This is a genomic window from Bradyrhizobium ingae, from assembly GCF_055791185.1.
The window spans coordinates 57,672-113,507 of record NZ_JBVUBB010000010.1; the positions used below are offsets into that span (position 1 = coordinate 57,672).

The following is a 55,836-nucleotide window of genomic DNA, read 5'->3' on the forward strand; positions in this document are numbered from 1 at the left end:
GTTGCGATGAAGGTTGTGCCAACAACTGCTGGAGCAAGAACGTGGATCGCATGGTGAGCGTGGTCGGCGATCGATGGCGCGACCATGCCGGTCGCATCCGAGAAACACGAACCGCTATGACTGCTCCGCCAGAGGAAAACAGATGAAGCTTGGAGTGTTCTATGAGCACCAACTACCGCAGCCCTGGGAAAATGGCGGCGAAAAAAAATTGTTCGACAACGCGCTGGAGCAGATCGAGCTCGCCGATCGGCTCGGATTCGATTACATTTGGCAGGTCGAGCATCACTTCCTGGAGGAATACTCCCACTCGTCCGCACCCGAAGTCTTTCTGGGTGCCGTTTCGCAGCGTACGAAGAATATCCGTATTGGCCACGGCATTTGTCTTTCGCCGCCGCACTACAATCATCCAGTGCGGGTAGCTGAGCGCCTCGCGACGCTCGATCTTATCTCTGGAGGACGCGTCGAGTGGGGGACTGGAGAATCCGCCTCGCTCATCGAGATGCATGGGTTTGGAATAGAGCCCGAGCAGAAGAGTGCCATGTGGCGGGAAGGCGTCGAACAGACCGCCAATATGATGACGATGCGGCCGTATGCGGGATACGAGGGGCGATTCTTCAAAATGCCTCCCCGCAACATCGTGCCAAAACCGATACAGAAGCCGCACCCACCGCTCTGGATGGCTTGTTCGCGGCGCGACAGCATTTTGCGCGCCGCCCGTTATGGTGTAGGCGCGCTGGTCTTTGGGTTTGTCGAAGCGTCTCAAGCAAAACTCTGGCGGGACGAATACTATGAGACAATCAAGTCCGACGAATGTGTTCCCATCGGTCATTCGGTGAATGCTAATATTGCAACGCTCAACGGTATGATGGTTCATGAGAGTGTCGAGGAAGCGATGCGTCGCGGAATCGATGGTTTCAAGTTTTTCGGATACTCGATCGCACATTATGCGATATATGGTGAACATCGTCCTGGTCGCACGAATTTGTGGCGGCGCTTCCAAGCAGTCAAAGACGACATGAAGGAGACGCCGGGCTCGGGCAGCATCGGTCGGCCTCAGGGCGTTCGTGACCATCTCATGAGCTACGCGGATGTCGGTATCGACCAGATGATCTTCATCCAGCAATGCGGACTGAATAAGCACGAGCATATCTGCGAGGCACTTGAGCTGTTTGCCAAAGAGGTTATGCCCGCACTAAAGGAGCGGGAAGGCGAGCGCGTCCGACGTAAAGAAGAGGAACTGGCACCCTACGTAGAGGCGGCGCTGGCCCGCAAGCCCTTGATGCCGGAGCTGCGCGAAACGGACATCCCGAACATCGAGGCTATGGGCATCGTACTCGAGCGTCGCACCGGTAAGAACTACGCTTCGGCGGGCGGCCCCTTCGCGGATCCGACCCGCGGAGGGGCCATTCCGATGGTTTCACGGGAAACCTATGCCAAGGCAGCCAAGATCGACTGATGGCGAACCTCACCGCGGAACTTGCCTGATTTCATCTTCGGCGCCGCTCGCATCGGCGACGGCGGATCACCACATCTGCAAGCATCTGAGCCCCCAATGAAGATATCACACGCGTTCAAATTCGAGGCGGCCCACCGTCTCCCGAACGTGCCGGCCGCACATAGGTGCAGCCGCATGCACGGCCATTCCTATCGAATTGAAGTGCAACTCGATGGACCGGTGGATCCGATCACAGGATTTGTCGTAGATTTCTTCGACCTCGAGGAGGCCTTCGTCGAAGTGATGAATGCACTCGATCATCGATGTCTGAATGAGATCGAAGGATTGGGGAATCCCACGGCGGAAAACATTGCCATTTGGATCTGGGAAAGACTGAATCGCAAATTTCAAGGAATGTCGTGCGTTCGAGTCTATGAAACATCCGATGCTTGGGCCGAATATGACGGGCGATGACAAGGGAAGCAGCCTATTTGGTCGGCCGCTAGGGTTGATTAGAGCGGCTCGAACATTGAGTTCGAGGCTGCAATCCATAAGCTCGCGAAATCGAAATCTCGGCTGAAAGAGTTCGTGAGATGGCCTTGGTAGTGAGCCCCGCATCCAGCGCGGCTATCTGCAGCCCGAGGACGCGCGGCAGCAGCAGGGTGAGGGCGCGAGGACAACACCTAGGTCAAAGCTTCGGCCAAGCGTGCCACGGGCATACAAGCACTACGCAAGGCGAGGCCCGGCACTGGAGGCAAATCTGGTCGGGCCTCTGTGCCGCCAATCACGTGCAGGGGCCGACTGACGACAACGAATGATTGCACGGCAGGCTGACGACGACTTTACGAAATCCTGACGGAATTAAGACGCTAGCGCGTTCAACCTGGAAACACCGGCACGACTTGGGCACGGACCGTCCGGGGCGGAGTGCTGATCATTGTTGTTCGACCTCTCCCATTTGGGAGAGCCATCATCGCTGATGCGAGTCGAATGAAACAATTGGGAGTGATGCACCGTGAGGACTGTGGGAGACGTTGACGGGTGATGGTTGGAGCGCGGCAAGTAGTTTGTTCGACGACGCTAAAGAATATCGCAAACTTGATGACGCTGGATCGAGCGGACGCCATTCCTCAGAGCACACAATCGTGACTGGTTAGTCCGCGAAATGCTTCGTTGACTGAGTGAGATGCACGGAAATACGCTGATGCTAATCAGCGTTGATGGCCGAGACCTATTCCCAATTGCAATGCCTTCTGCCGAAGCGCACCAACAGATCTTTTCATTTGCTTCGAGATCCTCGCAACCGGAGTCTTCGCCTTCGAATGTTGCTTTAGCAGCCTTAAATCAGCAGCAGTGTAGGACTTGCGAGCCAAAATCTTTTTTGCTTTCGCCACACCATTCTCCTCTATCGGGCGGCTTACATAGCAGGTCCGATCTAACAGTCAAATCGTCTTTAAAATAATCAACCAAACCGCGATACTTGCATTCCGTCGCGCGGTCAATCGCAGCACGCCGGGAAGGGCTTCACTGGCATCTGGGCTGAGTTCAAGGGCAACTGCGCCATCAAGTCCAGGCCGCTTCCGATGACCGATGACGAGTGCGATGTTTGGATGCGGACGCCGTGAGACGAGGCGGAGGTTGCCACGGCCTCCGCCGGTCAAGGTGCTTTGAAGACATTCCAGTCATGCAATGAGACCCGCCGAGCTTGCCTGATCAACGGAGGCGCTTCGGCAACTTTGGAAGTTTGTCGGAATTGAACGGTGCTACCTGCTCGAACCGTTCAGGTGGCCGCTTACGCTAGGGCCGCTTCTCGTCGTTTAATCGGCGCACTGCCCGGGACATCGTAGTCGATCCAGACGTACGAGCCGAGTACCTCGTCGAGGAAGTTGAGCGCTGTGTCGTTATGCACGACGCGCGTTCCCGAGTCCTTCGAAGGCCGCGCATATCGCTGGCGGGGAAGTCGGGGCGGAGTTTTCCGTTTTTCAGCGCTGATCGCCTGTGCGCGCGAGAAACAGGACAGGATCTGGAACATCGTTCTCCTGATAAACCACACTGCGCGATCCGATCGCATCCCGAACGCGTTGCAATTCGAACCCCTTCGTTGACTGATGCGTACGCCGGTCGGCATCTGCTTCTTTCGCCAAGGAAGTTGGCAAAACCCGCACGGTGGAATCGGCGTCACCTATTCTGATCCGGCGCTCAACCGGTCAAATTCACCGTACAGAGATAGTAAGTCGCCGCGAGGGGGCTGATCTACGCCCGAATCTTCATATCATCAATCTTGCCTTGAAAGATTTTTGCCACCGTAGTACTCCTCCGCCGCCTTCCGGCAGACACCTGCGTAGAACTCATCCGCATCCTCAATCGTGTAACCTGCGCCTGCGAAGCAACCGCGCGCTATTTCGTGGAGCGTGTGCCGAATTGAGCTCGTGTCGTCGTACACAGCGTTCAGGCAGGCTGCGATCACTATCACTTCTTCCTTTGAGAGGCGCGGCTGACCACTCATCAAGCGCGCGTGGTTGATGCAGGCGACCGCGTTGGCGCACGTGAATGAGTCACCCAATCCAGAGCAGTCCTCGAACCCATTGCCCTGCTCGTTCAACTTGAAGTGCGCGATGGGCAGGTATTTCATGCCCGCGATCTCCGGATGGTTCACATCCTCGACTACTGCGGGATCGTGTCCCGACCGCATTTCCTGAAGGCGAGTGTCGAATTTCTGCAGCCGCTCCCCAACCAGGCTTTTATTGCGCTTCAGCGGATTCTTGTTCGGATCTTCGAACATCAGGGTCGCATCGAGCCTCTCGGTTTCTCCTCGTGACAGGAAACCGTGTTCGGCCAGGGTCCGCATTACGACGTTCTCGGAATGTCCCCAATGCGCGTCCGCTGAATAGACCTGTCTAACGTTTAGGATGGCCTGGCCAGCAGCAAACTGGACCTCCTCGCTAAGGCCGCGGTCGTTGGCGAGCAGCGCCTCGAGCGTTTCGGTGCATCGCTTAGACGTTAGTCCCTTCTCGCCCTGGACGGCTTCTCGCCAGTGTTGCGCGCCTTTGTTAATAAACGGGTGAGTTATCGACCTCGACGTGTAGCCGTAAGCGCCGGTCTCCTCGTTGAGCACGCCCGACAGCGCGTATTTTTTCTTTTGATCGTACAGCGGGCTCTTCGTTAGGTCTGGATCCTTCGGTACCTGCGGCGGTTTATACTTGGCCACGCACTCGTCGTTGATGAGATGCCCCTTTATGCAGGCTAGGTTTAGAACGAGCGACTGGTGCGCCTGCGTTGTGTCCACCAGGCGGGCGACGTGCACGCGAGTCGCCGCCCGGTAGTCGATCATGGTTACGAACTGGTTGTTGCCACAGGTGCGGATTGGGTTGAGGGGACGCCCATTCAGACGCTGAGCTTCGGCGTCGGCGGCGTGATACCCTGTGTAATACTCCCTCGCGTTCGCCTGGGCTGTCCTGAGCCGTTCGTTGCTGGTGAAGCCCATTTTCCCGTCATGCAGGGAGGTGGTGGACAGGAAGAAGTCGTTGGCGACCTTGTCGTAGGCGTAGCCTGCACCCGCGAGGGCCAAACCGAACTTTACCACGCGGGCAAGAAGGCTTGGTCCGTCTCCTATTCCGCCTTCCGTCGCTCGTTCCCCTCCATACTCTCCCTCGCTGCCCTCGGGCGGTGCAGTGTTCCGCAGAGGTGGGGCTGTCGTACTCCTGGAACGAAGCGCAGCCAGTGAATGATGGGCTTCGTCGATGGCCATTCTCATACCCGCGATCTCAGCCGACCCGTCAAGGATCCTCTCCCCAAGCGCTAAAAAACCGGTAAGTTGGTTATTGCCCATTCGCATCTCGCCACTCCTGGATAATGGTTCAACAACTCACAAGCAAACACCGGGCGGCGGCGTCAGCCCACTCAAGGTATTGATTACGCTTTGAAACAACTCGCATGCAGCAGACGGCAGTCTGCTCCGTTTGGTCCTTGTTCGGCTTCTGACAGCCGCAAAACGCTGGTCGTGTTCAAAACAGAAACGCCTTAACTGACATCTGCCTCACGGTATCAACGCCCAAACGTCTGAAACCTGACGGGCTCGTTATCCCCCTCAAAGGAGCAGCGCGGGCGTAAACGGACGTCCGCGGCGAGAGGACGCTGTTCCTGTCCGCCCGCGCTGCCAGGAAAATTAGCGGTCACATGACTTTGCACCGAGGTCGAATGAGGAAGCACTGAGTCACATGCCCCTAACTTCCAGAGTCGACGATCGCTGAGCACGATGCCGACTAGCCACGGGAAGGAGCATGCTCCGGGCATTACCAAGTCCAGCACTCTTTGTGCCAAGGTAAGATCCGCAGTTCGCATCATGTTTGCGTCGGATTTGTCAGCTTTTCGACTTGCCCATGTCTTAGTATTACAGTTGTTTTTCGGTAGGCTTCTGAATCTATGGGCAACCATGATTCGGAGATCGTGGACACGGGCAGCGTCGATAGAGGAAACGCTTGCGTTGTGGGCGGCGTCGCTTCGGGAGATCAAGAAGCGGAATCGTCCGTTGTTCACGCAAGAGCGTGTTGCCACGAATGCCGGCCTGTTCCTGGAAGGCTTGCTTGGAGATGAACAACGCAAGACTGGTTGGATGCGCGCGGAAGCGGCTGGCCGTTGCGGCTTTTCAGTTGGTCAAAGCCACGGCTTGAGTGGAGAGTGGAGAGTTCGCGTAACGCCTGTCGAGATCGCGCCCCAGCGCCGGCAATGGCATCAGCCAAAGCCCCATAGCCGGGATTAGCGAAATCCAGCGCAGGACCAGCACGACGCAAGCCCCCTGCTGCCCGAGCGAATTGTTAGCGCCTATGAAGGTGAGCAGGTTTCGGCGGTTGCGAGGTTCATATATCAACTCAACGCGCTGCAGGAGCCCGCTCCATTGCTGGATTTTCGATCCGACCGATGTCGGCTCGGGGTAAAAGACGAAATCTCCGTGCCTTTGGCGCATTTCCGTTTTACCCCAGAAGCAGGCATCGGCTGTTTATGAGTGCACTCCCCAGATGCTCTGCAACGAGTTGCCGCAATGAAATTTCTAAAACAGATGCGTGGCGTTCATGCGCGTCGTTGCAATAAGTTGATCAATCCTCCTGGACTGCGCCTCCAGTCGCTTTCGAGTTGCCCCGCTTTCGATCCGGCCAATGAGAAGCCGAATGCATGCGTTTGCGCGTTCAAGGAAGACAATGACGTCACGCAGATCGTTCGCCGTACGAAATCCTTCACTGTGGATCTTCGAAAGCAAGGATGCTGCAAGGCTCATGACTTCGGAAGCTTCCGAATGCGACCGGTCTTGTTCGGACCTGCCTGGGTCGAGTTGAGGAAAGTTCAGGATCGTAGCCATCTAGTCAATAAATCTGAATAGGTGATCCCGCGGTCATGGTTACCTTGCCGAAGGAATCAAAACAATAGTGGATGAAAAATGACAACAGCCGCAGAGCGAGCGCAAGCAAAAACGTCGGGCTGGCACATGCGCAATGAACTCTCGCTATGAGCGTGCCGGCACTAAACGCGCTTGGCTCTGACGGACGGCTCGACCGTAAGGCGGTAGGCGATTAGCCGGGTGCCATCGAAAATCTCTAGCGTGCTATTGCAGACCGGACAGCAGTACTCGCCTTTCTCTCCGGGCTCAGACCATAGTTCGAGACGATGGAAGCCAGCGCCGCACTCTGAACAAGTCACGTCGCTTTTTCTCATGACCGCATCTCGCGCTCCAGCTTGTCACGAATCTTTAACACGCGCTTCGTTGCCAGACGAGCTTGTTCTGAATCTGGCAGGTGCCCGGTCCATGGTAGCTCATGCCCTTGGGGCGCCTCGTCCGCATGCCCAGGCCCAATCTGGTGGCCACGACAGCGGTAATCCTGCATGACAGACCACAAAAACGCACGATATCGGCGCAGATGCGCATCTAAGTTTGACGCGAGAATAATGGGGGGCAGTCGCGGCACTTCCGCTCCGGCGCGGAAATCCCCAATACGTGGCGGCTATGTGCAAAGAGGCTCATCTCATATCAAGTTGCGATTGTATGAAACGTACAGACCCTTGAAGGGAGATAAATTAATGCGCTCTATGAAGCGCGGGTTGCCCGGTGCGTTGTGCTATACTTTCGATGCTGCCGTTCTTGAGTGCTCATAGCGTTCAGGCGCGGTGCGTGCGTCATTTTTATCTCGACCCCTCCCATTTGGGACATGCGCATCGCGGCTGATGCGCTTTGAATGAAGTCATTGGAAGTGATGCATTTGGACAGTTGATATTTGAGTAGCGGAGATTGCGGTGTCGGATCATTTGCGAATCGCAGCCATCCCCCGTCGCCGGTATCTCGTTCTTGTGATGCTCTGGGCTGCGCTCCTGCTTCCGTTTATCAGCCAAGCCAAAGCCCAATGTACGGCGCGAGACGCCCTGCAGAACCGACTGAAACTTCTGACTGCCGAGCAAGTTCGCACGCCTAAAGCTCCGATTGTATCCGCGGCCGATATCCAGACCTGGAGAACAATTGAAGTCGGTACCCTCGCGGGCTCGTTCGCTCTTGTTGGGGCATTGGATGCAGCAGGTTGCAAGATCGGCGGCCAGGCTGAGGAAATTCTCGCCCGTCCCGCCGCTACCGTTAGCGCGACCAAAACGGACGTCGAGCTGGTGGCGGTATCTGCGACAGAACTCGGCTTTGAAGGCGACACCGCGAAGCTGGCGGCAATTTATGCGCGGGCGCAGCAACTGGGCTTCCAGCTTGCAACGGCAGAAATCGGCGCGCAGTTGCGGCTGCAGTATTTCGAGCAGCCCGTCGGGGAATTTCGCATCATCGGAATGGAACCGATCAGGACCTGGGGCGGCGAGCCGGTCATTCTGAACGTTGCGAATGGCGGAGCCGGGCTCATCCTCATTGGGCAAGATGGCAGAGCTGACGCCGACATACCCGCGATGTCCCGTATTGTTTTCGTGAGATCTATTAAGGCGGCGCCAACGCAAGGGATCGGCGAGGCCGCGGCAGTCGCGCATCGTTGATGCTGGCGGCGAGACGAACGACCATCGCATCTGACGTATTTCAAGAAAGGTGAGCTCAATGTCCAATCGATTAACGATCGAAGCGCCGACCTACGAAGTGAGCGGCTCGTCGATCACGACGGGCCGACTGGCGGCTATCACACCGGCTAACGCTGAGGGCGGCTAAGATGTTCAGGAAGCTTCTTATGCCTGCGCTACTCCTCGCGGTAGGGTTCGGACAAGGTCCCGCGCAGGGTCGCGATGAAGGCCAGTATGTGAACTCGCCCATGAAGACGTGGTTCGAGAGCCTGCGCAGCAAGAAGGGCGAACAATGCTGCGCCGACGCCGACGGCAGGTTTATCGCCGACGTCGATTGGGAGAGCAAGGATGGACATTACCGCGTGCGGATCGAGGGAGAATGGGTCGACGTTCCCGAAGATCGCGTGATCACCGCACCCAACCTGGTTGGGCGTACAATGGTGTGGCCCATGTATATGGACGGTCATCCGATCGTCCGCTGCTTCATGCCGGGAAGCATGACCTGAGGGAGAGATTTGTGCTGATACCTCGAGGTTTTGCAGGCGTCCATCCCGCGCAATTGTGGAATGACTGAGAAGCGTATCGTGAAGCAAAAGCAGGGAGGGCATCCATTGCTGACAAATCCCCGATCTAAAAAAATCGAGAACCCACGTCGGACACGTGTTCTGGCGACGTGTGTTTGTTCTGTTGTGGCTCTGATCGGCGCTAGCGGTGTCACGATGGGCACAAGCGGGATCATGCTTCCTGAGACGATCGGATGGTACGAATGCAACGTGTTCGGTTTGCCTGGCCAGGACCAAATAGGCGACCGGAGCGGGCATGCCCCGATCAGCCAGCAATACACGCGCCTAGGAACCTACGGCATGTTGAAGGGCGCGGTGTATAGCGCGATGATCATCGGCGAAGCGGACGGCCCTCAGACATCCTACTTTTCGGTGGGGGATCCACCGAACCAGTGGCGGACTAGCGGTGACGCAACTCGTCGAATCGAAGGGCACCGTCATGATGAAAGACGGTATACCTTCCGGCATCGCGACATCCGGTCGAGTGCTCGTCAAATTCGCCTCCGGCAGCCTGACTGCACTATCGGGAAAGGCGCTCAATTTCAGCAGCAAATCGACCGGCCCAAACAGGTTTGACCTGGAGTTCACGGAGTGAGTGCAGTGGCGCATCGATCCACGAGCATCATGGGAGAGAGACGATGATCGCTCTGATGAATCTGCCCTGCAAGCTCACATGCAAGATCCGTCCAAACTGCCACGTTGATCTCAGCCGTATCCTCAGAGACGGAGCGCGTTTCGAGCATTTTCGTGCTGATTCCTGATTGCGTCGTCCACTGGCACTCTCGCTGTAGTGTGAGACGCCTTTTGTAGATACTCAATCGTTTCTCCAATGAGAGACATCGAGAGACAATTGGTGTCCTTTACAAAAGTGTGCCGGCCAATCCCGGTGGGCACCACCAAGTTGAGCGCGCCATCTCTGTGTTTCTTTGTGGCGTCAAACGCGCCCTCGACCAGTGATCCGTCCAGTTTTGCATGATAGATCGGCAGCCCCGCGTTAGTGAGCAGGTGAACAATGCGCAGCGCCTCCCGCTCTGTTATCAACGACAATCGCGACGCCAGAATTGCGCTGAACGCAATGTCAATTGCGACGGCGAAACCGTGATGCAGTTGGTAACCTGTCGCTGCTTCCAATGGATGGCTTAAGGTGTGACCAAAGTCGACCGCACGCTCCAATGTTACCGTCTCGAAAGGGTTCTCGCTGAGCTGAGTAAGCATTCCCGAAATCGACCGCCTCAGAACCCTCTTTGCGACGGCCTCTGGCTCTTGAAATCGCGTTCGCGTCAGATCGGTGACCGTCGCCTCAACATCCTCGAACAACGCACCATCACAAACGCACGCGAGCTTCACGATCTCGGCGATGCCCTGGAGGATGCCATCTTCGCTGAGGGTTCTAAGGAATGTCGGAATGACAGCGACCGCTTTCGGCGGGTAAAAGCAACCGATGTAGCTCTTGAGGACGCCAAAGTTGACGCCGCCCTTGAGTCCGATGCCCGCGTCCACCTGCCCGATTAGGGTGGTCGGAATGCGCACATGGGATATACCCCGACGCAGAAGAGACGCGGCGAGACCAACGATGTCGGAGCACACGCCGCCGCCGATCGAAACAAGAACACCGCGGCGATCGATATCCGCTTCTTGGGCCTGACGACAGACAGCCATGACAGCATCAATAGATTTTGTTGTTTCTGTGCATGCCAGCACGAACACACGCGGCTCGACGTCTAGCACCGACCAACAAGCGCTGAGCTGTTGCGAATAAAGGCGATAAACGGTTGGCGTCATAACGACGAGGATACGATGGTCGTTCAAATGAGTCTTGATCCATCGCGTGAAAGAGGCTGAAGTGACGTCCTCAAACAGGTCGACTCCAAAGCGGCAAGAGCGGCTCGCTTCAAGCGATAGTTCAAGCTCCGGCGCAGCGACGTCGGAATGTTCAATCGGCGAAACGGCCAGCGAAGGTTTCATGTCGATCTCCTGGTAGTCCTCTAACTTGACGATTCTTTCGGTCAGTCGCCCGAGAAATGAGCATTGTCACCAAGGGTCCTCCGATGGTGGTGCGCTCCGACAGCTGCGAGCGAAGGTGCCTTGGATGCTCTTTGAGGTGGATGTGCCGCGTGATCCGGTAGGTGCCGTCGTTCAGACAATCGGCTGTGGATCTGACAAGTTCCCGCGTGCAACCGGTACGCTTGAGTGACTGCAAGGATTGAATTCGCGCGGATTCCTTGCATGGCTTCGAATACCGCCGCGAACAGGTTGACACGATGTGAGTGTTTTCCAACCTTGATGAAAGGCTTGGCACCAGCGCCAAGCGCAATTCCTGGCGCTTGTTTGTCGACACGCAGAAGGGAGAGGCAGAATGGAGAGAAGGTGTCAGCCATCACTGTCGGACCTATTGTGGGACAGCAGCCGGACGCAACCCGACGGCCCCACAGCTTGCATGGTACAACGACAGGAGATCGCAGATGTTGGAGATCATTGATGCCGATCTCCAAGTCTCTTAAAATAGTTTCCGTCCAATCAAGCCGCTCCTCAACGACACGCGGGCGCAACCGAACCATTTGGGTCGGCGGCTGGGCCTACGCTCTGCGACAGAACGACCAAGCGCTACGTCGTGCATAAATCCTGCTTCAGTTGATCAGATCTCGAGAGCTTCAGCACCTGCAAGATTTGGTAGGCGGAGCCCCAAAGTGGCAAGCAAACCCAATCGCGATTGCCGCGCGCCATGGAAAGTTGTCCCCTCGGCGACCTCCTTCTTCTCTCCTCTCTCTCACACATGAGGAATTGCCTCCTCCTTGGATAGCCGAGGGGGCACCGACCGCCGGCACGCCGGCGAGTTGCTCGCCGACGCGCTCAACAGCAGGGTCCCGCAGATCTTCGACACCATCAAGGAGGAGAGGAGCTTGCGGCGCGTGCTCAATGTCGTCGACACCGAGGCCACGAAAGCAAAGCTGCAAAAGATCAAGGACGCCTTCCAGCGCTGGATCTGGTCCGCTCCGGATCGCACCGATCGCCTGGCCAGGGTCTATAACGATCGCTTCAAAACATCGCGCCAGAAGCCTTCGACGGCTCCCACCTGAAGCTTCCGGGTGCCTCTGGCGCCTTTGTTCCTTATGGGCACCAGAAGCGCGGTATCTGGCGCATTGCCTCGGCCGGATCGACGCATCTCGCCCATGCGGTCGGAGCCGGCAAGACCATGAAGATGAAATAAACCCGAACTCGATAACCGTAACACGATTCCGAGGGTTGCGGTCACTTCAAAACCGAACCGCCGTCACGGCGACGATTGTGCCCTCGGCTTGACATCCCGTAGTATGACATATTCAACACTAAGATAAAGCGATGCGGTTTGAGAAGGTTGTCATGCCTGACCCTGATCTTTTCCCAAAGACATTTGATCGCTGCAATTTGTTCGAACTGCCTCTCGAGCGAGAGTGCGCCCACTGCGGGGAAGGGAATGTATTTTCCCGTCGCATTGCTGTTCCGGGCAATTTTGCAGGCTCGTGCAATTTTGTTGATTACGCAGAAGTCCCTCCCGGCTCGTCCATTGGACGGCATCGGCATAAGCCGAATGAGGAGGAGTTCTATCTCGTTCTTGATGGGCATGGTGAAATGTGGAGAGACGGCGATGTCTTTCCTGTCCGCGCTGGCGATCTGATCCGCAACAGCCCAGGCGGAGCGCACGGTCTGAGGAACGTTGGTTCAAAAACCATCCGTCTGTTTGTGTTCGAGCTGGCAGTAGCGCCATGATCTCGCAAGAAGATCGAACGGCGCTTGTGGCCAACGCGCAGGGAGCGGATTTATGCCTTTTGGCGCTCGCGCGGACATAAAGGCTGAAGTACGCCATGACAGGCTTTGCTTCTAGGTGAAATGGGCATCAACAATACTTTGACGAATCGCCAAGCGATAAGAACATCCGCGAAATTTGTTTTTGAGATACGCCCTCGGAGCGCGGCGAAAGGAGCCGCGCCGCATCAGTTCAGGCTTCGTCCGTCGCGCTGCGCAGGATACGACGGTAGCCATGCTCGCTCATTCACCGGGGCGCGCGCCAGGTGGCTGTTCATAGGCCTGCTTTGCGCGATCAGGCTCGCGTCCCGGATCGACGCGTAGGACGATCTTCGCGACCTCCCGCCAGTCAGCACCATGCTCGCGGGTCACTGCCGGATCATCGTTGACCGTCGCCGTGAGACCAGTGACAAGTTTTGCCTCTTCGTCCGAATAAGAGCCGAGGCGCAGATAACTCGACTTGGTCAGAGGAGAAGAAAAAGTTTCTGGAACGCTCAGTCGCATGTTGGCATTCGGCATCGTTGAATTCCATAATCGTTTGGCTGTAGGCGCCCTAGCGCTGCGTCATCAAGCGGATTTGAGAGGTCAATATCGAAAGCCCGAAGGCATTCGGGTTGGGACCGTTGTGCTTGGTTGGCATGCCCACTCTGGTTGCCGCTGACCCGCCGATTGACAAATCGCCCGATCCAGCCCTGGCGCGGCCCGGACCCATGACAAGACCAGAGAAGACGCCCAGCGCCAGCTGCGCTGGCTCCATTCATCAACAGGCCCACATTCACACAGACTGTAGAATTGTCGACCTACCAAAGCTGGGCGGCGGCGATCAGGGTGAGCATGCTCCGTCTCGTCTTCTTCGTCATCATCCGCTCCATCTGTGATGGGCCGGGGCGCCATTGATCATTTCCCAGTTACTATTGAGCATAGTACCCCCGAATAAAAACGCCCAGCAAAATGCCGAGCGCTTCTATTCGCGGTTCTTCAGCAGAGCGTGATGCTCAATCATTTCTCGCCAAATGCCCTACCGCAGACGGCGCTGACAGATCCCGAAATCAGGCTTCTTGATCACTTGGTGAAAGACAGGGGTGGCGATCGCTCTCGACGAAGCACGCTCTCGCACTATGTCGTCAAGATCGCGCGGCTTGGAGGGTACTTAGCGCGTGCCAGCGATCCGCCTCCAGAAAACGCCGTGATCTGGCGCGGGCTATCGCGGCTAACCGACATCGAGCTGGGCGCGCCACGATCGGACCCAAAATTGTGGGCAATTGAAAGCAAAGAGACCCCATCTAGCGGAGTGAGTGAACGATCGGCTATCGGCTGCTGAGTATGTGAGCCGATGTGAGCTTCTATGTCTGCGCCTAGTTCTGGAACTAAAACCCTCCATATGATCGATGAAAGCCGCGCCAGCCGCGTCCCTCGAAGTGGCAAGCCCGACTTCCTGCTTGAGATCCTGATAGTCACGTTCATGCGCCAGGGCAATTTAGCCTTCTCTACGAGAGTCCGGAATGCCACATCCTCCGGCAATGTCGAGAGCCAGTATTTGGTAGGCTGGTCCTCGCCTGTCGGCCATTCAATCAGCAACCATTCCTCCAGCCGCTGGGTGGTTTGCCAATAATCACGGTGCGCGGCACGGACCCGGACGCGGGCAAAGCGCGAGCTCAGCTTTTCGTTCGTACCTTGCCGCCACGTGATGGTGCGCCAAGCTTTGGCTCAGCAGGCCGATCACGAGCGCTTTAACGGCGGCCGGCCGATGCCGACGGTTGCGGCGCATCAGTTTCGGGAGAAGGTCGCAGCCCGACCATGGCTTTGGCGGCAACCTCTCCGTCGGCATCCAGGTCCCCTTCGCAAAGCCGAAAGATGGGACCCTATCAGAGCCAGAAAAGGACTCGTCAGCCCGGGCGACATCATCCCGGAATGGCGGGCGACATCGAGCGGAATCAGCAGCGACGGGATCAAACTGCTCGAACAGGACAATCGAAGCCGTTTTCAGCTCGAATTGGTTACTGGCTGAAGCCTCCTGCTCACATTGCTTGCGAGCGAACTTGCTATCGACGGCGGCGAGCTCGCAACTAGCCGTATTGCGACAAGCCATTGGGGGCAGCTGGTTCGACAGCATACGTGTCAGGCTGCGGACCGGGGTGGGTATGTTAGCAGCTCCCTCTATATATCGCCACTACAACAAGTTTCCTCGGTCCGCGCAGGTCATTGATTTTGTCGAGATGAAATCGCTTATCCGGCCGAAAACACGAGTTTGGCGTCGAACTCGGGCACCGCTTCTCGAAGCGCAGCCTCCATGCCTTGAACTGTTTCTCGTACGACATCCTCAATCTGAATTTGCGGATCCCCTAAGAACACGGCCGGCGTGCGGCTAGCTGGTCCAATCGGCGGTGACGGCGGTAGTCCGTGCCGCAAAAGCACCCAGTCCATTGCCAAGCGAGCGGTTCGTCCGTTGCCATCCTCAAAGGGATGCAGACTGGCCAGCCGCTGATGGACCTGAGCCGCGAACTCCACCACGGCCATGGGATCACTGGATGTCAAGTCGCGCTCGTTGCCTGCGGCCCAATCGGCGAAAGCGGCCATTTCTTTGGAAAGTGTTTGAGGTGGCGGATATCTTCTGGCAGTCCAAGTATTCCCGTCGGCAGCCTGCACAACCACCTCTCGCAGAACGCCGAGGCGCGTAGCCTCATCCGCATCTCCCAGCAATATACGATTTAGTTCAAAAATGCCTTCTTTCGTGAATGGGGAATTCTTCTTCGCCCACTCCTGCACTTTGGCTGCAGCATGCTGCCATGAAGAGGCGATTTCATGATTCTCCGCCAACGTTGCGGAAGCGGAACACCGAAGCTTGTCTATGCGGAAGCCCGCATCGGCGGATAACTCGCTTCCGACTTGACTCCACCTGCGTTTTATTTCCTCACATGTTCTAGACAAAGATAAGCGCTCCGGATGCGCTAAGGCCGGAGACCGGAATACCCGGGACATGAGTGCCAGCTGTGTCCCTGTAACGTAGACCGCCAAATTTCCAAGGTTCATGTCGGGAAGATTGCTCAATTCACTATTTGATGCCAAATCTAGCGTCGAAAGATTTTGAAGATTTCCCAGTGTGCTGGGTAGCAGTCGTAGCTTGCAGCCTGCCAAGCCAAGTTTCTCAAGCGCTTCGCAGTCGCCTATTTCATCCGGCAATCCACGCAGTGAGTTGAATGATAGTGAAAGCGTGGTTAGGTTCTTTAACATCCCAATACTACGAGGCAGCTCGACAATTGAGCAATTGTCCGCAATGAGCTCCGTCAAACGCGTGCACTGGGAAATTTCGTTGGGCAACTGGGTGAGCGCGGCGTTCTCCGAAATATCCAAGCGGCGCAGACGACGAATCCGATTGAGCCCAGGGGGCAGCTGCGACAAATTCAGGCCACTTAAATCTACGTCCGTCCCACCTTCGTCAAAACAGCGCAGGATGTGATCCATGGCCGCTTGCCTTTGCTCGCGTGATTGCGACGCACCTGCTTCGTCTGACGTCGATGGAGCACAACACAGTTTGCTGAGAAAGAATGATGATTTGTTTTTCGTGGATGCTCGATTGCACCACGCTTGAAGTTCCGAGCGCAATGCGCCGGACGATTCCGCTTGATCCGTCTGCCGGCCAGAACTGGCTCGCGACATACTTGAGTGTACGTCGTCCTGAGCGCCCCCTAGATGTTGCATCGCTTGATCATCACCTAGCTCCATGCCTGCAATCGTTTCTGCAAAGCGAAGGGCATCTTCTGAGTCTCTCGATTCATCCACCTCGCTAGCGCTTATGGACTGCTCGGATGAGGCAACGATTCGATCGTACATCAGAGTCCTTCCCTATCGGCAAATTGCACGTTGTCGAGCGAGTGCCGCTCAATCCTGATATACAGATTAGCTGACCTTAACCTGACGCACAGGCGCCAAGCATGTGTCCGGCTACCACGCGACGGCTTGGTTTTCGCAATGATTCAAGCGCGCGCTTCACCAACTCTGAGTCGTGATCAGCGAGGGGCACGACTGCTGCGGACGACACCATTGACTATTGCTCAGCCGGCAGATCAGTCAGAGGGAGGCTGGACGGCCAACGGAAATCCCGGCGACGCGATCTTGCGGTACACAAGGATGGCACAACGCTGACCGTCATGGGGACGGTGGTCTGCGGTCGGCCGATCAGGCAGGAGTCGATACAAAAGCAGCTGACCAGCCACTTTCAAAAGCTGCTCGCCTATGACCATTGCATGGTCTTTTTTCACCTGACCTACGCCTACATCTAAGATGTGGAGGAAGTGATCGAATATTTGAAGGAGATGGCGGAAAAGGCGGCTCCTCCTGCATTCAAGTATAAGGATCGCGAGGACATCAAGTCGGACTCGCGGCCGTCAGGCTTTGTCGCCGAATACGAGCGTCCTCATGCGCCAGTCAAGGTCGTATTCCTTGTTCTAGACATGCAGCAGGAAGCGCGGCGCGAGGCTGCGAAGCTGTCGGCTGCAACCAAGTCTGGTTGAGAAACTGGGTATTCCTCCGTTGAGGCTTTCAATTACCCATAAACTTTGACCACTTGGGCTGATCCGCGGATCGGCGAAATCTTGAATCGAAAGAATCACTTGTGATTCCTTGCTGAGCACCTGATTCGCGAGGGGGGCTCTATGGGGCTGACATTAAGGGATCGATCGGCAAAAGGCTGCTTGCGGTCCTTGGAAGGCGAATGTTGGATTGATCGAGAGAGTAGTGGATGCGAGTTTAGGGACGCGCGGCTCGGCCACAGCTTCCGCAAACTGCTCACGCAGATTGGAGGCGCCATTGGTTGCTGCCGCTGATTCATTCTTGCGGATGAATCGCGAGCAAGCTCTCCGGGCCCGCCAGAAGCTGGCCAGCAAATTGCCGGTCGCCGGCGAGATTCTGCGTGGCTCGCTGCTGGAGCGTACGGTCCGACACACCAAAGATTGCCCGAAATGCGCTCGCGGCGAAGGGCGCCAGGCTTGGTGCTGACGGTAAGCTACGCGGGGGAACGACCCGGCAAATCAGTGTTCGCCGCGAACGGGTTGGCGAGGTTCGCCGCTGGCTAGACAATTTTCAGAAGCTGAAGGAGGCGATCGAGACGATCTGCGAGCTCAATCACGATTTGCAGCGTCCGGAGAGAGCCGCGACAAAGCGCGGAGAGCGCGGGGAGAAAAAGCTGTGATTAAGATGCGGCGTGCGCAGCTGAGCTTCGGCGACGCGCGCATCTTCCGTGGTGATACGCGCTCTGAAGGCAAGATTTTCAGCCTGTTCGAGCCATCGACAGAAATCATTCGCAAAGGCAAAGCCGGCAAGCCCAACTGCGGCACACACGTTATCTTCGAGCGCACCACGCCGATTTGTTTTTCGCTGATGCGGCCATTCTGGTCGAAGGACCAGCGGAACGCATGCTGTTGCCCAGCTTGATCCGCAATAACTATGCGCGATTGAACCAAAGCTACGCAACGTTGTTGGAGATCGGCGGCAGTCACGCACATCGTCTAAAACCGCTCATCGACTGTCTTGGTCTATTGACGCTCATCATTACCGACCTGGATTCGGTCGATGCCATTGGAAGTTCCGCACAGCCGCAAAGGGGAGCCGACCAAAAGACGAAAAATGACACGTTGAGGACATGGGTACCGAAGCTCCCGAATGTCGACGCGCTAATGGATGCCGATGAGAAGGCCAAGATACCTACGAGTCATTCTGGCACAAATCCGGCTATGAGCTCTTTCGTCGCAATGCGTGAGTTTGCCGAGGCTTTGCCAGAATAGAGATCTGGCCGGGTTCACGACCGCGCGAAAGCGATGAGTGGCCCGAGATCATGGTTGTCGGCAGCCTGAAGAGCCGAGATGTAAGCTGCACGCGCGACGCCGGCGGCTTGCAAGTCGGCGCCGCCCCATGTGAAGCGTTGGCCGCCAAGCTGTGTGACCATCACGTCAGCGGCCAAACGCGACCAGCGACCGTTACCGTTTGGAAACGGATGCACGGATACCAACCGGTGATGGAAGCGAACGGCAAGTTCGTCCGGCGGATAAGTGTTTTTCTCGACCCAATATCGCGCGTCGTCGAGCACCTGATGTAGCGAAACCTCGATCAGAAGAGGCGCGACGCCGAGATTGCGCTCCGTTGTCCGGAATTTGCCGGCCCAACGCCAGACGCGTTCGAACATGCGCCGATGCAAGTTCTTGAGAAAACTCTCCCGCGTCACAACCTTCCGGCGGCCAAAAGCCCAGCGGTTTGCAGTCGCGATATTCTGCTGCTCGAGTTCATTCAGCTCGCTGCGCAGCGTGATGTGGGTTGGAATGAGATCCTCACGCTCTACCGGTGACAAGGGTGTCGCGTGATCGTCGGCGGCATGTAGATCAGTCATTCGTCATCCCAAAGACGCGCGGGGCGTTTCAGCAAGTCCTCAATTGCCTGCTCGCGGAGTGCCCGCGCGGCCGTCTTGTCTTTCACGGCCTGATCTTCCAGCCGCATGGTTTGCTCGACGGCTTTCGATTGCTGTTCCGCAATCTCTTCGGCTCGCTTCGTTACAACTTCTGCGAGGGGGCGCTCAGGAACAAGCACATAAACCAACCGGCAACCGAGGGCTTCGGCGGCGCGCTGGAGCGTGTTGAGGGTTACACTGCCGCTTTGCTCGGATTTTTCAAGTTCCACGATGCGCGGCTGGGATACGCCGAGTCGCCTCCCATATTGAGCTGTCGTCATGCCGAGCGCGTCGCGGACCGCGCGAATCCAGCCCTTTGGCGGGCGCTGAACGCTCGCGAGGGGGTGCAGGCTCAAAAAACGTTTGTCGAGTTGGCGGATAGCGTCTTTCATGCAATAAGGTATAGCATATTATTTATGAAAAATAGAATAAGAAATATCTTATTGAAATGATAACAGTCAATAACCTATACCTTATTGGATTTCAACGAGTTTTGGTTCGTCGAGGGAGCTTTTCCCCATCAATCCTGTGCAACTCCCAGTTGTTATTGTTCTTGAAATGTTCTGGTGTCCGATACTTTGGCTGAGTCCGTTGTGGCGCACGATTGTTGACTTGCACAGGTCTCGCTGACCCGCTCGACGCGTACCATTGGTTATGAACGACGGCGCAGGTCGGAATTCAGGGATGCCGCGCGTGGTTGTAGCTGAAAGGCCGCTACTCTGTTGAGTTCTACTTTGACCAAGGGCGGGCCGTACCCGTCCGGGGAGGTCCGGGGAGGGGTTGTGAATTGGGGATCTTTGCGCAGAACATTCCACAGTGCCGCCGCTGCTTTGCTTGTGATCGTCTCGCCGAGTCAGCCAAGACCCGCTCCAGTTCTCGTATCTCAAGAGCCGGAGGAAATGCGGGTCCCGCCGGTTGCCGTGGCAGGCAAGGACCTTGCCGCACCTGAACGAGAGCTCGCAGTCGCGACAGAGAACTTTTTAAAGCTCAGTGATCCGAAAGTTCTGACAGCCTCAAATCAGATTCTTGCCAGATACCCCGATTTTGGTGACGGCTACCTGGTCCGTCTTTGCTTTCGTTCCCGCCGAATTCCGCAACATCGTGATAGTGCCGCTTGGCAAATTGAAGAAGTCGCCGAAGAATGTGCGAAAGACGCCGCATACCGAAGGTGAGATCGCGGCGCTTGCTGCCAGCATTGCATCAGTCGGCATGCTGCAATTTCCGGTCATCGAGCCCGAGCTTGGCCCCAGGAACAATGAAGGCCGCCGGCTTGCGCAGTTTCCGCGGGCCAAGCGCAAGTAGATCAAGAAAGACGAGCCGATCCCCTGCGTGATCGATACCGAGCACAACGCGACCGAGATTAGCCTTGCCGAAAACACCATCCGCAGCAATATGCATCCGGCCGACGAGTTCGAAGCTTCTGCCGAACTGAACCAGAAGGAAGGCATGAGCCCCGAGGATATCGCGGGCCGTTACGGCGTCACCGCAGCCATAGTCAAGCAACGGTTGAAGTTGTCAAGCAACGGTTGAAGTTCGGTGCGGTCAGCCCCTCTCTGCTCACGCTCTATCGCAAAGGCGAAATGAACCTCGATCAACTGACCGCCTTCACGATTACCGACGATCATGCGCGGCAGGAACAGGTCTGGGCCGAACTCGGTTGGGACAAGAGCCGTTAGGCCATTCTGCGAGCACTTGACCGAAGGACAGGTCGCGGCGATTGAACGGCGCGTCAGCTTCGTTGGTCTTGAAGCGTATGAAGCGGCAGGCGGCACCGTCATCCGCGATCTGTTCGACGAGGGTGCTGCGGACACCCCAACCAAAGGAAGACAAGCTATCCCTATGCGTCACGACGTACTCAGTGGCGGCTTCAATCAGAGCCTCCGGAATCGTCATCTCAATTCCTCAATTCAAAACAAAACGTGCGTGGAAGTTCAGTTCGGGCCTGCTTGCATTGCAAACGACCCGGCATCACTAAGCCGGAATACGCATCGCCATAAGTATATCTGCATAGAGTTTCTCCTCAGCCTTTTCATTCAGCCCTTTCATGCCTCCAGACACTTTGGTCGGCGCGGGCAGAATATAAGACGCGATCTCCCGCCCTTCTTGATGTACTCAGACAAGAGCAGCTCCCGACATCCACTTCACGCCGACTTCCGCACCTTCATTGACCTGCACAACAGAAACCCGAAGCCTTCAAATGGACCAAGTCCGCAGACCAGATTTTGGCTTCCGTCAAACGCTTCTGCCACAAGGCCCAGCAGACTTTATGTGGCGAACTTTAGATTCACGTGACTAGTGCCGGACGGGGCGAGAGGGGAACGATCGCACTGCGCGGCCCCCGAACGTCCATCTAGCTGGCCGGGTTAGCGTATTGATCGCGACATTAGCCGGTGGATACGGAGCTAACACGACGCGGTCAGCCCTGACATCTTAGGACGCGAGCAGACGGCGCAGGAGAAAAGGATGGTTGAAGCGTCCGGCGCAGGTCGCCAGGGAGAAAGTGCGCCAGCTCCGGCACACATCGTCCGTGCATTCTGACAATGTATCCGCTCATTAATCAAGTTGCGTGGCAAATCTGAGGCGGTCCAGTCGGTCAATGCATCGCCTCCGCGATATTCTGACTCAGAGCTCGACGGAGCTTGAATCGCACGTTACGTCAAGTTGTAGATCGCACCATAGGTGATACCGACCTAGGAAGGTGGCGATTTATGACGTTCTCACAGTGCATGTGGGGAAAGGAGGGTGTTGCTCTCCTCTTCATTTTACTTTCCATCTTCTTTGCTAGCTTTGGGTTCGCCTATGCCGCGCTAGAATCACGGTTTCGGCGACGTGACCAGTACAGACTGGACGTGCTTGATGCGCCCCCCAGTGTCGGCTCTCCAGACGCCTGCGACCGCGAGAGCCGATAAGGGCAGGGATGATTTCCGAGTAGCGGAAGGTTCTCTTATCGTTCATTGGCTCATGCAGTGGAGAGCGGGATGCATACATCGAATACGCAGCTGCTCATGAGAATGACGACCCGCAGCTCCCGCACGCACGTATTTTGAGGGCTCTCCCGCGTCCGCGTGGGCAAACGCACGAGGCAGCGTCTACACCGAGATGATGTTGTACGAGGTAGCAGCCACGAGGAGGCAACTTCGAAAATCCAAACGAATAGCCGCTCCAACTTAGTCCACTGTTCGTGAAGCTTACAAAGCGATTGGCACATTCGACGTGCATCGGGCGAAGCCGTCGTGCTGTTAAACAGAAACGTTCCAAGACGGTACTAGCGATCCGGCGTCGAATGTCCTGTTAAGCGGCGCCAACGGATTAATGGTCGCAAAAGCGAGAGCGTCAATGGCACGGCGCCTTTCTTGTAGCTTGTCGTGCAAACGCAAATTTGCGGAGCTTACCAACTGACGCTACGTCCGATTCAAGTTCTATCGAAGCGCTCGCGCAAATTTTGCTTTGCTGCTGTGGAGCAGGCTATGCGCCTCAGTTTTGCCACGCTAGTCGCTTCAGTCAGAGCAGCATCATCACGGACGTACTGGTGGTGCTAGAGGCGGGACCCGGCGCATTTTACACACGGCAAAGTGCGCCGGGCGCCTCGGTGGATCGCGAGCCGCAATGCGTCGAAGTCTGAATCAATTGCGCCGAAGTGCGTTGTCGGAGGACGGCGGTGGGCTTTGGCGCGTCGTCTCAAGCTGCAACCCGGCTGAAAAGCCAAAGGGGGCTCCTGCACGAACATGGCCTTGTCAGCCCGCATCGCCACCTGAGCCGACCTCAACGCCGCATTTAATTCGCGAGGCAACGAGCGTCTGTACCGAACCGGCGAAGATGTCGGTAAGTTGACGTCTGGCCGAGGGCATCGCGTTCTGCATTGCCGGCCCTGGTCCGATAATTGCTAATTCCTTGTCGTAGATGCCGAGGTTGCGCATCTAATCAAGCCCTAAAGGAGCTCGCTTGCCCCTTCATGAATCAAACGGAGACAGCGTTGCTGGCCCGACCTCTGCGCCGGATCTCGCGCTTTGTCCGTTTCACGACGATAGGTCGCACGCACAGGCTGGCGGAAGGAAGACGCTTGTATTAACCGGCGCTTCGCGCGGCATTGGCCACGCGACGGGCAAGCTGTTTTCGGAGGCTGGCTGGCGAATCATCTCCTGTTCTCGGCGACCCTTCGATGGCCGATGTCCCTGGGAGTCGGGAGTCAATAACCATGTGCAGGTTGAGTTGAGCGATCATCGCGCGTTACCTGGCGCGATTACCGAAATCAAGAAGCGGCTCAATGGAGAGCCGCTTCACGCGCTGATCAACAATGCGGGCATCTCCCCCAAGGCAGCGGACGGAGGCCGACTGAATTCGCTAACAACATCCATCGGAACTTGGATGAGCGTTTTTCACGTCAATTTGGTCGCGCCGATTCTGCTTTCCCAAGGTTTGTTCGAAGAGTTGAAAGTGGCATCTGGCTCGATTGTCAACGTCACCTCAATCGTTGGCACTCGAGTGCATCCTTTCGCCGGTACAGCCTATGCGACCTCCAAGGCAGCGCTTGCCTGTCTCACGCGCGAGATGGCGCATGATTACGCTCCGTTCGGGATTCGGGTCAACGCGATCGCGCCAGGCGAGATCAAGACCGACATCCTCTCGCCGGAAACCGAAGCGAAGCTGGCGCCGATCATACCGCTACATCGTGTCGGTACGCCCGATGAGGTTGCGAAGGTTATTTTCTTCCTCTGTTCAAGCGCTGCGAGCTACGTCACAGGTGCGGAAGTGCCGATCAATGGCGGACAGCACGTGTGATATTTTCGGACAGAGCAGACGCAAAAGTACTCTTAGTCGCGCTGGTTTAAGACGAGACATCGACTTGTCCGTCGTGCAATGTCAATTCGACGGTCGCAAACGGGACAAAAATGCCCGCATAGACGACAAAATGGATGTCGCTAGTCCGACAGCGTAAGTAGAACTTTGCACATGACCTACCGTGATTCGAAATTTGAAGCCGGAGAAGTGTGAGGCGGTCCGACGAGGCGCCGTTGATAGCGACAGCGCTAGCTGCTGGTAGGCTTGGTGCAACTGAACACGGGATAAACCCACGTCGTCTCTCTTGGGGTCGCTGCAGATCGACTACATGCTCAAGACATTCGTACCTTAATAATTTGGCGGGCATTACGAATGCGAGGTGCCGTCTGGCTCGCGACAGCACACGTCTCACGGATAGTGTCGGGCTATCCAATCTCTCGTGTGTGGCACGATGCTTGAAGGGGAAATGCCGAAGTCGAGCGGTATCGTTTACTCGCAGGAGTCGCTATTCATGGCTTACAAGATCGTCGCCTCGCAATGCTCGGTTTGCGGTGCATGTGAGTTCGAGTGTCCGAACGGCGCGATCAGTCTAAAGCGCGACACCTATGTGATTGATCCCAAAAAGTGCACAGAGTGCGAGGGGCGCTGCGATACACCGCAATGCGCCGTCGTCTGTCCAGTCGAGGGCACATGCGTCCCCGCCTGACGACGTCGAAGAGGATGTTGCCCCGATAGAGTCGATCGAGAGATCGTCGGCGCATGACACACTGAATTGTCAAGCGGCGCGGCGAGCTTGTGGTAGACTGCCGGTCAGTAGCGTCGTCGCCAGCGATTAATAGATGATTGGCAGGTTCGCAGAGTGTACGCGGCATCGACCTCGACCAATCGCTATCACTTTGAGGCTCTGATATCCTGAAAGGTCGATCGGAAGATCGCACAAATCCACCGGAGAGGGAACGAACTTGCCCGAATGCCTCCATGACGGCTGGAGGCTTATTGGACCATGACGGGGACAGCCCAGGCGTCGAAGACCCCAAGAGCCCGAATTCCAGGAGATAATGCGCGCGAAGGTCGAAAGAGCTGGTCTCCTCCGTCGACGAGTTCGATCCGAGCATCCGGAAGGCGGCCCGAGGTGGTGATGTTGGAGGTCTGCGGCGCAAGAGCTCGCGGTCGAAGCGGGCTTCAATCCGGTGTCCTTGGCCAAACCGCCAAGGCGGAGCTGAAAAAGTAGATAAAGGTCTCATGCCGCTCGCGGAGGTCGTCTGCGAGCTGGCGCAGGTGGACTACAATTCGGCTATCCGAAGACGCATAACAAACGCCTAATCGAACGCGACACAAATGACATGGGATGGTTCGCCGGGAAGGCCCGGTACGCCCAAGGCTGCACTGACGGGACCGCAGACAGAACTGAACGAGATTGGATTGCTGATGACCCCGTGTGCGCCCTGTTCAAGCCCGGCCTGCACCACAGGATCGGAGTTCCTTTCCGCTACGAGGAGGATCTTGGTGTTCGTGAACACTCTATTGAGTTCGTCCAGAACAGTCTCGCCTCGGTCCCGCAGGATGGCAATGCCGATCAGTACCACGGCGGGAGTCTTCGTGGACGACGACATAGCCTCATCCACCGCGGCAAAAGCATGTGTCTGATAGCGCTCGCGCAAGATGTAGTCGAGCGCGGAACGCACCACCTGCTCAGGTTCGATCAGGAAAATGGTCGGACGGTCTTCACTGGCTGAAACGTCGGTTTCGAACTGCATGGTACCCTCGGCTCGTTCATTGATGCGCCTCAAGCAAGCTCCGGACCGGATTACGATCAGCGATGAGCGGTAGGATAACTGCCGTTTTGGCTAGTCGGTAAGACGAGCGTTGCCTTGTTTCGGACGAGCGAGAGCGACGAAACGTCGAGCCTTGCCGATGTCGGACTTGCAACAAAGCCCATCTGGACCGGTATCTATCTCCACTTACTTCGTTTTTCGTCCCGAACAGGCGCTGGCACGCTCGTTGCTAAAGTCATTACCCGAGGGCGAGACTGTCGAGCATCGTATTCGACTGCGCCGTGATGCGGCGAGCCGGACGATGGATCACGACAGAGCGCAGTAGGCAGATCGTCAATCGGTTGATGGAGAGCAACATGGCGTCACTGAGACAAATCGCGTTTTATGGCAAGGGTGGTATCGGCAAATCGACGACCTCGCAGAACACCCTCGCCGCACTCGCCGAGATGGGTCACAAGATCCTGATCGTCGGCTGCGACCCGAAGGCGGACTCGACCCGCCTGATCCTGCACGCCAAGGCACAGGACACAATCTTGAGTCTGGCGGCAAGCGCCGGCAGCGTCGAGGACCTCGAGCTCGAGGACGTCTTGAAGGTCGGCTACAAGGATATTCGCTGCGTCGAATCCGGTGGTCCGGAGCCGGGCGTCGGGTGCGCCGGCCGGGGCGTCATCACCTCGATCAACTTCCTGGAAGAAAACGGGGCCTACGAGGACATCGATTACGTGTCATACGACGTGCTCGGCGATGTCGTCTGCGGCGGCTTTGCAATGCCGATACGTGAGAACAAGGCGCAAGAGATCTATATCGTCATGTCCGGCGAGATGATGGCAATGTATGCCGCCAACAACATTTCCAAGGGCATTCTGAAGTATGCCAACTCGGGCGGTGTGCGGCTGGGCGGCTTGATCTGCAACGAGCGCCAGACCGACAAGGAACTGGAACTGGCGGACGCGCTCGCCAAGAAGCTCGGCACCCACCTGATCCACTTCGTGCCCCGTGACAACGTCGTCCAGCACGCCGAGCTGCGCCGCATGACGGTGCTGGAATATGCGCCGGACTCCAAGCAGGCGGACCACTATCGCAATCTTGCGACCAAAATCCACAACAATGGCGGCAAGGGCATCATCCCGACCCCGATCAGCATGGACGAGCTTGAGGACATGCTGATGGAGCACGGCATCATGAAGCCGATCGATGAAAGCCAGGTCGGTAAGACTGCTTCCGAGCTCGCTGCGCTGTCAGCGTAATCCAGTCCGCATATTCGGCGTCTTTCTAGAAAAGCGTCGACGCCTAAAGCGCACAGGACAATTAGAAGGATATCCGTATGAGCCTCGCATCTACCCAGAGCGTTGCAGAGATCAAGGCCCGCAATAAGGAGCTGATTGACGAAGTTTTGAAGGTCTACCCGGAGAAGACCGCCAAGCGTCGTGCAAAGCACCTTAACGTGCACGAGGCTGGTAAGTCCGACTGCGGCGTCAAATCGAATCTCAAATCGATCCCGGGCGTAATGACTATTCGAGGTTGCGCCTATGCCGGTTCGAAAGGGGTGGTGTGGGGACCGATCAAGGACATGATCCACATCAGCCACGGCCCGGTCGGTTGCGGGCAGTATTCCTGGGGATCGCGACGCAATTATTATGTCGGTACCACCGGCATCGATACCTTCGGAACCATGCAGTTCACCTCCGACTTCCAGGAAAAGGACATCGTCTTCGGCGGCGACAAGAAACTCGCCAAGGTCATCGATGAGATCCAGGACCTGTTTCCGCTCAACCGCGGAATCAGCATCCAGTCGGAATGCCCGATCGGCCTGATCGGCGATGACATAGAGGCGGTGTCGAGGGTCAAATCAAAGGAATATAACGGCAAGACAATCGTTCCGGTGCGCTGCGAAGGCTTCCGCGGGGTATCGCAGTCGCTTGGTCACCACATTGCCAACGACGCCATTCGCGACTGGGTGTTCGACAAGATCACCTCGGAGACGGAACGGCGATTCGAGCCAACGCCCTATGACGTTGCCATCATCGGCGACTACAACATCGGCGGCGACGCCTGGTCCTCTCGCATCCTTCTGGAGGAGATGGGCCTTCGGGTGATTGCGCAATGGTCGGGGGACGGCAGCCTTGCCGAGCTTGAGGCGACGCCAAAGGCGAAGCTGAACATCCTGCACTGCTATCGCTCCATGAACTACATCTCTCGCCACATGGAGGAGAAGTTTGGTATTCCGTGGTGCGAGTACAACTTCTTCGGCCCGTCCAAAATCGTAGAGTCACTGCGCAAGATCGCGAGCTTCTTCGATGACAAGATCAAGGAGGGGGCCGAGCGCGTCATCGTGAAATACCAGCCGCTGATGGACGCTGTCATCGCGAAGTACCGACCGCGCCTGGAAGGCAAGTCCGTGATGCTCTTTGTGGGTGGCCTGCGCCCTCGGCACGTGATTGGCGCTTATGAAGACCTCGGTATGGAGGTCATCGGGACCGGCTACGAGTTCGGTCACAACGACGACTATCAGCGCACCGCCCAGCATTACGTCAAGGATGGCACTTTGATTTATGACGACGTTACTGGCTACGAATTCGAGCGCTTCGTCGAGAAGATCCAGCCTGACCTCGTTGGTTCTGGCATCAAGGAGAAGTACGTATTCCAGAAGATGGGCGTGCCGTTTCGGCAAATGCACTCCTGGGACTATTCGGGTCCTTATCATGGCTACGATGGGTTCGCGATCTTCGCCCGAGACATGGACATGGCAATCAATTCCCCGATCTGGAAGAAGACCAGGGCGCCGTGGAAGGACACCCCGCGTCCGAGCCTGATGGCGGCGGAATAGGCGAGCCGGGCCAGACGATCGACCACGAATCTAAAAAGGACGTCACGATGACCCAGAATGCCGAAAACGTGCTCGATCATTTCGAGCTGTTCCGAGGTCCGGAATACCAGCAGATGCTGGCCAACAAAAGAGCGCTCTTCGAGAATGCACATGACCCCGCGGAGGTTGCGCGTATCCGCGAATGGGCAAAAACCCCCGAATATCGCGAGAAGAACTTCGCGCGCGAGGAACTGACCATCAATCCGGCCAAGGCCTGCCAGCCGTTAGGTGCGGTGTTTGCTTCGGTCGGATTCGAGGGCACCTTGCCCTTCGTGCACGGCTCACAGGGCTGCGTCGCCTACTACCGAAGCCACCTGTCACGACACTTCAAGGAGCCGACCTCCTGTGTTTCCTCGTCGATGACCGAAGACGCAGCCGTATTCGGCGGCCTCAACAACATGATCGACGGGCTCGCCAACAGCTATAACATGTACAAACCGAAGATGATTTCGGTCTCGACCACCTGCATGGCGGAAGTGATCGGCGACGATCTCAACGCATTCATCAAGACATCGAAGGAAAAGGGGTCGGTGCCGGCTAAGCTCGACGTTCCCTTTGCTCATACGCCTGCCTTCGTCGGTAGCCACGTCACCGGTTATGATAACGCCCTGAAAGGCATCATCGAGCATTTCTGGGACGGAAAATCCGGGTCTGAACCCAAGCTTGAGCGCGAGCCGAGCGACAAGATCAACTTCATCGGCGGCTTCGACGGCTATACCGTAGGCAACATCCGCGAGATAAAGCGCATTTTCGAATTGTTGGGGATCAGATACACGATCCTTGCGGATAACAGTGACGTGTTCGACACACCCACTGACGGTGAGTTTCGCATGTATGATGGCGGTACGACTCTGAAAGATGCCGCGGATGCGATCCACGCCAAGGCGACTATCTCCATGCAGCAATATTGCACGGAGAAAACGCTACCGTTCATCGAGAGTCACGGCCAGGAAGTCGTTGCGTTCAACCATCCGGTCGGCGTCAGTGCGACCGACGACTTCCTGATGACGCTGTCGCGCATTGCGGGCAAGGCAATCCCAAAGGTGCTCGAACAAGAGCGCGGCCGTCTGGTCGACGCCATGGCAGACTCCAGCGCACACATTCACGGCAAGAAGTTTGCAATCTATGGCGATCCCGACCTTTGCTATGGCTTGGCGACCTTCCTGCTCGAGCTAGGTGCCGAACCGACACACGTCCTGTCAACCAACGGCAACAAGGCCTGGGAAGAGAAAATGCAGGGGCTCTTCGCCAGTTCGCAGTTCGGCAAGGACTGCCATGCCTATCCGGGTAAGGACCTCTGGCACATGCGCTCGCTGCTGTTCACCGAGCCGGTCGATTTTCTGATCGGCAACACCTATGGCAAGTACCTGGAGCGCGATACGGGCACGCCGCTGATCCGCATCGGCTTCCCGATTTTCGATCGGCACCATCATCACCGCTATCCGGTTTGGGGTTATCAGGGAGGCATGAATGTTCTGGTGAAAATACTCGATAAGATTTTTGAGGAGATCGATAAGAACACCAACGTGGTCGGAAAAACGGACTACAGCTTCGACATCATCCGCTGATGTGGGCGTGTCTCCGCCTCATTGCGGCTTGTCGCCGCCGTGAGGTGGAGATGTTGGCGCCAGCCGGCCTATCGATCGTGCCCGAACCAGAAAACGTCGGCGGAAGGAGATAACCGTGACTTCGCTATCGGCGACCATCCAAGGCGTCTTCAACGAGACGAATTGCGTCGAGAACGCCAACAAATCGGCCGCTGCCCGCAAGAATGGCTGCACCAAGCAAGCACAGCCTGGTGGAGCCGCCGGAGGTTGCGCTTTTGATGGCGCCAAGATTGCGCTGCAGCCGTTTACCGATGTCGCTCATCTGGTTCATGGCCCGATCGCGTGCGAAGGAAACTCCTGGGACAATCGCGGTTCTGCTTCCTCTGGCTCCGATCTCTGGCGCAGAAGCTTCACGACCGACATGCAAGAGATCGATGTCGTGTTCGGCGGCGAGAAGCGGCTATACAAAGCCATAAGGGAAATCATCCGGAAGTATGATCCCTCGGCTATCTTCGTCTACCAAACCTGCGTGCCGGCCATGATCGGCGACGATATCGATGCGGTCTGCAAGATCGCCACAGCGAAATGCGGCAGGCCCGTCATTCCTGTCAACGCGCCGGGATTTGTCGGTTCGAAGAACCTTGGAAATAAGCTCGCCGGCGAAGCGCTGCTGCGATACGTGATCGGCACCCAAGAACCCGATTACACGACCCCCTACGACATCAATCTCATCGGCGAATACAACCTGTCCGGCGAATTCTGGCAGGTCAAGCCGCTGTTGGACGAACTCGGGATTCGCGTTCTGTCCTGCATCTCCGGCGATGGCAGATATCGCGACGTGGCCTGCTCACATCGGGCGCGCGCGGCAATGATGGTGTGCTCGAAGTCCCTGATCAATGTCGCGAGTAAGATGAAGGAGAGATACGGCATCCCATTCTTCGAAGGATCATTCTACGGTATCCAGGACTCCAGCGAGTCGTTGCGCGAGATTGCGCGCATGCTGATCGAGCGGGGCGCTCCGGCCGAGTTGATGGAACGCACCGAGCTCACAGTTGCACGCGAGGAAGCAAAGGCGAGGGCCGCAATCGAGTTCTTCAAGCCACGTTTTGCTGGCAAAAAGGTGCTGCTCGTCACCGGGGGCGTGAAATCGTGGTCGGTCGTCGCAGCTTTGCAAGAGGCCGGGCTCGAGATCGTCGGCACTTCAGTAAAAAAATCAACCATGAAGGACAAGGAGCGCATCCAGACATTGATGGGCCATGATGCTCACATGATCGAGGATCTGACGCCGCGTGAAATGTACAAGATGCTCAAAGAAGCAAAAGCCGACATCATGCTCTCGGGCGGAAAGTCGCAATTTGTCGCCCTGAAAACCGCAACGCCATGGCTCGATATCAATCAGGAGCGCTGTCACGCCTATATGGGCTATCTCGGCATCGTAAAGTTGATGGAAGAGATCGATAAGGCACTCTACAACCCAATATGGGATCAGCTCCGTAAGCCCGCGCCGTGGGATGATGCCGACGTGAGTTGGAAATCCAAGTCGCTTGCGCGGGTAGATGTAGCGACTGTCGATGTTGATCCGAATCTGGAGCGCGTCGAAAAGGCCCGCTGCGCGAAAAGATCCTTCCGTTGCCAAAATCTTGATCTCGGTGTCACCAGGGAGAGCGTTGTCGCTCACGGCTCGACTACGGTCGATGACATCGCTCAGCACACCAAGGCCCCCGACGTCTGCGGCGCCAGTGAGCGGTCCATCGCGGACATGACTGCGGCCCAGCCGACTTCCACGCGGCAGGCGGCAGAGTAGGACGGTAAAGCAGGTTCCAAGCCATGGCTATCGTTACCACTTCCAACAAGGCCTGCTCGAGCAATCCGCTCAAGATGAGCCAGCCGATCGGCGGCTCCTTTGCCTTCTTGGGGCTTCGGGGCGCAATGCCGCTCCTACACGGTTCTCAAGGCTGCACGTCTTTCGGCTTGACGCTGTTTGTCCGCCATTTCAAGGAGGCGGTGCCGCTGCAGACCACCGCGATGAGCGAGGTTGCCACGGTTCTCGGTGGCTACGAGAATGTCGAGCAGGCGATCCTCAATATCTACAACCGTACCAAGCCCGAAATTATCGGCATCAATTCGACCGGAGTCACCGAGACCAAGGGTGACGACGTCGAGGCGTTCATTCGCCTTATCCGGCAGAAGCATCCGCAGCTCGAAAAAGTGCCGCTCGTCTACGTTTCGACGCCGGATTTCAAGGACGCGTTTCAGGATGGCTGGCAAAAGACCGTGGCGCGCGTAATCGAGGTGCTTGTCGATCCTGTCGATGCGGCCGCACCGCGCGACCTCTCGCGCGTTAATGTCCTGCCTGGCTGCCACCTGACCCCCGGCGACCTTGACGAGCTGCGGACGATTTTTGAGGATTTTGGGCTGAGGCCATCCTTCCTGCCGGATATCGCCGGTTCGCTCGACGGTCACATTCCCGATGAATTCTCGCCGACCACGATCGGTGGGATCGGGGTCGACGAGATCGCGACTATGGGCCAGGCGGCTTGGACGATCGCGATCGGAGCACAGATGAGGCGCGCGGCCGAGGCCATGCAAGCCAGGACGGGCGTGCCGTTCCGGCTGTTCGAGCGGCTCTGTGGCCTCGTCCCCAGCGACGTATTCATCGCATCTGTAAGCGAGATCAGCGGCAAACCAGTGCCCCCAAAATACCGCCGGCAACGTGGCCAGCTTGCGGACGCCATGCTGGATGCGCATTTCCATATTGGCGGCCGAAAGCTCGCCATTGGGGCCGAGCCGGACCTCTTGTTCGACATTTCCAGCATGCTCTATGAGATGGGTGCACAGCTGACCGCGGCAGTGACGACAACGGCCTCTCCGGTGCTCGAACGTGTCAGGATGGGAGAGGTCATCATCGGCGATCTTGAAGATCTGGAGGAGCTTGCCAAAACGCGCGAATGCGATCTCCTGATCTCCCATTCACACGGCCGCCAAGCGGCAGCACGGCTGAACATTCCATTCTACCGTGCCGGCTTTCCGATGTTCGATCGCCTTGGCGCAGGTCACCAGATGACGGTCGGCTATCGCGGCACGCGCGAGCTGATCTTTGACCTTGCCAATCTCATCATTACCGACCGCGAGGACAACCGCCAGCCGACGCCGGACACCTGGCGCATCACCGACAACGGCCTGCATGTCGTTCCCCCGCGGCCCAATTGAGGCGAAGAGAGGAAATACGCCGATGAAAGTCGCATTCGCCACCCAGGATCTGAAGCGCGTCGATGCCCATTTTGGCTGGGCCAAAAACATCGCCATCTATGACGTCAGGCCCGAGGGGCACAGCTTCGTCGAAGCCATCCAGTTTGACGGCGACCTCAAGGACGACGGCAACGAGGACAAGCTCGCGCCGAAGATCGAGGCTATCAAAGACTGCTCCATTCTCTATGTTGCGGCGATCGGCGGCTCCGGCGCTGCGCGCGTCGTCGCAAATAACATCCATCCCATGAAGGTGAACCAGCCTGAAGCGATCGACGATCTCTGTGTCAAGCTTGAAGCCGTATTGAAAGGCTCGCCGCCACCCTGGTTGCGTAAGGTGCTTGCCAAGGGCCAGGAATGCTCGTTTGATTTCGAGGATTGAGGTAAACGACTATGACTGAGGCGGCTGAATTGATCCAATCCGGCCTTGCGGGAAAGGCGCCCTTTGTGAAGGAGCTCGTCAAAATCTGGCGCGCCGAGGACGGCCATGGCGCTTGGGAGGACAAGAAGGACCTAGAGCTGCTCGAGCCCTATATTCTCGACAGGGAAAAGCGCCGTACCTTGCCGATCGTCGGTGACCCCGATCCGGACACGATCTGGCGGCTTGAATTGTTCTTCAACGCTGTCGCCGTGTCCATTGAGAAGGCGACCGGCGTGATGGTCTCGCCGATGCTGAAAATGCACCATGAAGGCTTTGGCCGCATAGTGCTGATCGGCGGCCGGCTCATTGTCGTGAACAAGCAGCTGCGCGACGTGCATCGTTTCGGTTTTGACAACCTCTCAAAACTTGCCACGGAAGGTGACATGTATGTCGACCGCGGAATCGAGATGATCCGCAGGTTCCCGGAAGTTGCGAACTACTGAGGTGACGAATGAGCGATCTTGAAGCACTGAAAGCCGAGATCAAGAAGCTTTCCGCTAAGGCGACCCAGGCAAAGATGGATCTGCACGATTTCGCCGAAGAATTGCCGGTCAACTGGACCTCGGTCTTGAGTGTGGCCCAGAAGGTCCACGACGCCTTCGACGAGCTCGAGCGCAAGCGCGAGGATCTCAAAGCGCAGGAAACGGCAGACGGATGGTAACCATGTCATTCGCAACGCGCGACGGCCGCGACTGGAAGCCGGAGTATCTGGCGTCCATCGACTCAAAGAAGTGCATAGGCTGCGGCCGCTGTTACAAGGTGTGTGGCCGCGAGGTCATGATGCTGAAGGGTATCAACGGGGACGGCGAGATGATCGACCTCGAAGACGATGAGGATGAGATCGAGAAGAAGATCATGGTGCTGAACGATGACGGAGCGTGCATCGGCTGCGGCGCATGTGCCCGGGTGTGCCCGACCAACTGCCAAACCCACGTTTCAGCTGCTTGAGTTGAGCCATCGGGAACAGAGAAGCGATAAACGTCTTTAGAGATCTTCTGCATAGGGCCAAGCCTGTATAACGTCAGAAGGCATTGATATGAGTGCGTGAGTGCTCCGCCTATGCCGCTGCAGGTGTTAAAAAAGTAGTTGGCCCTGGCGCCTCTCGTCGTCATTGCCGCGCTTGTCCGCGAGAATTCGGTATGTCGCGAAAACTTGATATACCAGTGTCGCCGAGATATGACGGTCAAATCGGAGCTAAAGCCGCCCCAACTCTTGCTACTCGATCCCCTGTTCGCGTGCCTTCATCATCGCGGCAATCCGAAACCGCTCCTGGATGGAGATGGGGTTGGCGAGCATATCGGCCTCAGCCTTTTTAAAGGCGGCGAGAACGATCTCGGCTTCCTCGCGCGTCAGCGGGACGCGGCCAGCCATGTGGGTAGCGTCCGGTACTGCGGCCAGGATTGCTCGGCAGTACGGATGATCCTTGACCTCGATGAGCTCACCAGCTTCGAGCTTTCCGCCAAGCATGATTGCCAGCCCTAGCACCTCGAGCTTGCGGCCGTCCTGAGTGGTCTTGACGAGCGTTGCCATGTCTATTCTGCCTCCTGCGCGACGCCCACATATAGTTCCCGATCCAAAGCTGCGGCAGGGCTTGTCGAGCTTCAAGTGCGGTGGCTTTTGCCGGATCACACGATCATCGGCGCCCAAGCGAGACGCGTCGGCACCGCTGAAATCCGCCACATGGAAGGTCGCCTTGGGCCGCAGCCCATAGTCGGGCGGGTCCGCACGACGCCGGCTGGAATCGAGCCCCGTCAAACGGAACGAGAGCTCTACCCGTCTTCACTCTCGCTCCTTTAGCGAAGTCTGGACGTAGGATGGGCATTTTAGTCGTTGAGCCGCTCAAATTAGCCGTTTGAGCTTGAACTGCCGCAATCTGTACGGTGGGGACTTGCATGGGAGACTTTCGCACTGTTGATCGTTCGATTGGCCGGCCTGGCAGGAGCGCCACGTCAACAGCCCTGGCAATATGGGATGAGAAGCGATCTGACGCGAGAACCTCACACCGGGCGGTTCTCGTTGCGATTCTTCACCGGCTGCATTCTGGCGAGGCCTTCTTCGAAGGAGAGTTCGGCATAAGAGGCATCGATGCTCTTGGCGGCATCGAGCAGATAATCGAGCTTGCCCGCAGTATCGAGCTTCTTGATGTCGTTCTTCTCGACCCCAGTGAGATCCATCATCTCCTTCCAAACTGTCGACTCGTCACATGGCAGTATGCGAAATGTGACGTTACCGATCTTGATGCGGTATTTTGCCAGAAGATCGATATTGTTGCAGAACATGAAGTAGGTGCCGTTCGGGCTCAAGGCGCCATCCAGTACCTTTGCGACATCGGCAAGATAGGCAAGAGAATGCAGGTAGCCAGCCAGTACCGGGATTGTGGTCTCTCCCTCGTCTGCGACCGTCAATACCTGCTCGATCGAATAGTCGGGCGGACGCTTCTCGTCGGCAACCTGAACCTGGAACCTTAGCGCGATATCGCCGCGGAAGCCGAAGCGGCCCGGCTTCGTGGTGTCGCCCTTCAGCACCGCATTAAGCAAGCGGCCTTCTTTATCAAGCCGGCCAAGAGCGGTGTTGTCGATCGACGTCATGAAATCCTCCTGGTTTGTTGTGGCTGGCGCAGGTGTCGAACCGCGTGAACCCACGTTCGCCTCCATGCAAATTGTTTGCCGTCGGCCCACCTATGCGGCGAAAAGCCAAAAGCAACGCCTCGTCTGCGCGGCTTTGACAGACATACCTTGCCGGCAGCGTTACGGCACCGTGCCAAGACTGTTCCCTAGCTCCAAAGCGTCGTGTCGCAAGCCCGACACGCCCTGCGACGCAAATGACCGACATCAGCAAAAGCCAAGCATTGTCGGGAGTGTGGTTGCTGGCATGGGACTTGCCAACTTCATCTCGAACTGCCGTAGCTGGTGAGGGAAAGCGATGATTAGTCTGACGAAGAGCGCGGAGAATGCGGTGAAGAGCGCGATCTCAGCGGCAGCGCAGCCGGGGAAGGGCTTGCGGATAATGGTCGAAGGGGGCGGCTGCGCCGGGTTCAAATACGCGATGGGGCTTGCCGATGAGCCAAAGTCCGATGAGACCGTAATCGAGCAGAGCGGCATCAAGGTGTTTGTCGACAAGAAATATCACCCGCATCTTGCCGGAACGACGATCGATTTTGTGGTGGCGCTGGAGGGCTCTGGTTTCACGTTTGACAATCCCAACGCCAAGTCGGGCTGCTCATGCGGCAAGTCTTTTAGCTAGAGCCGCATTCCTGACGGGTCGCCACGGAGAGGTGTCAAAACATGCTTATCGAGACTGAACAAACGAGACAATCGGCGGCCGCGAAACTTACCGAATGTGAGCGTATCGTCCGCGCCGTGCTCGACGAAATTCGGCCGAATCTGAAGCGTGACGGCGGAGATTGCGAGCTCATTGAGATCGATGGCAACAAGATCATGATCAAGCTTACGGGCGCCTGCGTTTTCTGCAAGCTCGCCAGTGCAACACTCGAAGGCATCCAGGCGCGTCTCATCGAACGGCTTGGCAAATTCGTCCGCCTGATCCCGGTCGCGGGATCCACCAAAGCCCGACACTAAAGAAAGCATACGGTGCAGTCGGTCTACCTCGACAACAACGCGACGACCCGCACGGATCCGGCCGTTGTCGCTGCGATGTTACCATTCTTCTCCGAGCAATTCGGCAATGCCTCATCCGCCCATGCAGCAGGCAGGCAAGTTGCAGAAAGCATAAGACAGGCTCGCAGGAGTGTGCAGGCACTGATCGGTGCTGCTTTTGATCACGAGATCGTCTTTACCTCGGGCGGTACCGAATCGGATAACACGGCAATCCTTTCGGCACTTGCCGTGCAGGAGCGACGCGACGAACTCGTCACCACGACCGTGGAACATCCAGCTGTGCTCTCGCTCGCAGACGAGCTCGGCCGTCGCGACAACAAATGCCATCTAATTCCTGTTGACTGCTCCGGCCGGCTCGACATTGATGCTTATCGCCGTGCCTTGTCCCCGCGTACCGCGGTCGTCTCCGTCATGTGGGCCAATAATGAGACCGGCACGATCTTTCCGGTGGAGGTCCTCGCCGAGATGGCGCGATCTATCGGCGCACTCTTCCACACTGATGCGGTGCAGGCTGTGGGGCGAGTTCCGATCGACGTGAAGGCGACCCAGATCGACATGCTGTCGCTTTCTGGCCACAAGCTGCATGGTCCAAAAGGCGTTGGCGCGCTCTATGTGCGCAAGGACACTAAGTTCAGGCGACTGATCTTCGGCGGACCGCAAGAGCGCCGCCGACGTTCCGGCACCGAGAACGTCCCCGGTATCATCGGGCTGGGTAAGGCTGCGGAGCTTGCTGCCGTAGAGCTCGGGCAGGATTGCAGGAAAATAGCGGCGCTGCGCGACCGGCTCGAGCAGGGCGTCATCGACTTCGGCAAGTGCGTGGTGCTCGGCGACAAGAAGTGCCGTCTGCCAAACACGTCAAATATCGCCTTCGAGCATCTCGACGGTGAAGCAATTATCCATCATTTGAGTCGCGCCGGCGTTGCCGCGTCCCTCGGATCAGCCTGTGCGTCCGGCTCCATGGAGCCGTCTCACGTGCTTCGAGCGATGCACGTACCGTCTGCCTTGTTGCACGGCGCGATCCGGTTTTCGCTGTCTCGCGAGACCACCAGCGAGGAGATCGATCACGTCCTCGTTGTGCTTCGAAATATCATCGCGAAACTGAGAGAGACCCCACCCGCGCGGTCAGAGCGTGCAAAAACGACCTTTCGATCCAATGAGTCTATCAGATGAAAGTCATCATTCGTCGTTCACCTGAAACTGGTCTCTCGATCTACGTCCCCAAGAAGGACCTTGAGGAGCGGATCGTTGAATCCGAGCACGAGACGCTGTGGGGCGGCTGGATCAGAATAGCTAATGGCTGGGTGCTCGACCTGCCGCCGATGACGAGCGACACCACCTTGCCGATTACGATCAACGCAAAGAGGCGTGGCGGCGACAGAGAAGAGACGTGAACGTGCCGGCTCCGCGGATCGAGTTCGTTGGTCAGCCAGTTGCCGAAGCCATGCTCCGCAAGGTCGCGGAGGGGCTTCGTCGTGGCAATGTCGTTCCCTATCTCGGGCCCGGCTTAGTGGGATCGTCGAACACGAGCGTGCCGATGAATCCGGAGGACCTGGCGGCATTCTTCGGCACCAAGGTGACGTTGCCAAGGCGCACGAGAGGGAACGCCTGGGCCTCCGCACAGTACATCGAAAGCACGAGGCATCGCATCACCGTAACAGCGACGATGGCGGACGCCTTTAGCGTGCCGATCGCGCCAGCGCAACTACAGAGGTATCTTGCAACACTGCGGCTGCCGCTGATTGTTGACAGCTGGTACGATGGCGCGATGCGAAATGCGTTGGCGGGACACAGCAATTGGGGCGAGATCCAGGGCATCACCCGCGCCGGTCTGCGTGAGGATCGCTGGTATCGCTTCTACGATTCCGCAGGCCATGAAGTCGATTGCTCTCTTGCAGAAAGCTGGACAACGATCCTCTACAAGCCGCACGGCAGCGTTGCGCCGGCCAAGAATTTCCTGATCTCCGATGCCGACTATGTTGAGGTGCTCACGGAAATCGACATACAGACGCCGATTCCCGGCGAGGTGAAGGCCCGCCGCACCGGCCGCAGCTTCCTGTTTCTGGGGTGCCGCTTTAACGACCAGCTCCTGCGCACCTATGCGCGACAGGTGTCAAAGCGCTCGTCCGACGTTCACTATGCCGTGGTCGAGCCCGACACGCTCTCCAAAAATGAGCTCCGCTTTCTGGTCGACCAAGGCCTAACGCCACTCGCAATTCCGCTTGCACGTGCCGTTGAGATCCTTTTGGGAGATTAGGGAGGTTTCTCGCGTGGGCATTTGACCAGCGCTTGGCCAGGCAGCTCTTACACCGTCTTGCTGCCACCTAACGAGCCATGTTTCCAGCAAAAAAAGAGAAAGGAGCGGCCATAGCTTCAGTCAACATCTTCTCGCGCCGCGACGTGCGTCTCGATCACAACGCATGTCGGCTTTCCAACACGCCGGGGCAAGAGGCACACCAAAGCGCTTCCTAACTCGTTGGAAAAGACTATGAAAGTTGCGCGCAGAGCCGTGGCACGCCGATTGCTGAGCCTCAGATACCGAGAAATGTCTCAGGCTTGAAGGGAGAACTGGGTAAATGGGGACTCCAATGCATCGGGGATCATCGAGCGACGCCATTGAAGACGGCGAGATCACGCAGTCGATTGCCGAGCACAAGGGCTGTGGCAAGAGTAGCCGCAGCGGCGGAGTTAGATGCGGCTCGCCGGCAGGCCGCAGTGATCTTCCAGCTGAGACATGGGAAAAGGTGAACAAGCACCCCTGCTACAGCGAGGAAGCGCACCATCACTATGCGCGGATGCATGTCGCGGTCGCGCCAGCCTGCAACATCCAGTGCAATTACTGCAACCGCAAGTACGACTGTGCCAATGAATCGCGTCCGGGCGTGGTCAGTGAGAGGCTCACGCCTGAGCAGGCGGCCAGGAAAGTGATGGCCGTTGCCTCTACCATCCCGCAGATGACCGTGCTCGGTATCGCCGGTCCTGGCGACCCGCTCGCCAACCCCGAAAAGACTTTCAAGACCTTCGAGCTCGTGCACAAGGTTGCGCCGGATCTCAAGCTGTGCTTGTCAACCAACGGTCTCGCGCTACCCGATCAGATCGACACCATTGCCAAGCTCAACGTCGAGCACGTCACGATCACCATCAATATGATCAACCCCGAGATCGGGGCGAAGATCTATCCTTGGATTTTCTACAATCACAAACGATACACGGGCGTCCAAGCCGCAAAGATCCTCACTGATCGCCAGCTTCAGGGCCTGGAGATGCTCACTCGGCGAGGCATTCTCTGCAAGATCAATTCGGTTATGATCCCCGAAATCAACGATCAACACCTCGTCGAAGTGAGTAAGGCAGTGAAGTCGCGCGGCGCCTTCCTGCACAACATCATGCCGTTGATCTCTTCTCCCAATTACGGAACCGTTTTCGGTCTGAAGGGCCAGCGCAGCCCGACGGCACTGGAACTAAAGGCGCTGCAGGATAGCTGCGAGGGTGAGCTGCATATGATGCGCCACTGCCGGCAGTGTCGGGCCGATGCGATCGGGCTGCTAGGCGAAGACCGCAGCGCGGAGTTCACCACCGAAAAGCTCGCGACGATCGACATCAAATACGATGTCGAGAGCCGCAACGCTTATCAGGCCAAAGTCGAGGACGACCGCGCCGCCAAGGCCGCGGCCAAGCACGCTGACCTTGTGGAACTCGCAGTTGGCTTCGGCGATACGAAGGTCCTGGTGGCGGTCGCGACCAAGGGCTCGGGTCTGATAAACGAGCACTTTGGTCACGCCAAGGAGTTTCAAGTCTATGAGCTCTCCGGCGGCGGCGCCAAGTTCATTGGCCATCGCCGCGTCGATCTGTATTGCCAGGGTGGCTATGCCGAAGAGGGAAAGCTCGAGACCATCATCCGTGCCATTAACGATTGCCACGCAGTATTCATCGCCAAAATTGGTGGCTGCCCCAGGGCGGAATTGATCAAGGCGGGCGTCGAGCCCGTCGATCAATATGCTTATGAGCCTATCGATAAGTCGACGATCGCCTGGTTCAAGACCTATCTCGACAGGGTCACAAGCGGTGCGATCAAACATGTCGAACGCGGCGATGCTGCGATCCGCCAAGGCGCATTGATTTCCGCGGCATGAGAGAGGAAAAGCATGCCGTTCAAGATCATCGCTTCTCAATGCACGAGCTGTTCGGCGTGCGAGCCGGAATGCCCCAATGTCGCGATCGCGGAGAAGGGCGGAACATTCATGATTGATCCTAAAAAGTGCACCGAATGCATCGGCCATTTCGACGAGCCGCAATGCGCGGCTGTCTGCCCAGTCGACAATACCTGTGTCCTCGACACCTCGCTTGCACGCTACCAGGCGCGCGGTTGAGTGAAGGAAATGACATGAACTTCTGGAACATACGGTTAGTGCGACGAGCCATCCGAATGATGCTCCAAGCCGGAGGCCGGGCCGGCTGCGACCTTTGTCTTGCAATCAGCCCAAGTGGATGTTTCGGGCTCGCCTGTGGGATCAGCCTGAAGCCGCAGGCCATTGTTGCTGGGGGCGAGCGCGATGACATAAGGCCGTTTGTTTGCCGGGAGAGACTGCCACGGCACGACGATGTGACGGCTGATTTCGTTGATAAGCCGAAGCGGACCGGGTTCGTATTGCAAGATCGCAAGCAAGTCTCCTGCGGGGACCATTGATTTCAAGAGGCGACCCGCGATGCCAGCTGCTCTGTTCAGTCCGCAATCCGAGATCAACGAGGCGCTCCTCGCCAGGACCTTGCTTGGAGATGGGCTGCCCAGCGAGGCCGAGCATCACCTGTGGCAAGCAAGCCTTTCCTATCACCTTGATGAGGTCGCCGAAGGCCACCTGCGCAAGGCCGTCGGCCTGGCACCAGGGCACGCGGCAGTGCTGATCGGCTTATTTCGCTTCTATTTCTATAAGGCGCGGCTCGCCGAGGCGCTTGAGGTTGCCAAGCTCTGCATAAGCAAGGCGTCGGAGATGAACAATCTCCCATCAGACTGGCGTCTTGTCCGTGCCCATGATGCGGCGTTCGGCCGATATGAAGAGATTCTGCCGCGGTTCTTTCTGTTCTCGCTGAAAGGATACGCTTATTTGCAGATGCGCCTCGGTCAAACCGAGGAAGGTCGGTTAGCCGTTCAAAAGCTTCTTGAGATCGACCCCACCGATAAGATCGGTGCCAAGGTTCTCCTACGTGTCCTCGAACGCATGGGGCAGGCGGATGAGTGAGGACATTGACGAGGCCAGAGATTGGCACGGTCATCAGATCAATTGCGCCTGCTGCGCGCATATTGCTCTGAATCGCACTGGCTGCTGTCAACTCAAGCATGCTTGCGTTAACGACCGCTATGCCCGACGTATCGACCGCTTCTTCGAGAGGAATCCGAGCCTCGCCGACGCCTACCTCACTCACCCGCATTTCGAGGTGCGCGCGATCGCGGCGAGATTCGCCAACGTCTTCCTGCTGCCGCGGTTGCTCCACGATCACGACGAAACCGTGCGTTGGAGCGCCGTCCGTCGCCTGCCCAAGCGTTTCGCCCTGCAACTTCGCAACGACCCTCATCACGAAGTTAGGATGTGGGTCGCGACACTGCTTGAAGGTGACGAACTGCTGCCGATGGCCTCGGATGAATATTACTACGTCCGCTTTGTGGTTGCGCGGCGGATTGCGCCGTTGCTGCTCCGCGGAATGATCCGCGACGAGGACGCTGAGGTCCGTCGCGCCGTGGCGCGACGCCTCCCAGAGAAATGGTTGCTCAGCCTGGTCGCCGACCGTGACGCATTGGTGCGGTTGGAGGTCGCTCAACGCCTGTCGGCGGAGTTATTGTGGCTTCTGCGCCACGATCCGGATTGGCGTATCCGGCATGAGGTCGCAAGCCGGATCGTGCCCTCCGAACTCATAGACCTTGTCGATGACCCATATAGCCTGGTGCGCGAAGTCGCGCGCTCGCGACTTGCCCGGTAGCCGGGACAAGAACAGGGGACCCCGGCATGAACAATAGTGTGGCTGACAGTGACATCGTCGAGCTGACGGCACCGCCTTTCTTCGACTTTGGCGAGAAGGTGCGGGCCAATCGCACCATCCGCAATGACGGCACCTACGCCGGCAAAGAGATCGGCGACATCCTGGCCAAGAAGGGCGAGGTCGGTTACGTCATATCGATCGGCACTTTCTTGCAGCGGTTTTACATCTACGGCGTAGAATTCATCCAAAGCGGTCACCGGGTCGGCATGAAGCGCAAGGAACTCGATCCGGTCATACCACGCGCCGAAGTCGAGGACCTGCACTTGCCGGGAGCCAACGATGATTGAAGCCAGGCTGCCAAAATTTCAGCGGGGCCAGCGCGTCAAGGCGATGTTTGATCTGACCAATGACGGATCCTTTCCCGATGCCCCCGCGGAAGGGCCCCTGGTCAGCCTCGGCGACATCGGCAAGATCGTCCAAGTTCGCCGGCACACGGAAGCGAACCTTCCGATCTATCTTGTCAAGTTCGGTGAGCACTTGGTCGTCGGTTGCCTCGAAAGAGAAATCGGCCTGGTCTAGGAAGTAGACGCGATGAACGCGGCCTTAGACATAAATTCGGACCTGCCCGCGCACCCCAACGACATCGATCGCAGGCGCATCGAGCGCGCGCTGAAGTCGAGAGAGCGCTACCGTTATGTCTCAGCCAACATCACCGGAGTTGCCGGAGGCTATTTGATCGAATGCCCATGCTGCTCGCGCAATATCGACGTTAAGGGCGGCATCATTGACGTGGCCATGCTGCGCCATGACCGGGCAAGCGCCAACTGGCAGGTGTTCCGAAAAGATCACAAGCAGGGCGTCTGGAAACTGCACTCCACGCACCAGCGTTTGGCAGCAGTTACCGATCTATTGAACGCCGATCCGGAGCGCGTGTTTTGGCAATAAGGACCGGTTCGATGGCTCTGGGAGCAGGCGAACTTGCAGACATCGAGCGGGCGCTCGCGTCATTCGATGATGCCTCTCAAGCCTATGCGGTGTTGCGACAGCGGTATCCGCATCTCGCCTGGATCCGCTGCGACTCTTCTGACCTTACCGAAGCGCCTTTTTACAGCGTCGGACAATTCGACATGCATTTGCTCGATAGCGTGGATCATTGTGCCCGGATCACGGATGATCCGACGCGGGCGACCGGCATTGTGCTCGCCAAGCGGGCGGTCGAGCCGTGAACGGACCCGCCCTAGGCCACGGCCTCGTTGACAAGGCGGACGAAGAGCCGATTCCAACGGGCCATAAATCCCTAATTCCGTTGTCGGATCCCGACATTACGCCAGCCGAAATCGCGGCAGTAGATCGCGTGTTGCGCTCGCCGCGGCTCTCTAACGGCCCGCTCACGGAACAATTCGAGGCGGCATTTGCCACCTATCTCGGGCGGAACTATGCCGTTGCGGTACCGAGCGGCACAATCGGCCTTCTGCTGTCTCTGAAAGCTTTCGGCATTGCCGCGGGCGACGAAGTGATCGCCTCGTCCTATTCATATCGTGAAACCGCGCACGGCATCAGCCTCGCCGGTGCGCGGCCGGTATTTGCGGACATCGACTATTGGTCCGGGACGCTCGCGCCGCAGAGAGTCGAGGAGCGCATCACGCCACAGACCCGCGCCATCCTCGCTGCCAACACTAATGGCCATCCCGCAGCCTGGTCGGAGCTGCGCGATATCGCGAGAAGGCGTAATCTTCTGCTGCTGGAAGATTCCACGGAGGCCGTCGCCTCACGTTATAAGGGCCAATTGGTCGGCACCTTCGGAGATGTCGCTGTGTTCGACTTCGCGCAGCCCTCGCTTCTGACCTGCGGCGAAGGCGGCATAGTGGTTACCGATGATATCGACCTTGCTGTGGCACTTCGTCGTCACCGTTCGCATCGGACGGGCGAGCGTTCTTCCGTTACCGTCGGTTCGGCTGCGCCATATCAAGCCGAAATGGGCGATCTGTCCGCTGCACTGGGGATTACGCAGCTAAGGCGTATCGACGAGATCCTGGAGCGTCGCCGGCTGATTGAACAGCTTTATGCGGCTCATATGCAGTCGTTCGAAGGGATCAAACCGCCCTATGTCGGACCCGACGTGACCGAAGTGAACTGGTTCCTCTATGTTGTCCATCTCGGGACGCGTTTCACGCGCTCCAGCCGCGACGCGATTGTCGAGGACCTGCGCGTTGAGCAGACCGAGGCTGCGGCCTACAGCCATCCTCTGCACCTGCAGCGGCACTATCTCGATTTCGGCTATCGCCGCGGCGATCTGCCGCTGACGGAAAAGATCTCCGATCGCGCCGTCGCACTGCCATTTCATACGCATATCACTGATAGCCAGATCGAATTCATCGTCGAGACCATGAAAGACGCCTCAATCAATGTAGGCGCGGGCGCGGCGATCTACTGAACAGCCGAAAAATGCAGCAGAGAAGACGATAAAAGGACCTCGCTTGTCATCCTCCCGGAAGGCAAGACCATGGGGCTCGTCACTCCGGCTTGCCGCCGAGATCGCGATCCATACGGACCACCAGCCCTGATTCGCCGAATGCTCAAGGATCTGAGGAAGCTGCCGGAATACGCGGTCGTAGTCGTACTGAGCTGCCGTGAATTTTCGAGCCAGGAATTCATCGCAGAACAAAGCCCATCGCCGTAACGCTACGATGATGTCGGCCGTCGATATATTCTTGTTATCTTCGCGACAGTCCGCCCGCGGGATTGTCAACCAACGCGCATCAACTCCATCCGTGTCGGCGGATGTCTTTTCAAATGGTCCTGTCGAGAGTTGGTTTGGAGCTTGCATGAAACCGGGCGAGAGCAGGAGTAAGCGACATGGTGATGGTTGAGCCGGCAATTGAGGCCTTGATCCGCAAGGCGCTTCCGGAGGCGGATGTGATCGTGACCGATCTGGCGGGCACCGGACACCACTGTGGGGCACGAGTCGTCTCGCAGGCCTTTGCTGGCAAGAGCCGCATCCAACAGCATCGGATGATCTATGCCGCGTTAGGGAGCAAAACGATCGACACGTTCGACGCGCTCGTGCTCGAAACCCTCGTGCCGAAACGAATCACTTGCATGGAAACATAATGAGCGACCTAACCGGACAATGCATTAGGCACTTAAATTGTGGAGGTGACATCAGGCGGTTTTCGAAGGTGCCGATTGTCATGCAACTCTATGACAAAGCAGAATCTCGCGGTGATTGCGACATCGCATTGCGGTAACAGAAGTATGAGCGGCAACATGAATGAGTTCGAACTCCCACAGCTCTACCGGCATCACGTTTTCGCCTGCCACACTCAGCGCCCTCCTGACCATCCGCACGGCAGCTGCGGGACGGCGGGCGGAGGGCCGTTATGGGAACGGCTCGGCAAAGCAATCGAGGCGGGTGGGTTGACCGATATCGGCTTCACCGCAGCCGACTGTCTCGGCTTCTGCAGCTCCGGTCCTCTGATGGTCGTCTATCCTGACGGTGTCTGGTATCGTCCGAGCACTCCGGAAGATATTGACGAGATTGTCGAGTCTCATCTGAAGAATGGCCGTCGTGTCGACCGCCTCGTCATTGTGCTCGCGCGGAGTTAGCGATTCCTTGCTTTCCACTTACGGGAGACGGCGCCATCGGCCGTCTCCGGCCACTCTAAGAAGGACGCCCATGCATCGCGTCGGCGCTGGCGCGGATAAGGGCGCTCTCTCCTTGCACTCACGCGAAAACGTCATGAGACGCCCGGCCGTACCGCCACTGCGCGGAGTGCCGCTCTCTTCTAGAACGAGGCTAGGATAGTGCAACACCACCACGCACGCCTGGCTCACTCAGATTCTCAAACAAATCGCGCGAAGCTGGCCTTCTTTCAAACCGATGCCCTCATGTCCTGGCACTTCAAAGCCTGAATGGCCTCAGCTTAACGCTTTCCCAGGATGCAATGTCACGTCGCTCGATTTCCGAGCGAACGGTGGCAGGCGCCGGTTGGCGGAAGGCGTCGCGAAGTGCTGTCCCAGCTAAGCGCAGACAGTTTCGCTATGCCTTGCGCTAGAGTACCAACAAGTTTTGTCGGATGTGTCGGCTTCGCGACGAGTCACCGATAGAACCCACTGTCTTTGCGTCGCGGCTAGCGAGTGTATTCACATGAAATCGCTTGTTCTCGTCAATCGGCCAGTTGGCACAAGGTTTGAGTCTGCAGGAACGCGCGAGAGGAGAGCGGAGTGCCGGCACATATATTGCTGGAGGATCGAGCTTATCCTTGCAGCATTTGGCCATCGGCCCATCAAAAAGCGCGCCACTCGAATCGGAGGCGAGACCGGCTCGGCGTCAAGCCGCTTTACTATTACCCCACCAAGCACGGAGTGTTGTTCGGCTCCGAACCAAGGGCGATCCTTGCCAATGGTCTCGCAGAACGGGTCATGGACGCCGACGGGCTTCGTCGCACCCTATGCTCGGTTGCCGAGCCGGAGAACACCGTATTCCGTGGCATGCGTGAGGTACGGCCCGGCCACATCGCCCGAGTGACCCGTGACGGCATCCAGCAGATGGCCTATTGGCAGCTCACCGACAGCGGGCACACTGACGACGTGCCTACCACCGTTCAGCACGTGCGCGAGCTACTCGAGGACACGATCCAGCGGCAGCTCGTCGCCGACGTACCGCTGTGCACGCTCTTGTCGGGCGGGCTTGACTCCTCCGCACTGACGGCACTGGCTGCGCGTTTCAGCGACGAACGAATTCGGTCCTTCGCCCTCGACTTCGTCGACTATACCGAAAACTTTGTCCCCGGACCGATGTGCGCCACGCCCGACGGGCCGTATGTACAGGAGGTCGCAAAGTTCGTTGGTACAGACCACACGGACATTACTCTGTCTGCGGACGAACTCATGGATCAGAGCGTGCGGGCCGCCACCCTCCGAGCCCGCGACCTGCCGTTGACCAGCGGCGACCTAGATAGCTCGCAATAACTACTGTTCCGGGCGATCCGGCAACAATCGACGGTTGCTCTGTCCGGGGAGTCGGCCGACGAGATTTCGGCGGCTACCCGGAGTTCCACGATCCCTTGCACGTTCAGGCCGACACGTTTCCTTGGCGCGGCAGCAGGGCGTACGTCAACGATACCAGCCGGGAGTATCTAGACCCTGAGCTGGTCGAGAAGCTCGACCTCCCCGGCTACGTCGACGAACAGTACCGCAGGGCACTTGCGGAAGTACCACCCTCGACCGGACCGGCCTCGGCCGATCCGGTCGAACGTCGCATGCGCGAGGTCTGCTACCTTTATCTCACGCGCCACCTGCCAACGCTGCTCGACCGCAAGGACCGGATGAGCATGGCGTCAGGTCTCGAGGTGCGGGTCCCGTACTGCGTCCATCGCGTCGTTGAGTACGTGTTCGGCACACCATGGGCCCACAAGACTTTCGACGGGCGGGAGAAGAGTCTGTTGATAGCCGCCACCGCGGACCTGCTGCCGGAGTCGGTGGTACAGCGAGTCAAGAGCGCGTATCCAACTATCCAGGATCCGGCCTATGACAGAGTATTGTGCACCCAGTTCGCCAAGCTGCTGAACGACCGCAATGCGGCAGTGGCACCACTGCTGTCGGTCGAAAGCTCTCACGCGCGGCTCAACGCGGCCGAGAACGTCAGGGGCGTGGAACGTATCCTGGCTCTCCAGGATTTCCTGAGTAACTACAACGTGAGCCTTAGGGTCTGAGGCGGAACACGCTATCCAATGCCGAAGTTCGCCATGTGACGATGAAACTTGCTCCAAGTGGCAGGTTTCCCCATACAATGTTAGCGCGCGAAAGGAGCCGTAGTGAGTGTGCAGGACCGAAGTTAGCCTTTCCGTCGAACAAGACCTCGCCCACTTCATTGACCGCGCACACAGAGGTCTCCTTTTGCGAGACACCCAGCCCAACGTACCGCTCATAGCCATCGAATTGCACGACGCGCCTCCCAAGCCGCCTATATTCGTCCCGGTCTCGCCGATCGAAGACCTGTTACGCTGCACGGTGCGGCGGCATCTTGGACTTCCACGGGCACGCTTGTTCAAGCTGCCCAGCAAGCCGCAGCAGAGTAGCCTCGTCGCCAAAACGGCCCGAGAACATCATCCCCATTGGTAGCCCTGACTTGTGCCAGGCGAGCGGCACAGACATAGATGGCTGGCCGGACATATTGAATATGAGCGGGCTTGGCCATACGCGCCGGCGTGCTGCCTGGATATGTGAGAGATCAGCGCTCATCGAATTCAGTTCTCCAATGCGTATCGGGGGCCCGCAAAGTGTTGGACACAAGAACACTTCACACGTAGCAAAGAACTCGACAAGGCACCGGCAAATCTCAAAAACGGACTGCTCGGCGGTGACGTAATCGATTGCAGTTCCTGTCTGGGCATTCTGTGCGCGTAGGAGCGTTAGAACCTCGAAGTCGCTTTCGGTTATTGGGCGACCAAGTCGCCCCCCGGCCAAGCGCACCGCCGATGCTACCAAGTTGGCTCCGTTGATGACTTCTCCCACTTCGATCGGATCGAACGGTAGAGTAGGCGCTCGCTCCTCAATATAGTGACCGAGTCGTTCCAACAGCGAGGCCGCCTCCCGAACCGCATTTGCAATCTCAGGGTCGAGGTCGTCTCCATAGGGGGACTTAGTTGTAAAGGCGATGCGCAAGCGGCCGGGATTTCTACCTACTTCATTCAAAAACGGCCGTGCCGCAGGAGGCGCGTGATAAGGGCTAGTACGCTCTGGCCCAGACAATGCGTCAAGCATCGCGGCGCTGTCTCGCACGCTGACACTGATTACGTGTGGACAATCAACCAGGCTGGCCCACCCCAGTCCAATGTTCGGACCGATCGGCGTGCGTGCTCTAGTGGGTTTAAGTCCGAACAGCCCGCACACAGAGGCCGGTATTCGCGTAGAACCACCGCTGTCACTAGCATGCGCCACGGGCACGATGCGCGCAGCAACTGCAGCTGCCGCCCCACCCGAGGAGCCGCCGGCGGAATAAGCTGGATTCCATGGATTTCGTGTTGGGCCGTGCAAACGAGACTCGGTAGTGCCTAGCGCACCAAATTCCGGAACCGCGGTCTTTCCAAAGATTGTGACGCCGGCCTTCAGGATGCGGTCGACAATCGTGCTGTTATGGTCGGCCACGTAATCACTATAAGCGCTCGATCCATATGTAGTTCGCGTTCCTGCCAGTGTCGTAATGTCTTTCAGTAAAAACGGAACGCCAGTAAACGGGCCTTCGGGCAGCCCACCCGAGATCTGCTTTTTGGCAAAGTCATAGTGTTTGATAACAACGGCATTGATTTCCGGGTCGATCTTCTCAGTTCTGCGTATCGCCTCATCAAGCAATTCTTCCGGCGTTACGTCCTTCCTGCGAATGAGATCTGCAAGACCGAGGCCGTCGTAGTCCGAGTACTCTTCGCTGATCACAAGCCCCTCCACATGTCGGCCACAAAACCGGTGCTGCAACCTTTTGGCCTACCTATAGATCGGGTGAAACCCGCGGCCGGGCGGGAGCCAATATTAGGGTTTGCACAGATATCCGCCGTCAACGGCAAGGACCTGGCCAGTGATATACTTCGCTTCGTCCGAAACCAAAAATAAAGCGGCATTTGCGACATCCCAAGCTTCTCCCATGCGCTTCATCGGAGCGCGTTCATTTCGAAGCTGGCGCATCTTTTCACGATCGCCACCGTAAAACTCTTTGTGCCTCTCGACCATGGGCGTATCCATTAGCCCAGGCATGATTGCATTAACGCGAATACCTTTATCCGCGTAATCCAGCGCCATCGCTTTGGTAAGCGTATTCACCCCGGCTTTAGACACGCAATATAGGAACAATCCTGGTGAGAGCCTTTCCGCCGATACTGACGAGATGTTCAGAATCGCTCCACCGCCACGCTCCAGCATTGATGGTAGGACCACGCTGGAGGTAATGAACATGCTCTTAAGGTTGACGTTGATGACGCGATCCCATTCATCATCGTCGGTGTTGAGCACTCCGCCAAATGTTTTCGGCTCGACACCAACGTTGTTGTGAAGAATGTCTATTTGCCCATACTCCTCCAAACACCTTTTGACCATCGCATCGCAATCCGAGCGCCGGCTAACATTGGCCTGAAAAGCAAAGCAGGTACCGCCCTCGCGCTCGATCATCTCGCGGGTCTTCTCTGCAGCCTCCAAATTAAGGTCAACAAGCATTACTGAGGCGCCCTCGCGGGCGTAAACGACTGCGGACGCCTTTCCATTCCCGAGACCGTCGCCTCCAGTCGATCCGGCTCCTGCAACGATCGCGACTTTGCCTTTCAAACGTTGGTGCATGCTTCACTCTGAAATTATACTAGAGGTTGATGGGAAGAGTTTGGGTGGGGTCGGGTAGTTGAGCGCATTTTGAAATTCGGCGCTCATTCGCTGGCGTTCGGTCCAGCCCCTTCCACCAATCATACCGCCATCCACAACAAGGTTGTGGCCGTTCACAAAGCTTGATTCGTCGCTTGCAAGATACAGAGCTGCGAAAGCGATATCTTCCGGCAGGCCAGAACGTGGTATCGGTTGACGAGTCTTGTTGAACTCACGAAGGAAAGCTGCTTTCTGAATGGCTTCCGGACCAGTCTTCCCCATTCCAGTCGCGATCTGGCCAGGAGAGATCGAATTCACGCGGATGCTGAATTCGCCGAGCTCCATTGCCGCGCACTTGGTGAGGTGAATGACAGCTGCTTTGGCGGCGCTGTAATCCATATACGCCGAGACGGCCTGGATACCTGAAATGCTCCCGGTGTTGATAATGCTGCCAAAGCCCTGCTTCTTCATGTGAGGAGCAACGTGCTTCATCCCGAGCATAACGCTCCGCACGTGTGAGGCCATTACGCGATCAAATCGATCCACTAGCATCGATTCAATGCCGCCGATTTGACCGAGCATTCCAGCATTGTTAAAAAGGCAATCGATACGACCAAATCGCATTACAGCGAATTCGATCAGGCTCTTGACCTGATCTTCGTCCGTGACATCGGTTTTACAGAATACGCAGGCAGGGCCGAGGCGCTCGCGCAAGGCCTCACCCTCCGGGGCAAGAAGATCAGCAATAACGACTTTCGCGCCTTCCGCGACGAACAGCTCTACGGTGGCCAACCCAATGCCTTGGCTGCCGCCAGTGATCGCAGCAGTTTTGCCGTCCAAGCGTCCCACGGCCTATTCCTTGTGTCTATAGGTGGGCATTGCGGTGTTCAATCGACGTAAGTGAGTTTCGTCATTAACTCGGAGATGTCAGAAATTTTCTCCAAGGAAAGAAGGCTTTCGGAGATTTGATCTCCGCGACTTGTGGAGAAAAATCCTGAGACGCATTTGCGATATTTATCGAGGATCTCATCATCGCTGACGTCGATGTGCTCAATAATCTTCCGAGTCATCGAATCAATCTGCGAACCATCATTCAGGGTGACAGTAATTGGCAGTGCCTGGCCGGCTAGGTCTGCTCGATAAACGATCTCAATCTTATCGCGGAACGCAGCCACGTCCGATCCATTCGCCCCTTCCGTCGTATACCTATCCAGCCATGGTGTTTTGTCCAGGAAGCTGCATGCGATGCTGTGAGCCAAGCTGAACTTCGCCTCGTCCGCATTCTTAGGGTGATGATAAAGCGCGGCCGCGAGCCGAAAAGAAGGTGGCGCCTCGATGCGAACAGCTCTTACTTGGTGCGCGGAAAGGCTACGCTCTTCGATTAGCCTAACAAATGCATCGATAGGGTGCATTTGGGATAGGCAGCATGGATACTTCTTAATTTCGATGTCCTGCGCCCTAAATGGCGCCCCGAGCTTTAGATCAGGATTTGCGATTCCTGCGACCGCTTGAAGATATCCCATCGGGCACTCCAGTACGGTGGGTTGTCCGGTTAGACCGTGTTTCGCTAAGAGAGCCGAAGTTAGTCCGTTACGCCCAGCCATGCCGGACTCGTAGAGGTGAGCCCCCGATCCCACCTGCTTGAACAGGCCTGCCGCGTGAGAAGCAGCTATGCTAACGGCCATGCCGATCTGCTGATCATTAAGTTTGAGCAACTTCGCTGCGCCAGCGGCCACACCGATCGTGGAACCTGCAGACCAAGGCGCCAGGCCCCGGGCCATCATATCCTGCGAAGCGATAGCCAGTTTCGACGCAACGTCCCAGGCTACAACAAACGCTTCTATCAGCTCTCTGCCGGAGATTTTCAGCTTCTCACCCAATGCGAGCATCGCGGGGAAGACGCCGACGCTATACATATTTTCAGCTCGGGTATCGTCTTCGAGCTCCGTCGTATGGGAGGTCGTCCCGTTCGCGAGCGCCGCGTATTCCACGGAAGTGCGGAAGTTTGCGCCAATGACACCGACTTCCTGCGGAGCCGCGCATTCCTTCACGTAGCTCAGAACGGCCTTACTAGTTTCGCTGTTGACGCCAGCCAGCGTCATCCCGACTCCGCTGAGAAATACGTTCTTTACGTGCCGAACGAGTTTTGCATCAAACTCATCAAAAGTGGTCTTTTGAACAAACTGCGCAATGTCGGCCGTCGTACCCATAGTGAATCCCGCCATAGAGTTCGCCTACGTCCTCATGCCCGAGACATGAACGTCGTAACAAAGGTCGTTAGCTTGGGCGTCGATTACGACGCCCAAGCTTTCAAATCAGGTGATGACCCATTCTTTGAACCTGCGCGATACCGGCTCGAGATTGTCAGTCCAGTAGGCCCCGTCAACGACGACGTTATTGGCGTTGGTGATGTCCGGGGTCCATTTCCGGATCTCGGGATCGAGAAGGGAAATTGCTCGCTTCGAGTTCGGAGCGAGGAAGGCCGCGTTGCATAGGCGCGCCACGACCTCCGGTCGCAAGAGATATGCGATGTACTTCATAGCGCCTTCTGTGTTCGGTGCCCCCTTCGGTATGGCCAGTTTTTCGGTGCCCAGGAGGTTCTGTTCGAACGAGAACGCGAGTGGCTTGCCGCCTCCCGGCTGATTTGTTGCCCTAACTCGATTGGCGTAGCTGTAGCTGAAGTCGACCTCCTGGGTCTGCAAAAGCGAGATCGTCTGGGGAGTCGCGGTCACCCAGGCTGCAACGCTCGATTTGACCCGATCCAGGACTTTGAATGCGCGATCCACATCCAGCGGGTACATATCTTTGGGCAAAACCCCATCGGCGAGAAGGGCTGCTTCGAGGGTTTCGTTTGGTCGATTGGGGAAGGTGCGGCGACCGGGGTATTTGTTTACGTCAAAGTATTCTGCGAAGTTCTTGGGGTGTGCCTCTGGCCGATACCTTTCGGGGTCCCACGCAATGCCCCCTACAAAGGAACTTGCCGTTACATACTCGCTCTCCGGAGCGATGGCCATGTCGGCCACGTTTAACATTCCCAGGTCGAGCTTATCCCAAAGCCCCAGCTTGGATCCGAGCGCCGCATTTTCGTGAACGGTCATGACGACGTCGATATCCACACGGCCGGTGATAGCTTGGGCTTTGAGCTTTGCGATGTCCGGAATCGGGATGATGTTGACCTTGATCCCCGTCTCCTCGGTGAAAGGTGTGGTGACAGTTCTGACCAGGACCTCCTGGAAAGTGCCGCCGTAGCTGGTAATCGTGATCGGCTTGGCCTGCGCGTGCGCGCGGGTGATCAGTGCCGGGGCCAGCACCACCGCGGAGGACCCTGCAAGAAACGTACGCCGAGACAGCTTCTTCGAGATCGACATAGTGCACTCCCTTTTACCGTTACGTTGATGATGACGATGCCGTGCTTAGGACGGCTCAATCTCATTCAGAACTAAATGCCTAGGCGTTCAACACCACAGACTCAGCAGGCGACCAGGAGAGCTTGGCTGCAGATCCAAGCTCGGGGCGAGTGGAAGCGGGACCGGAGATGATCTTCGCTGTAACCGAAACTCCCTGCGCTGTTTTCACTGCAATCCGCGTCATTCCTCCGACGAAGGATATTGCCTCGACCGCTCCGCGCAGCACGTTGTGATCCGCAGGGGTCTCGACATCAGCAGGGAAGACTTGCATCTTTTCCGGGCGAACCATTACCAGAACGTTCGAACCGAGAACCCGCTCTGAGCTCGGCACATAAACGACTCCAGGCCCGTCGATCGCTACGCTATTTGCACCAGCGCTCTTGCCTTGGAGCAAATTAGACTCGCCGATGAACTCTGCCACAAAGCGGCTATTGGGCTTGAAGTACAATTCATCAGGAGTGCCCAACTGAGCAATCTCGCCGGTCTTCATGAGGCAGATGCGGTCAGACATATTGAGCGCCTCTTCCTGGTCATGCGTTACGTAAATAATCGTCGTGCCCAACTCATGATGCAGGCGTTTAATTTCAGCCTGCATTTGCTCCCGAAGATTCTTATCGAGCGC

General features: G+C 57.2%; 61 protein-coding genes and 4 pseudogenes (1 of these 65 cut by a window edge). 44 read left to right on the plus strand and 21 right to left on the minus strand.

Going from position 1 to position 55,836, the window contains the following annotated elements; translation table 11 throughout:
- Positions 1-142 precede the first annotated feature (142 nt).
- Together ACV1FX_RS17055 and queD are read left to right on the plus strand one after the other, a co-directional pair.
- On the plus strand, positions 143-1,456 hold the full coding sequence (locus tag ACV1FX_RS17055; protein ID WP_473118712.1) for an LLM class flavin-dependent oxidoreductase: 1,314 nt from the start codon (positions 143-145) through the stop codon (positions 1,454-1,456).
- 96 nt (positions 1,457-1,552) lie between these two features.
- Positions 1,553-1,909, plus strand: a complete 357-nt coding sequence (gene queD, locus ACV1FX_RS17060) for a 6-carboxytetrahydropterin synthase QueD (protein ID WP_473118835.1) — start codon at positions 1,553-1,555, stop codon at positions 1,907-1,909.
- Between the two features lie 737 nt (positions 1,910-2,646).
- Here the strand turns inward: queD and ACV1FX_RS17065 are convergent.
- The 3 genes from ACV1FX_RS17065 to xopAG all read right to left on the minus strand — a co-directional run bounded on the left by ACV1FX_RS17065 (position 2,647) and on the right by xopAG (position 5,270).
- Positions 2,647-2,829, minus strand: a complete 183-nt coding sequence (locus ACV1FX_RS17065) for a hypothetical protein (protein WP_473118713.1) — start codon at positions 2,827-2,829, stop codon at positions 2,647-2,649.
- Positions 2,830-3,227: 398 nt separating this feature from the next.
- Positions 3,228-3,467 carry a hypothetical protein gene (locus tag ACV1FX_RS17070; RefSeq protein WP_473118714.1) on the minus strand — a complete coding sequence of 80 codons (240 nt, stop codon included), beginning with the start codon at positions 3,465-3,467 and terminating at the stop codon, positions 3,228-3,230.
- 243 nt (positions 3,468-3,710) lie between these two features.
- Entirely contained in the window at positions 3,711-5,270 is a 1,560-nt protein-coding gene (gene xopAG / locus ACV1FX_RS17075; RefSeq protein ID WP_473118715.1) for a XopAG/AvrGf1 family type III secretion system effector, read from the minus strand.
- Between the two features lie 597 nt (positions 5,271-5,867).
- Here xopAG and ACV1FX_RS17080 point away from each other — a divergent pair.
- Positions 5,868-6,077: pseudogene (locus ACV1FX_RS17080) on the plus strand (IS701 family transposase); the annotation flags it as partial.
- Between the two features lie 405 nt (positions 6,078-6,482).
- Here ACV1FX_RS17080 and ACV1FX_RS17085 read toward each other — a convergent pair.
- On the minus strand, positions 6,483-6,788 hold the full coding sequence (locus ACV1FX_RS17085) for a hypothetical protein (protein ID WP_473118716.1): 306 nt from the start codon (positions 6,786-6,788) through the stop codon (positions 6,483-6,485).
- 929 nt (positions 6,789-7,717) lie between these two features.
- Here ACV1FX_RS17085 and ACV1FX_RS17090 point away from each other — a divergent pair.
- From ACV1FX_RS17090 to ACV1FX_RS17100, 3 genes are all read left to right on the plus strand, one after another.
- Positions 7,718-8,443: a hypothetical protein gene (locus ACV1FX_RS17090; protein ID WP_473118717.1), complete on the plus strand. Its 726-nt coding sequence runs from the start codon at positions 7,718-7,720 to the stop codon at positions 8,441-8,443.
- 185 nt (positions 8,444-8,628) lie between these two features.
- The gene (locus ACV1FX_RS17095) at positions 8,629-8,967 is read left to right on the plus strand and encodes a hypothetical protein (protein WP_473118718.1); all 339 of its coding nucleotides are present in this window, start codon (positions 8,629-8,631) and stop codon (positions 8,965-8,967) included.
- 463 nt (positions 8,968-9,430) lie between these two features.
- A complete protein-coding gene (locus ACV1FX_RS17100; protein ID WP_473118719.1) occupies positions 9,431-9,619 on the plus strand; it encodes a hypothetical protein in 189 nt (62 codons plus the stop codon).
- Between the two features lie 122 nt (positions 9,620-9,741).
- Here the strand turns inward: ACV1FX_RS17100 and ACV1FX_RS17105 are convergent, their stop codons facing one another.
- Positions 9,742-10,989 (minus strand): sedoheptulose 7-phosphate cyclase, encoded by a 1,248-nt coding sequence (locus tag ACV1FX_RS17105; RefSeq protein ID WP_473118720.1) that lies wholly within the window; start codon positions 10,987-10,989, stop codon positions 9,742-9,744.
- Positions 10,990-11,822: 833 nt separating this feature from the next.
- Here ACV1FX_RS17105 and ACV1FX_RS17110 point away from each other — a divergent pair.
- Positions 11,823-12,226: pseudogene (locus ACV1FX_RS17110) on the plus strand (hypothetical protein); the annotation flags it as partial.
- A 158-nt stretch (positions 12,227-12,384) separates the two neighbouring features.
- Positions 12,385-12,771 carry a cupin domain-containing protein gene (locus tag ACV1FX_RS17115; protein ID WP_473118721.1) on the plus strand — a complete coding sequence of 129 codons (387 nt, stop codon included), beginning with the start codon at positions 12,385-12,387 and terminating at the stop codon, positions 12,769-12,771.
- A 279-nt stretch (positions 12,772-13,050) separates the two neighbouring features.
- Here ACV1FX_RS17115 and ACV1FX_RS17120 read toward each other — a convergent pair whose 3' ends face one another.
- The 3 genes and pseudogenes from ACV1FX_RS17120 to ACV1FX_RS17130 all read right to left on the minus strand — a co-directional run bounded on the left by ACV1FX_RS17120 (position 13,051) and on the right by ACV1FX_RS17130 (position 16,638).
- A complete protein-coding gene (locus ACV1FX_RS17120) occupies positions 13,051-13,326 on the minus strand; it encodes a hypothetical protein (protein ID WP_473118722.1) in 276 nt (91 codons plus the stop codon).
- 869 nt (positions 13,327-14,195) lie between these two features.
- Positions 14,196-14,638, minus strand: a pseudogene (locus ACV1FX_RS17125) (IS701 family transposase); the annotation flags it as partial.
- A gap of 395 nt (positions 14,639-15,033) precedes the next feature.
- Positions 15,034-16,638, minus strand: coding sequence for a Fic family protein (locus ACV1FX_RS17130; RefSeq protein ID WP_473118723.1), 1,605 nt, complete (start codon positions 16,636-16,638; stop codon positions 15,034-15,036).
- A gap of 452 nt (positions 16,639-17,090) precedes the next feature.
- On the opposite strand from ACV1FX_RS17130, the gene ACV1FX_RS17135 reads away from it, so the two are divergent.
- The 3 genes from ACV1FX_RS17135 (at position 17,091) to ACV1FX_RS17145 (ending at position 18,587) form a co-directional block, all read left to right on the plus strand.
- The gene (locus ACV1FX_RS17135; protein ID WP_473118724.1) at positions 17,091-17,318 is read left to right on the plus strand and encodes a hypothetical protein; all 228 of its coding nucleotides are present in this window, start codon (positions 17,091-17,093) and stop codon (positions 17,316-17,318) included.
- Between the two features lie 673 nt (positions 17,319-17,991).
- Positions 17,992-18,237 (plus strand): hypothetical protein, encoded by a 246-nt coding sequence (locus tag ACV1FX_RS17140; RefSeq protein WP_473118843.1) that lies wholly within the window; start codon positions 17,992-17,994, stop codon positions 18,235-18,237.
- On the plus strand, positions 18,219-18,587 hold the full coding sequence (locus ACV1FX_RS17145; protein WP_473118725.1) for an ATP-dependent endonuclease: 369 nt from the start codon (positions 18,219-18,221) through the stop codon (positions 18,585-18,587). Before ACV1FX_RS17140 ends, ACV1FX_RS17145 begins: the two co-directional genes overlap by 19 nt.
- A 14-nt stretch (positions 18,588-18,601) precedes the next feature.
- Here the strand turns inward: ACV1FX_RS17145 and ACV1FX_RS17150 are convergent, their stop codons facing one another.
- Together ACV1FX_RS17150 and ACV1FX_RS17155 are read right to left on the minus strand one after the other, a co-directional pair.
- Entirely contained in the window at positions 18,602-19,186 is a 585-nt protein-coding gene (locus tag ACV1FX_RS17150; protein ID WP_473118726.1) for a mobile mystery protein B, read from the minus strand.
- Positions 19,183-19,635, minus strand: a complete 453-nt coding sequence (locus ACV1FX_RS17155) for a mobile mystery protein A (protein ID WP_473118727.1) — start codon at positions 19,633-19,635, stop codon at positions 19,183-19,185. Before ACV1FX_RS17155 ends, ACV1FX_RS17150 begins: the two co-directional genes overlap by 4 nt.
- Before the next feature lie 655 nt (positions 19,636-20,290).
- Here ACV1FX_RS17155 and ACV1FX_RS17160 point away from each other — a divergent pair.
- The 4 genes and pseudogenes from ACV1FX_RS17160 to ACV1FX_RS17175 all read left to right on the plus strand — a co-directional run.
- Positions 20,291-20,545 (plus strand): hypothetical protein, encoded by a 255-nt coding sequence (locus ACV1FX_RS17160; protein ID WP_473118728.1) that lies wholly within the window; start codon positions 20,291-20,293, stop codon positions 20,543-20,545.
- 27 nt (positions 20,546-20,572) lie between these two features.
- Positions 20,573-20,773, plus strand: coding sequence for a hypothetical protein (locus ACV1FX_RS17165; protein WP_473118729.1), 201 nt, complete (start codon positions 20,573-20,575; stop codon positions 20,771-20,773).
- Positions 20,770-20,919, plus strand: coding sequence for a hypothetical protein (locus tag ACV1FX_RS17170; RefSeq protein ID WP_473118730.1), 150 nt, complete (start codon positions 20,770-20,772; stop codon positions 20,917-20,919). The genes ACV1FX_RS17165 and ACV1FX_RS17170 overlap by 4 nt, the downstream gene beginning before the upstream one ends.
- A 460-nt stretch (positions 20,920-21,379) precedes the next feature.
- A pseudogene (locus ACV1FX_RS17175) lies at positions 21,380-21,525 on the plus strand (IS630 family transposase); the annotation flags it as partial.
- A 1,452-nt stretch (positions 21,526-22,977) separates the two neighbouring features.
- On the opposite strand, the gene ACV1FX_RS17180 reads toward ACV1FX_RS17175, so the two are convergent.
- On the minus strand, positions 22,978-23,160 hold the full coding sequence (locus tag ACV1FX_RS17180; RefSeq protein WP_473118731.1) for a hypothetical protein: 183 nt from the start codon (positions 23,158-23,160) through the stop codon (positions 22,978-22,980).
- A gap of 25 nt (positions 23,161-23,185) precedes the next feature.
- Between ACV1FX_RS17180 and ACV1FX_RS17185 the strand changes: the two genes are divergently transcribed.
- Together ACV1FX_RS17185 and ACV1FX_RS17190 are read left to right on the plus strand one after the other, a co-directional pair.
- Positions 23,186-24,022 (plus strand): SDR family NAD(P)-dependent oxidoreductase, encoded by an 837-nt coding sequence (locus tag ACV1FX_RS17185; RefSeq protein WP_473118732.1) that lies wholly within the window; start codon positions 23,186-23,188, stop codon positions 24,020-24,022.
- A gap of 511 nt (positions 24,023-24,533) precedes the next feature.
- Positions 24,534-24,728 carry a 4Fe-4S binding protein gene (locus ACV1FX_RS17190; protein WP_254103479.1) on the plus strand — a complete coding sequence of 65 codons (195 nt, stop codon included), beginning with the start codon at positions 24,534-24,536 and terminating at the stop codon, positions 24,726-24,728.
- A 613-nt stretch (positions 24,729-25,341) separates the two neighbouring features.
- Here the strand turns inward: ACV1FX_RS17190 and ACV1FX_RS17195 are convergent.
- Entirely contained in the window at positions 25,342-25,779 is a 438-nt protein-coding gene (locus ACV1FX_RS17195) for a response regulator (RefSeq protein WP_473118733.1), read from the minus strand.
- A 374-nt stretch (positions 25,780-26,153) separates the two neighbouring features.
- Here ACV1FX_RS17195 and nifH point away from each other — a divergent pair, with 374 nt between their 5' ends.
- From nifH to fdxB, 9 genes are all read left to right on the plus strand, one after another.
- A complete protein-coding gene (gene nifH / locus ACV1FX_RS17200) occupies positions 26,154-27,044 on the plus strand; it encodes a nitrogenase iron protein (protein WP_473118734.1) in 891 nt (296 codons plus the stop codon).
- Positions 27,045-27,121: 77 nt separating this feature from the next.
- The gene (nifD, locus tag ACV1FX_RS17205; RefSeq protein WP_473118735.1) at positions 27,122-28,624 is read left to right on the plus strand and encodes a nitrogenase molybdenum-iron protein alpha chain; all 1,503 of its coding nucleotides are present in this window, start codon (positions 27,122-27,124) and stop codon (positions 28,622-28,624) included.
- Positions 28,625-28,671: 47 nt separating this feature from the next.
- Positions 28,672-30,231, plus strand: coding sequence for a nitrogenase molybdenum-iron protein subunit beta (gene nifK / locus ACV1FX_RS17210; RefSeq protein WP_473118736.1), 1,560 nt, complete (start codon positions 28,672-28,674; stop codon positions 30,229-30,231).
- Between the two features lie 115 nt (positions 30,232-30,346).
- Positions 30,347-32,014 carry a nitrogenase iron-molybdenum cofactor biosynthesis protein NifE gene (gene nifE, locus ACV1FX_RS17215; RefSeq protein WP_473118737.1) on the plus strand — a complete coding sequence of 556 codons (1,668 nt, stop codon included), beginning with the start codon at positions 30,347-30,349 and terminating at the stop codon, positions 32,012-32,014.
- A gap of 23 nt (positions 32,015-32,037) precedes the next feature.
- Entirely contained in the window at positions 32,038-33,420 is a 1,383-nt protein-coding gene (gene nifN, locus ACV1FX_RS17220) for a nitrogenase iron-molybdenum cofactor biosynthesis protein NifN (protein ID WP_473118738.1), read from the plus strand.
- 22 nt (positions 33,421-33,442) lie between these two features.
- Positions 33,443-33,838, plus strand: a complete 396-nt coding sequence (gene nifX, locus ACV1FX_RS17225; RefSeq protein WP_473118739.1) for a nitrogen fixation protein NifX — start codon at positions 33,443-33,445, stop codon at positions 33,836-33,838.
- An 11-nt stretch (positions 33,839-33,849) separates the two neighbouring features.
- On the plus strand, positions 33,850-34,320 hold the full coding sequence (locus tag ACV1FX_RS17230) for a NifX-associated nitrogen fixation protein (RefSeq protein ID WP_473118740.1): 471 nt from the start codon (positions 33,850-33,852) through the stop codon (positions 34,318-34,320).
- 8 nt (positions 34,321-34,328) lie between these two features.
- Positions 34,329-34,538, plus strand: a complete 210-nt coding sequence (locus tag ACV1FX_RS17235) for a CCE_0567 family metalloprotein (RefSeq protein ID WP_473118741.1) — start codon at positions 34,329-34,331, stop codon at positions 34,536-34,538.
- A 2-nt stretch (positions 34,539-34,540) separates the two neighbouring features.
- Positions 34,541-34,825: a ferredoxin III, nif-specific gene (gene fdxB / locus ACV1FX_RS17240; RefSeq protein ID WP_473118742.1), complete on the plus strand. Its 285-nt coding sequence runs from the start codon at positions 34,541-34,543 to the stop codon at positions 34,823-34,825.
- Positions 34,826-35,092: 267 nt separating this feature from the next.
- Here the strand turns inward: fdxB and ACV1FX_RS17245 are convergent, their stop codons facing one another.
- The gene (locus tag ACV1FX_RS17245; protein WP_473118743.1) at positions 35,093-35,407 is read right to left on the minus strand and encodes a hypothetical protein; all 315 of its coding nucleotides are present in this window, start codon (positions 35,405-35,407) and stop codon (positions 35,093-35,095) included.
- A 467-nt stretch (positions 35,408-35,874) separates the two neighbouring features.
- Entirely contained in the window at positions 35,875-36,465 is a 591-nt protein-coding gene (locus ACV1FX_RS17250) for a hypothetical protein (protein ID WP_473118744.1), read from the minus strand.
- 334 nt (positions 36,466-36,799) lie between these two features.
- Between ACV1FX_RS17250 and ACV1FX_RS17255 the strand changes: the two genes are divergently transcribed.
- The 14 genes from ACV1FX_RS17255 to ACV1FX_RS17320 all read left to right on the plus strand — a co-directional run bounded on the left by ACV1FX_RS17255 (position 36,800) and on the right by ACV1FX_RS17320 (position 45,898).
- The gene (locus ACV1FX_RS17255; RefSeq protein WP_473118745.1) at positions 36,800-37,120 is read left to right on the plus strand and encodes a HesB/IscA family protein; all 321 of its coding nucleotides are present in this window, start codon (positions 36,800-36,802) and stop codon (positions 37,118-37,120) included.
- Positions 37,121-37,161: 41 nt separating this feature from the next.
- The gene (locus ACV1FX_RS17260; protein WP_473118746.1) at positions 37,162-37,455 is read left to right on the plus strand and encodes a NifU family protein; all 294 of its coding nucleotides are present in this window, start codon (positions 37,162-37,164) and stop codon (positions 37,453-37,455) included.
- 12 nt (positions 37,456-37,467) lie between these two features.
- Positions 37,468-38,664, plus strand: coding sequence for a cysteine desulfurase NifS (gene nifS, locus ACV1FX_RS17265; RefSeq protein ID WP_473118747.1), 1,197 nt, complete (start codon positions 37,468-37,470; stop codon positions 38,662-38,664).
- Complete coding sequence (gene nifT / locus ACV1FX_RS17270; RefSeq protein WP_027527695.1) at positions 38,661-38,885, plus strand: putative nitrogen fixation protein NifT; 225 nt, start codon at positions 38,661-38,663, stop codon at positions 38,883-38,885. The genes nifS and nifT overlap by 4 nt, the downstream gene beginning before the upstream one ends.
- Complete coding sequence (locus ACV1FX_RS17275) at positions 38,882-39,748, plus strand: SIR2 family NAD-dependent protein deacylase (protein ID WP_473118748.1); 867 nt, start codon at positions 38,882-38,884, stop codon at positions 39,746-39,748. Before nifT ends, ACV1FX_RS17275 begins: the two co-directional genes overlap by 4 nt.
- 331 nt (positions 39,749-40,079) lie before the next feature.
- A complete protein-coding gene (gene nifB, locus ACV1FX_RS17280; RefSeq protein WP_473118749.1) occupies positions 40,080-41,624 on the plus strand; it encodes a nitrogenase cofactor biosynthesis protein NifB in 1,545 nt (514 codons plus the stop codon).
- Positions 41,625-41,636: 12 nt separating this feature from the next.
- On the plus strand, positions 41,637-41,861 hold the full coding sequence (locus tag ACV1FX_RS17285) for a 4Fe-4S binding protein (protein WP_473118750.1): 225 nt from the start codon (positions 41,637-41,639) through the stop codon (positions 41,859-41,861).
- A gap of 336 nt (positions 41,862-42,197) precedes the next feature.
- Complete coding sequence (locus tag ACV1FX_RS17290) at positions 42,198-42,728, plus strand: hypothetical protein (protein ID WP_473118751.1); 531 nt, start codon at positions 42,198-42,200, stop codon at positions 42,726-42,728.
- Positions 42,721-43,464 (plus strand): 4Fe4S-binding leucine-rich repeat protein, encoded by a 744-nt coding sequence (locus ACV1FX_RS17295; protein ID WP_473118836.1) that lies wholly within the window; start codon positions 42,721-42,723, stop codon positions 43,462-43,464. Before ACV1FX_RS17290 ends, ACV1FX_RS17295 begins: the two co-directional genes overlap by 8 nt.
- A 26-nt stretch (positions 43,465-43,490) precedes the next feature.
- Positions 43,491-43,811 (plus strand): nitrogen fixation protein NifZ, encoded by a 321-nt coding sequence (locus tag ACV1FX_RS17300; protein WP_473118752.1) that lies wholly within the window; start codon positions 43,491-43,493, stop codon positions 43,809-43,811.
- Positions 43,804-44,043, plus strand: a complete 240-nt coding sequence (locus ACV1FX_RS17305) for a nitrogen fixation protein NifZ (protein ID WP_473118753.1) — start codon at positions 43,804-43,806, stop codon at positions 44,041-44,043. The genes ACV1FX_RS17300 and ACV1FX_RS17305 overlap by 8 nt, the downstream gene beginning before the upstream one ends.
- A 12-nt stretch (positions 44,044-44,055) precedes the next feature.
- Complete coding sequence (locus ACV1FX_RS17310) at positions 44,056-44,409, plus strand: DUF3024 domain-containing protein (RefSeq protein ID WP_473118754.1); 354 nt, start codon at positions 44,056-44,058, stop codon at positions 44,407-44,409.
- Positions 44,410-44,420: 11 nt separating this feature from the next.
- Positions 44,421-44,690 carry a hypothetical protein gene (locus ACV1FX_RS17315; protein ID WP_473118755.1) on the plus strand — a complete coding sequence of 90 codons (270 nt, stop codon included), beginning with the start codon at positions 44,421-44,423 and terminating at the stop codon, positions 44,688-44,690.
- Between the two features lie 50 nt (positions 44,691-44,740).
- On the plus strand, positions 44,741-45,898 hold the full coding sequence (locus ACV1FX_RS17320; RefSeq protein ID WP_473118837.1) for a DegT/DnrJ/EryC1/StrS family aminotransferase: 1,158 nt from the start codon (positions 44,741-44,743) through the stop codon (positions 45,896-45,898).
- On the opposite strand, the gene ACV1FX_RS17325 is transcribed toward ACV1FX_RS17320, so the two are convergent.
- Positions 45,863-46,291 (minus strand): hypothetical protein, encoded by a 429-nt coding sequence (locus ACV1FX_RS17325; RefSeq protein WP_473118756.1) that lies wholly within the window; start codon positions 46,289-46,291, stop codon positions 45,863-45,865. The two genes, ACV1FX_RS17320 and ACV1FX_RS17325, sit on opposite strands and share 36 nt — an antisense overlap.
- Before the next feature lie 29 nt (positions 46,292-46,320).
- On the opposite strand from ACV1FX_RS17325, the gene ACV1FX_RS17330 reads away from it, so the two are divergent.
- The 4 genes from ACV1FX_RS17330 (at position 46,321) to ACV1FX_RS17345 (ending at position 49,178) form a co-directional block, all read left to right on the plus strand.
- Positions 46,321-46,575, plus strand: a complete 255-nt coding sequence (locus ACV1FX_RS17330) for a BolA/IbaG family iron-sulfur metabolism protein (protein WP_473118757.1) — start codon at positions 46,321-46,323, stop codon at positions 46,573-46,575.
- A gap of 156 nt (positions 46,576-46,731) precedes the next feature.
- Positions 46,732-47,070, plus strand: a complete 339-nt coding sequence (locus ACV1FX_RS17335; RefSeq protein ID WP_473118758.1) for a (2Fe-2S) ferredoxin domain-containing protein — start codon at positions 46,732-46,734, stop codon at positions 47,068-47,070.
- 618 nt (positions 47,071-47,688) lie between these two features.
- On the plus strand, positions 47,689-48,435 hold the full coding sequence (locus ACV1FX_RS17340) for an asparagine synthetase B family protein (protein ID WP_473118759.1): 747 nt from the start codon (positions 47,689-47,691) through the stop codon (positions 48,433-48,435).
- A 26-nt stretch (positions 48,436-48,461) separates the two neighbouring features.
- Positions 48,462-49,178: an asparagine synthase-related protein gene (locus tag ACV1FX_RS17345; RefSeq protein WP_473118838.1), complete on the plus strand. Its 717-nt coding sequence runs from the start codon at positions 48,462-48,464 to the stop codon at positions 49,176-49,178.
- Positions 49,179-49,464: 286 nt separating this feature from the next.
- On the opposite strand, the gene ACV1FX_RS17350 is transcribed toward ACV1FX_RS17345, so the two are convergent.
- The 6 genes from ACV1FX_RS17350 to ACV1FX_RS17375 all read right to left on the minus strand — a co-directional run.
- On the minus strand, positions 49,465-50,898 hold the full coding sequence (locus ACV1FX_RS17350; protein WP_473118760.1) for an amidase: 1,434 nt from the start codon (positions 50,896-50,898) through the stop codon (positions 49,465-49,467).
- 93 nt (positions 50,899-50,991) lie between these two features.
- Positions 50,992-51,789, minus strand: coding sequence for an SDR family NAD(P)-dependent oxidoreductase (locus ACV1FX_RS17355; protein WP_473118761.1), 798 nt, complete (start codon positions 51,787-51,789; stop codon positions 50,992-50,994).
- 3 nt (positions 51,790-51,792) lie between these two features.
- Positions 51,793-52,656 carry an SDR family NAD(P)-dependent oxidoreductase gene (locus tag ACV1FX_RS17360; RefSeq protein WP_473118762.1) on the minus strand — a complete coding sequence of 288 codons (864 nt, stop codon included), beginning with the start codon at positions 52,654-52,656 and terminating at the stop codon, positions 51,793-51,795.
- Between the two features lie 38 nt (positions 52,657-52,694).
- Positions 52,695-54,017 carry an MmgE/PrpD family protein gene (locus ACV1FX_RS17365; RefSeq protein WP_473118763.1) on the minus strand — a complete coding sequence of 441 codons (1,323 nt, stop codon included), beginning with the start codon at positions 54,015-54,017 and terminating at the stop codon, positions 52,695-52,697.
- Between the two features lie 105 nt (positions 54,018-54,122).
- On the minus strand, positions 54,123-55,175 hold the full coding sequence (locus ACV1FX_RS17370) for an ABC transporter substrate-binding protein (protein WP_473118764.1): 1,053 nt from the start codon (positions 55,173-55,175) through the stop codon (positions 54,123-54,125).
- Positions 55,176-55,254: 79 nt separating this feature from the next.
- On the minus strand, positions 55,255-55,836 hold the 3' portion of the coding sequence (locus tag ACV1FX_RS17375; RefSeq protein WP_473118765.1) for an ABC transporter ATP-binding protein. It continues 510 nt past the right edge of the window; the window shows 582 of its 1,092 coding nt (coding positions 511-1,092); its start codon lies off the right edge, out of view; its stop codon occupies positions 55,255-55,257.

Bases quoted from the DNA above. Each gene is read 5' to 3' on its own strand.
- ACV1FX_RS17055 (WP_473118712.1), top strand. From the start codon at position 143: ATGAAGCTTGGAGTGTTCTATGAGCACCAACTACCGCAGCCCTGGGAA.
- queD (WP_473118835.1), top strand. From the start codon at position 1,553: ATGAAGATATCACACGCGTTCAAATTCGAGGCGGCCCACCGTCTCCCG.
- ACV1FX_RS17070 (WP_473118714.1), bottom strand. From the start codon at position 3,467: ATGTTCCAGATCCTGTCCTGTTTCTCGCGCGCACAGGCGATCAGCGCT.
- xopAG (WP_473118715.1), bottom strand. From the start codon at position 5,270: ATGCGAATGGGCAATAACCAACTTACCGGTTTTTTAGCGCTTGGGGAG.
- ACV1FX_RS17085 (WP_473118716.1), bottom strand. From the start codon at position 6,788: ATGGCTACGATCCTGAACTTTCCTCAACTCGACCCAGGCAGGTCCGAA.
- ACV1FX_RS17095 (WP_473118718.1), top strand. From the start codon at position 8,629: ATGCCTGCGCTACTCCTCGCGGTAGGGTTCGGACAAGGTCCCGCGCAG.
- ACV1FX_RS17105 (WP_473118720.1), bottom strand. From the start codon at position 10,989: ATGAAACCTTCGCTGGCCGTTTCGCCGATTGAACATTCCGACGTCGCT.
- ACV1FX_RS17115 (WP_473118721.1), top strand. From the start codon at position 12,385: ATGCCTGACCCTGATCTTTTCCCAAAGACATTTGATCGCTGCAATTTG.
- ACV1FX_RS17120 (WP_473118722.1), bottom strand. From the start codon at position 13,326: ATGCCGAATGCCAACATGCGACTGAGCGTTCCAGAAACTTTTTCTTCT.
- ACV1FX_RS17130 (WP_473118723.1), bottom strand. From the start codon at position 16,638: ATGTACGATCGAATCGTTGCCTCATCCGAGCAGTCCATAAGCGCTAGC.
- ACV1FX_RS17145 (WP_473118725.1), top strand. From the start codon at position 18,219: ATGCTGTTGCCCAGCTTGATCCGCAATAACTATGCGCGATTGAACCAA.
- ACV1FX_RS17150 (WP_473118726.1), bottom strand. From the start codon at position 19,186: ATGACTGATCTACATGCCGCCGACGATCACGCGACACCCTTGTCACCG.
- ACV1FX_RS17155 (WP_473118727.1), bottom strand. From the start codon at position 19,635: ATGAAAGACGCTATCCGCCAACTCGACAAACGTTTTTTGAGCCTGCAC.
- ACV1FX_RS17180 (WP_473118731.1), bottom strand. From the start codon at position 23,160: ATGCGCAACCTCGGCATCTACGACAAGGAATTAGCAATTATCGGACCA.
- ACV1FX_RS17190 (WP_254103479.1), top strand. From the start codon at position 24,534: ATGGCTTACAAGATCGTCGCCTCGCAATGCTCGGTTTGCGGTGCATGT.
- ACV1FX_RS17195 (WP_473118733.1), bottom strand. From the start codon at position 25,779: ATGCAGTTCGAAACCGACGTTTCAGCCAGTGAAGACCGTCCGACCATT.
- nifH (WP_473118734.1), top strand. From the start codon at position 26,154: ATGGCGTCACTGAGACAAATCGCGTTTTATGGCAAGGGTGGTATCGGC.
- nifD (WP_473118735.1), top strand. From the start codon at position 27,122: ATGAGCCTCGCATCTACCCAGAGCGTTGCAGAGATCAAGGCCCGCAAT.
- nifK (WP_473118736.1), top strand. From the start codon at position 28,672: ATGACCCAGAATGCCGAAAACGTGCTCGATCATTTCGAGCTGTTCCGA.
- nifN (WP_473118738.1), top strand. From the start codon at position 32,038: ATGGCTATCGTTACCACTTCCAACAAGGCCTGCTCGAGCAATCCGCTC.
- nifX (WP_473118739.1), top strand. From the start codon at position 33,443: ATGAAAGTCGCATTCGCCACCCAGGATCTGAAGCGCGTCGATGCCCAT.
- ACV1FX_RS17230 (WP_473118740.1), top strand. From the start codon at position 33,850: ATGACTGAGGCGGCTGAATTGATCCAATCCGGCCTTGCGGGAAAGGCG.
- ACV1FX_RS17235 (WP_473118741.1), top strand. From the start codon at position 34,329: ATGAGCGATCTTGAAGCACTGAAAGCCGAGATCAAGAAGCTTTCCGCT.
- fdxB (WP_473118742.1), top strand. From the start codon at position 34,541: ATGTCATTCGCAACGCGCGACGGCCGCGACTGGAAGCCGGAGTATCTG.
- ACV1FX_RS17245 (WP_473118743.1), bottom strand. From the start codon at position 35,407: ATGGCAACGCTCGTCAAGACCACTCAGGACGGCCGCAAGCTCGAGGTG.
- ACV1FX_RS17250 (WP_473118744.1), bottom strand. From the start codon at position 36,465: ATGACGTCGATCGACAACACCGCTCTTGGCCGGCTTGATAAAGAAGGC.
- ACV1FX_RS17255 (WP_473118745.1), top strand. From the start codon at position 36,800: ATGATTAGTCTGACGAAGAGCGCGGAGAATGCGGTGAAGAGCGCGATC.
- ACV1FX_RS17260 (WP_473118746.1), top strand. From the start codon at position 37,162: ATGCTTATCGAGACTGAACAAACGAGACAATCGGCGGCCGCGAAACTT.
- nifT (WP_027527695.1), top strand. From the start codon at position 38,661: ATGAAAGTCATCATTCGTCGTTCACCTGAAACTGGTCTCTCGATCTAC.
- nifB (WP_473118749.1), top strand. From the start codon at position 40,080: ATGCATCGGGGATCATCGAGCGACGCCATTGAAGACGGCGAGATCACG.
- ACV1FX_RS17285 (WP_473118750.1), top strand. From the start codon at position 41,637: ATGCCGTTCAAGATCATCGCTTCTCAATGCACGAGCTGTTCGGCGTGC.
- ACV1FX_RS17290 (WP_473118751.1), top strand. From the start codon at position 42,198: ATGCCAGCTGCTCTGTTCAGTCCGCAATCCGAGATCAACGAGGCGCTC.
- ACV1FX_RS17295 (WP_473118836.1), top strand. From the start codon at position 42,721: ATGAGTGAGGACATTGACGAGGCCAGAGATTGGCACGGTCATCAGATC.
- ACV1FX_RS17300 (WP_473118752.1), top strand. From the start codon at position 43,491: ATGAACAATAGTGTGGCTGACAGTGACATCGTCGAGCTGACGGCACCG.
- ACV1FX_RS17305 (WP_473118753.1), top strand. From the start codon at position 43,804: ATGATTGAAGCCAGGCTGCCAAAATTTCAGCGGGGCCAGCGCGTCAAG.
- ACV1FX_RS17310 (WP_473118754.1), top strand. From the start codon at position 44,056: ATGAACGCGGCCTTAGACATAAATTCGGACCTGCCCGCGCACCCCAAC.
- ACV1FX_RS17315 (WP_473118755.1), top strand. From the start codon at position 44,421: ATGGCTCTGGGAGCAGGCGAACTTGCAGACATCGAGCGGGCGCTCGCG.
- ACV1FX_RS17325 (WP_473118756.1), bottom strand. From the start codon at position 46,291: ATGCAAGCTCCAAACCAACTCTCGACAGGACCATTTGAAAAGACATCC.
- ACV1FX_RS17330 (WP_473118757.1), top strand. From the start codon at position 46,321: ATGGTGATGGTTGAGCCGGCAATTGAGGCCTTGATCCGCAAGGCGCTT.
- ACV1FX_RS17335 (WP_473118758.1), top strand. From the start codon at position 46,732: ATGAATGAGTTCGAACTCCCACAGCTCTACCGGCATCACGTTTTCGCC.
- ACV1FX_RS17355 (WP_473118761.1), bottom strand. From the start codon at position 51,789: ATGCACCAACGTTTGAAAGGCAAAGTCGCGATCGTTGCAGGAGCCGGA.
- ACV1FX_RS17365 (WP_473118763.1), bottom strand. From the start codon at position 54,017: ATGGGTACGACGGCCGACATTGCGCAGTTTGTTCAAAAGACCACTTTT.
- ACV1FX_RS17370 (WP_473118764.1), bottom strand. From the start codon at position 55,175: ATGTCGATCTCGAAGAAGCTGTCTCGGCGTACGTTTCTTGCAGGGTCC.